This window comes from Sulfurimonas autotrophica DSM 16294 (assembly GCF_000147355.1).
In the GTDB taxonomy this organism is placed as follows: domain Bacteria; phylum Campylobacterota; class Campylobacteria; order Campylobacterales; family Sulfurimonadaceae; genus Sulfurimonas; species Sulfurimonas autotrophica.
In genome coordinates this window covers 403701-461371 of the sequence record NC_014506.1, presented here as the reverse complement: position 1 = coordinate 461371, position 57671 = coordinate 403701, and the positions used below count along the sequence as shown (strand labels likewise).

Annotated in this window: 51 protein-coding genes and 1 pseudogene (2 of these 52 cut by a window edge); 22 read left to right on the top strand and 30 right to left on the bottom strand. The window is 34.5% G+C overall.

Annotated elements, in window-relative coordinates; translation table 11 throughout:
- The 10 genes from galT to metK all read right to left on the bottom strand — a co-directional run.
- On the bottom strand, positions 1–518 hold the 5' portion of the coding sequence (gene galT, locus SAUT_RS02380; protein WP_013326280.1) for a galactose-1-phosphate uridylyltransferase. The gene continues 496 nt to the left of window position 1, outside the view; 518 of the gene's 1014 nt are visible here — the first part of the coding sequence; it begins with the start codon at positions 516–518; its stop codon lies beyond the left edge, outside the window.
- Positions 511–2511 carry an alpha-amylase/4-alpha-glucanotransferase domain-containing protein gene (locus tag SAUT_RS02375; protein WP_013326279.1) on the bottom strand — a complete coding sequence of 667 codons (2001 nt, stop codon included), beginning with the start codon at positions 2509–2511 and terminating at the stop codon, positions 511–513. Before SAUT_RS02375 ends, galT begins: the two co-directional genes overlap by 8 nt.
- Positions 2512–2524: 13 nt before the next feature.
- Positions 2525–4546 (bottom strand): glycoside hydrolase family 57 protein, encoded by a 2022-nt coding sequence (locus SAUT_RS02370; RefSeq protein WP_013326278.1) that lies wholly within the window; start codon positions 4544–4546, stop codon positions 2525–2527.
- 7 nt (positions 4547–4553) lie between these two features.
- Positions 4554–7055 (bottom strand): sugar phosphate nucleotidyltransferase, encoded by a 2502-nt coding sequence (locus SAUT_RS02365; protein WP_013326277.1) that lies wholly within the window; start codon positions 7053–7055, stop codon positions 4554–4556.
- A 107-nt stretch (positions 7056–7162) separates the two neighbouring features.
- Positions 7163–8824 carry a phosphoglucomutase (alpha-D-glucose-1,6-bisphosphate-dependent) gene (pgm, locus tag SAUT_RS02360; RefSeq protein WP_013326276.1) on the bottom strand — a complete coding sequence of 554 codons (1662 nt, stop codon included), beginning with the start codon at positions 8822–8824 and terminating at the stop codon, positions 7163–7165.
- 1 nt (position 8825) lies between these two features.
- On the bottom strand, positions 8826–9257 hold the full coding sequence (locus tag SAUT_RS02355; RefSeq protein ID WP_013326275.1) for an outer membrane lipoprotein: 432 nt from the start codon (positions 9255–9257) through the stop codon (positions 8826–8828).
- A 17-nt stretch (positions 9258–9274) separates the two neighbouring features.
- Positions 9275–10282: a type I glyceraldehyde-3-phosphate dehydrogenase gene (gap, locus tag SAUT_RS02350; RefSeq protein ID WP_013326274.1), complete on the bottom strand. Its 1008-nt coding sequence runs from the start codon at positions 10280–10282 to the stop codon at positions 9275–9277.
- Positions 10283–10330: 48 nt separating this feature from the next.
- Positions 10331–11335 carry a TIGR00341 family protein gene (locus SAUT_RS02345; protein ID WP_013326273.1) on the bottom strand — a complete coding sequence of 335 codons (1005 nt, stop codon included), beginning with the start codon at positions 11333–11335 and terminating at the stop codon, positions 10331–10333.
- Positions 11336–11344: 9 nt separating this feature from the next.
- Entirely contained in the window at positions 11345–13477 is a 2133-nt protein-coding gene (gene glgP, locus SAUT_RS02340) for an alpha-glucan family phosphorylase (RefSeq protein ID WP_013326272.1), read from the bottom strand.
- Positions 13478–13487: 10 nt separating this feature from the next.
- Positions 13488–14690, bottom strand: coding sequence for a methionine adenosyltransferase (metK, locus tag SAUT_RS02335; protein ID WP_013326271.1), 1203 nt, complete (start codon positions 14688–14690; stop codon positions 13488–13490).
- Positions 14691–14825: 135 nt separating this feature from the next.
- Here metK and amrS point away from each other — a divergent pair, with 135 nt between their 5' ends.
- The gene (gene amrS, locus SAUT_RS02330; RefSeq protein ID WP_013326270.1) at positions 14826–15851 is read left to right on the top strand and encodes an AmmeMemoRadiSam system radical SAM enzyme; all 1026 of its coding nucleotides are present in this window, start codon (positions 14826–14828) and stop codon (positions 15849–15851) included.
- An 83-nt stretch (positions 15852–15934) separates the two neighbouring features.
- Here amrS and SAUT_RS11545 read toward each other — a convergent pair whose 3' ends face one another.
- From SAUT_RS11545 to ppsA, 4 genes are read right to left on the bottom strand one after another with little or no spacing between them, the layout of a single operon-like run.
- Positions 15935–17332, bottom strand: coding sequence for a dihydrolipoyl dehydrogenase family protein (locus SAUT_RS11545; RefSeq protein ID WP_013326269.1), 1398 nt, complete (start codon positions 17330–17332; stop codon positions 15935–15937).
- Positions 17333–17341: 9 nt separating this feature from the next.
- On the bottom strand, positions 17342–18244 hold the full coding sequence (locus SAUT_RS02320; RefSeq protein ID WP_013326268.1) for a beta/alpha barrel domain-containing protein: 903 nt from the start codon (positions 18242–18244) through the stop codon (positions 17342–17344).
- On the bottom strand, positions 18241–18843 hold the full coding sequence (locus SAUT_RS02315) for an HdeD family acid-resistance protein (protein WP_013326267.1): 603 nt from the start codon (positions 18841–18843) through the stop codon (positions 18241–18243). The genes SAUT_RS02320 and SAUT_RS02315 overlap by 4 nt, the downstream gene beginning before the upstream one ends.
- Before the next feature lie 2 nt (positions 18844–18845).
- Positions 18846–21260: a phosphoenolpyruvate synthase gene (ppsA, locus tag SAUT_RS02310; RefSeq protein ID WP_013326266.1), complete on the bottom strand. Its 2415-nt coding sequence runs from the start codon at positions 21258–21260 to the stop codon at positions 18846–18848.
- Positions 21261–21392: 132 nt separating this feature from the next.
- Here ppsA and SAUT_RS11625 point away from each other — a divergent pair.
- Together SAUT_RS11625 and SAUT_RS11020 are read left to right on the top strand one after the other, a co-directional pair.
- A pseudogene (locus tag SAUT_RS11625) lies at positions 21393–21533 on the top strand (IS256 family transposase); the annotation flags it as partial.
- Between the two features lie 79 nt (positions 21534–21612).
- A complete protein-coding gene (locus SAUT_RS11020) occupies positions 21613–23145 on the top strand; it encodes a sensor domain-containing diguanylate cyclase (RefSeq protein ID WP_245534118.1) in 1533 nt (510 codons plus the stop codon).
- A gap of 182 nt (positions 23146–23327) precedes the next feature.
- Here the strand turns inward: SAUT_RS11020 and SAUT_RS02300 are convergent, their stop codons facing one another.
- The gene (locus tag SAUT_RS02300; protein ID WP_148218528.1) at positions 23328–24248 is read right to left on the bottom strand and encodes an EI24 domain-containing protein; all 921 of its coding nucleotides are present in this window, start codon (positions 24246–24248) and stop codon (positions 23328–23330) included.
- Position 24249: 1 nt separating this feature from the next.
- On the bottom strand, positions 24250–24477 hold the full coding sequence (locus tag SAUT_RS02295; protein ID WP_013326263.1) for a hypothetical protein: 228 nt from the start codon (positions 24475–24477) through the stop codon (positions 24250–24252).
- A 132-nt stretch (positions 24478–24609) separates the two neighbouring features.
- On the opposite strand from SAUT_RS02295, the gene SAUT_RS02290 reads away from it, so the two are divergent.
- The 13 genes from SAUT_RS02290 to SAUT_RS02230 all read left to right on the top strand — a co-directional run bounded on the left by SAUT_RS02290 (position 24610) and on the right by SAUT_RS02230 (position 39973).
- Positions 24610–28809: a right-handed parallel beta-helix repeat-containing protein gene (locus SAUT_RS02290; protein WP_013326262.1), complete on the top strand. Its 4200-nt coding sequence runs from the start codon at positions 24610–24612 to the stop codon at positions 28807–28809.
- The gene (locus SAUT_RS02285) at positions 28806–29435 is read left to right on the top strand and encodes a type II secretion system protein (protein ID WP_013326261.1); all 630 of its coding nucleotides are present in this window, start codon (positions 28806–28808) and stop codon (positions 29433–29435) included. Before SAUT_RS02290 ends, SAUT_RS02285 begins: the two co-directional genes overlap by 4 nt.
- 92 nt (positions 29436–29527) lie before the next feature.
- The gene (locus SAUT_RS02280; protein ID WP_148218496.1) at positions 29528–30385 is read left to right on the top strand and encodes a hypothetical protein; all 858 of its coding nucleotides are present in this window, start codon (positions 29528–29530) and stop codon (positions 30383–30385) included.
- Positions 30382–30855 carry a hypothetical protein gene (locus tag SAUT_RS02275; protein ID WP_013326259.1) on the top strand — a complete coding sequence of 158 codons (474 nt, stop codon included), beginning with the start codon at positions 30382–30384 and terminating at the stop codon, positions 30853–30855. Before SAUT_RS02280 ends, SAUT_RS02275 begins: the two co-directional genes overlap by 4 nt.
- Positions 30852–31319, top strand: a complete 468-nt coding sequence (locus tag SAUT_RS02270; RefSeq protein WP_013326258.1) for a prepilin-type N-terminal cleavage/methylation domain-containing protein — start codon at positions 30852–30854, stop codon at positions 31317–31319. The genes SAUT_RS02275 and SAUT_RS02270 overlap by 4 nt, the downstream gene beginning before the upstream one ends.
- A 71-nt stretch (positions 31320–31390) precedes the next feature.
- The gene (locus tag SAUT_RS02265; RefSeq protein ID WP_013326257.1) at positions 31391–32869 is read left to right on the top strand and encodes a hypothetical protein; all 1479 of its coding nucleotides are present in this window, start codon (positions 31391–31393) and stop codon (positions 32867–32869) included.
- Complete coding sequence (locus SAUT_RS02260; protein ID WP_013326256.1) at positions 32866–33486, top strand: hypothetical protein; 621 nt, start codon at positions 32866–32868, stop codon at positions 33484–33486. The genes SAUT_RS02265 and SAUT_RS02260 overlap by 4 nt, the downstream gene beginning before the upstream one ends.
- Positions 33483–33830 (top strand): hypothetical protein, encoded by a 348-nt coding sequence (locus SAUT_RS02255; RefSeq protein WP_013326255.1) that lies wholly within the window; start codon positions 33483–33485, stop codon positions 33828–33830. Before SAUT_RS02260 ends, SAUT_RS02255 begins: the two co-directional genes overlap by 4 nt.
- Positions 33827–35341 (top strand): type II secretion system protein GspD, encoded by a 1515-nt coding sequence (locus SAUT_RS11015; protein ID WP_013326254.1) that lies wholly within the window; start codon positions 33827–33829, stop codon positions 35339–35341. Before SAUT_RS02255 ends, SAUT_RS11015 begins: the two co-directional genes overlap by 4 nt.
- 1 nt (position 35342) lies before the next feature.
- Positions 35343–36134, top strand: coding sequence for an ATP-binding protein (locus SAUT_RS02245; protein ID WP_013326253.1), 792 nt, complete (start codon positions 35343–35345; stop codon positions 36132–36134).
- Positions 36127–37056 carry a CDC27 family protein gene (locus SAUT_RS02240; protein WP_013326252.1) on the top strand — a complete coding sequence of 310 codons (930 nt, stop codon included), beginning with the start codon at positions 36127–36129 and terminating at the stop codon, positions 37054–37056. The genes SAUT_RS02245 and SAUT_RS02240 overlap by 8 nt, the downstream gene beginning before the upstream one ends.
- On the top strand, positions 37053–38732 hold the full coding sequence (locus SAUT_RS02235) for a GspE/PulE family protein (protein ID WP_013326251.1): 1680 nt from the start codon (positions 37053–37055) through the stop codon (positions 38730–38732). The genes SAUT_RS02240 and SAUT_RS02235 overlap by 4 nt, the downstream gene beginning before the upstream one ends.
- Positions 38733–38734: 2 nt before the next feature.
- The gene (locus tag SAUT_RS02230) at positions 38735–39973 is read left to right on the top strand and encodes a type II secretion system F family protein (RefSeq protein ID WP_013326250.1); all 1239 of its coding nucleotides are present in this window, start codon (positions 38735–38737) and stop codon (positions 39971–39973) included.
- Positions 39974–40078: 105 nt separating this feature from the next.
- On the opposite strand, the gene SAUT_RS02225 is transcribed toward SAUT_RS02230, so the two are convergent.
- The 9 genes from SAUT_RS02225 to SAUT_RS02185 all read right to left on the bottom strand — a co-directional run bounded on the left by SAUT_RS02225 (position 40079) and on the right by SAUT_RS02185 (position 49846).
- Positions 40079–40555, bottom strand: a complete 477-nt coding sequence (locus SAUT_RS02225) for a type II secretion system protein (RefSeq protein ID WP_013326248.1) — start codon at positions 40553–40555, stop codon at positions 40079–40081.
- A gap of 4 nt (positions 40556–40559) precedes the next feature.
- A complete protein-coding gene (locus SAUT_RS11540) occupies positions 40560–41021 on the bottom strand; it encodes a type II secretion system protein (protein ID WP_013326247.1) in 462 nt (153 codons plus the stop codon).
- A 107-nt stretch (positions 41022–41128) separates the two neighbouring features.
- Positions 41129–41440: a hypothetical protein gene (locus tag SAUT_RS02215; RefSeq protein ID WP_013326246.1), complete on the bottom strand. Its 312-nt coding sequence runs from the start codon at positions 41438–41440 to the stop codon at positions 41129–41131.
- Positions 41441–41452: 12 nt separating this feature from the next.
- Positions 41453–44560, bottom strand: coding sequence for an efflux RND transporter permease subunit (locus SAUT_RS02210; protein WP_013326245.1), 3108 nt, complete (start codon positions 44558–44560; stop codon positions 41453–41455).
- Positions 44561–44563: 3 nt separating this feature from the next.
- Positions 44564–45613, bottom strand: coding sequence for an efflux RND transporter periplasmic adaptor subunit (locus SAUT_RS02205; protein WP_013326244.1), 1050 nt, complete (start codon positions 45611–45613; stop codon positions 44564–44566).
- Entirely contained in the window at positions 45610–46881 is a 1272-nt protein-coding gene (locus SAUT_RS02200) for a TolC family protein (RefSeq protein ID WP_013326243.1), read from the bottom strand. The genes SAUT_RS02205 and SAUT_RS02200 overlap by 4 nt, the downstream gene beginning before the upstream one ends.
- Positions 46882–47511, bottom strand: coding sequence for a TetR/AcrR family transcriptional regulator (locus tag SAUT_RS02195; RefSeq protein WP_013326242.1), 630 nt, complete (start codon positions 47509–47511; stop codon positions 46882–46884). It lies immediately after the preceding gene.
- A gap of 75 nt (positions 47512–47586) precedes the next feature.
- Positions 47587–48558 carry a lipid A deacylase LpxR family protein gene (locus SAUT_RS02190; RefSeq protein ID WP_013326241.1) on the bottom strand — a complete coding sequence of 324 codons (972 nt, stop codon included), beginning with the start codon at positions 48556–48558 and terminating at the stop codon, positions 47587–47589.
- Positions 48559–48583: 25 nt separating this feature from the next.
- Entirely contained in the window at positions 48584–49846 is a 1263-nt protein-coding gene (locus tag SAUT_RS02185) for an arsenic transporter (RefSeq protein WP_013326240.1), read from the bottom strand.
- Positions 49847–49959: 113 nt separating this feature from the next.
- Between SAUT_RS02185 and SAUT_RS02180 the strand changes: the two genes are divergently transcribed.
- From SAUT_RS02180 to SAUT_RS02160, 5 genes are all read left to right on the top strand, one after another.
- A complete protein-coding gene (locus tag SAUT_RS02180) occupies positions 49960–50283 on the top strand; it encodes an ArsR/SmtB family transcription factor (protein ID WP_013326239.1) in 324 nt (107 codons plus the stop codon).
- Positions 50280–50699, top strand: a complete 420-nt coding sequence (locus SAUT_RS02175) for an arsenate reductase ArsC (RefSeq protein WP_013326238.1) — start codon at positions 50280–50282, stop codon at positions 50697–50699. The genes SAUT_RS02180 and SAUT_RS02175 overlap by 4 nt, the downstream gene beginning before the upstream one ends.
- 1 nt (position 50700) lies before the next feature.
- Entirely contained in the window at positions 50701–50934 is a 234-nt protein-coding gene (locus SAUT_RS02170) for a thioredoxin family protein (RefSeq protein ID WP_013326237.1), read from the top strand.
- A gap of 3 nt (positions 50935–50937) precedes the next feature.
- Positions 50938–51885 carry a permease gene (locus SAUT_RS02165; RefSeq protein ID WP_013326236.1) on the top strand — a complete coding sequence of 316 codons (948 nt, stop codon included), beginning with the start codon at positions 50938–50940 and terminating at the stop codon, positions 51883–51885.
- A 107-nt stretch (positions 51886–51992) separates the two neighbouring features.
- On the top strand, positions 51993–52589 hold the full coding sequence (locus tag SAUT_RS02160; RefSeq protein ID WP_013326235.1) for a peroxiredoxin: 597 nt from the start codon (positions 51993–51995) through the stop codon (positions 52587–52589).
- Between the two features lie 20 nt (positions 52590–52609).
- Here the strand turns inward: SAUT_RS02160 and SAUT_RS11335 are convergent, their stop codons facing one another.
- The 4 genes from SAUT_RS11335 to SAUT_RS02145 form a co-directional block, all read right to left on the bottom strand.
- Positions 52610–52753: a hypothetical protein gene (locus SAUT_RS11335; RefSeq protein WP_169302247.1), complete on the bottom strand. Its 144-nt coding sequence runs from the start codon at positions 52751–52753 to the stop codon at positions 52610–52612.
- Positions 52740–54008, bottom strand: a complete 1269-nt coding sequence (locus SAUT_RS02155) for a GGDEF domain-containing protein (RefSeq protein WP_013326233.1) — start codon at positions 54006–54008, stop codon at positions 52740–52742. The genes SAUT_RS11335 and SAUT_RS02155 overlap by 14 nt, the downstream gene beginning before the upstream one ends.
- 65 nt (positions 54009–54073) lie before the next feature.
- Positions 54074–54961: a DMT family transporter gene (locus SAUT_RS02150; RefSeq protein WP_245534117.1), complete on the bottom strand. Its 888-nt coding sequence runs from the start codon at positions 54959–54961 to the stop codon at positions 54074–54076.
- Entirely contained in the window at positions 54955–56223 is a 1269-nt protein-coding gene (locus tag SAUT_RS02145; protein WP_013326231.1) for an ATP-dependent DNA helicase, read from the bottom strand. The genes SAUT_RS02150 and SAUT_RS02145 overlap by 7 nt, the downstream gene beginning before the upstream one ends.
- A gap of 81 nt (positions 56224–56304) precedes the next feature.
- On the opposite strand from SAUT_RS02145, the gene SAUT_RS02140 reads away from it, so the two are divergent.
- On the top strand, positions 56305–57558 hold the full coding sequence (locus SAUT_RS02140) for a GGDEF domain-containing response regulator (RefSeq protein ID WP_013326230.1): 1254 nt from the start codon (positions 56305–56307) through the stop codon (positions 57556–57558).
- Here the strand turns inward: SAUT_RS02140 and SAUT_RS02135 are convergent.
- Positions 57555–57671: the end of a vWA domain-containing protein gene (locus tag SAUT_RS02135; protein WP_013326229.1), read on the bottom strand. It continues 1029 nt past the right edge of the window; 117 of the gene's 1146 nt are visible here — the last part of the coding sequence; the start codon falls outside the window, past its right edge — the gene reads right to left on this strand; it ends in the stop codon at positions 57555–57557. The genes SAUT_RS02140 and SAUT_RS02135 overlap by 4 nt on opposite strands.

The following is a 57671-nucleotide window of genomic DNA, read 5'->3' as shown; positions in this document are numbered from 1 at the left end:
GCCATAATCGGCAAAGCTATGATTTGCGTATGCGGATGCTGCTGTGAAGCCCCTGCATTTTGCCCGCTGTTTTTAAAAATATTTAAATAAATGACTCTTTTGTCTTTTGCCAAATCATTTATCCGCGCATTGATAGTACGTAGCCAATCAAAAATCTCTTTTTTTGAAAGAGAAGATATTCTGCTCTCATGACACGGTGCATCTATAATGATTTCATGTGCACCGAAACCTTTGATATATTCAAAAAATCCGTCTCTTTGGGAGATATCTTCTTCTTCTATCTGCACGGCTTTATAAAGATTGGGCACAACTCTTGTTCGCCATCCTGTTGCATTTGCCGCATTATCCCTCAGGGCAAAAATTTCAGGCGGTGTAAAATCTTCATGTCCTTCACAAAAAGGACAATCCTTTTTCTCAGATTCTAGGAGTTCTCTTTTTATAAGATTTGGACGGTGCAGACGTTCAGGTGCAATAATCACATATTTATTGTGCAGTCTGTCATATCTTATCTCAGACATTGCGTACTTCCAAGCTAAATTGTAATTGTAATTCTGATATAAAACTTGTCGTAAAAATAAAACTGATCTGCTGTGCTATTTTTTCAAAACCACTCTCAGACTGTGAAACTGTATGTAAAACAAAAGCAAAAACATTACATTTTTGATTTGCCGTAATAACCAATGTTTTTTTAGTAAAATCATCATTAATTATCAGTTTTTCTGTATTATATTCGCTAAAATCATTTTGTAAAATTTTACCATTGAAAGTTACTTTATCAGGATGGGCAAAATGAAAATTAAACTCCTGCGCAAAGTAGAGTTTATCTATGTATTGAGTTTTAAATTTGCTTTTTAAATGCACTGTATTGACATCAAAACTATAACTTTTCTGCAGTTTTGCCGGATATTTTTCCTTAGCTATATAAATACCGCCTTTACGTACAAACTTTTTATTTTTTAACAAAAACGGCTTATTTGCGAAATCTCCCACTTCTTGAAATACTAAACTTTTAAAATTTTCCAAGCTAAATTCATTACCGGAAAAATGGTCTATAAATGAATTTTTTGCATGCCAGTCATAGATAAGCTCGGCTTTTAATGATTCATCCACTGCAACTTCTCTGTTATGAATGGTTGTTACAGCTGCTTTGTCTGTATGATTTTCTTTTATATCTGCATGCAAAATTTTACTATGATAACTCTCTTGCCTTCTCATAATGGTATTTTGCCAGTTAAACAGCGTATCAAACGAGCCGAACTCTATCATCTGGGCACCGTTTTTTGTTGAAAACATCAGGCTCAAATTTGACGTTAGAACTTTGAGCTCATCATAGCCGTCTTTATCAATATCCAAGACTTCAAATGCTGTATTTTCTTTGGCTCGTTGCTGTTGGATTTCAAGAAGATATTTGTAAGCATTGTCACGCAGGCTCGGCAGATAAAAACCGCCGAAAACACCATGCCAAAAAGCATCGTTTGTCTGAAGCCTGTAGAGTGCATCAAGGGAATATTTATCAAAATCTTTCTGCTGTAAACTCAAATACAACATTCTTTTGTGCAAATAATTACTTTCATGATATTTTATAAAAAAGTTTTTCCAAATCCCGCCTTTTATGATGTAAGGCAAGACTTTCTCTTGGGCCTCTTTAAACGCTAACGCATCTTTTGTCTGCTGACTCCACTCTCCCATTTCAGCATAAGAGCAGTTATCTAAATATGCCAAGCCCAAAGAGTTGTTTTTTTGCAAATATTCACCATAGTGTTGGGTAACAATATTTTCATTATCCAAAACAGCTTCTATAAACTTTTGCAGCCATTTTTGTTCATATACCCATTTATTTGTATCTGGCCAGAGTCCAAATTTTTCGGCATCGTCAAATATAACAGCAGCAGCATTTTCTTCTTTTTGATGTACCAGAACAGACTTTATAGCATCGTCAATATTTGAAAACGGGAGTGCATAGCGAAGTGCTTTAGATATCGGAAATAGTTCTAATTCTCGTGCATTATCTTCTGTTGTATAATAACCGTTCATCTTATCCGCATCATATCCATTACTTAAAAAATGATAATCATCCACCATTGCATATTTTATACCGCAAGCATACAAATCACTCACCAAAGAGGATTCCCAAACTCTCTCGGCAAGCCATAAACCTCGTGGTTTAACCTTGAAATGTTTTTTTATATAGTTACTGAGCTTTTTTATCTGTGCCCGACGGTCATTTGACGCTATGGAAGCTAGTACAGGTTCATAATATCCTCCGCTAAGCCACTCTATAGCGCCCTCTTTTGTTAAGATCTGCATATTTTCAAAAAGCTTTGGATACTCTGATTTTATTTTATCGAGCAGCCAGCCGCTGCAATGCAGGGAAAACTTAAATTTCGGATATTTCAGCATTGTTTGAAAAAACGGTTCATAGCAAAGTTCTACTGCTTTTTGTACTTCTTCATCAAAGTTATCTACTGGCTGATGCATATGAATTCCGAACAATAAAGATACTTTTTTCATTTTTTTATTTTCCTTATATAAACCAGTTTTTAGAGTAATCATCTTGCAGGTCTATTTCAAGTTCACCAAAACTCGGTAAAGTCTGCAAGGAACCGGAACTGTCCGCTATCTCAAATCTTAACCAAATTTTCTTTTGCTTTATTTGCGTTTTATCCAGACTTATTTCCAGCCACTCTTTACATGCCAACTTTATTTCAATATTTTGCAAAAAAACTTTTTTTTGATTAAAAGATATTGTACTACTCAATTCAAGAGGATCGATTATAATGTTAATAATACCCTTTTTACACAACTTTTTTATATCACCCTCAAAAGCGAAATAGAGTTTATTATCATCCTGCCCGTAGTATATTTTTTTTACGGGTTGCGTGTTTGCATGCATTGTTGAAAAAAGTTTACTCTCATCTATAACACCGCAACCCATCCACTCAAAAAACGAATCTCTTTTTCCATCTATTTTGGGCGTTATTTTTGACTGCGGTTTTATCCAAAATTTTGTACTGCTTTGATTTTTACCGATAGGAATAAACAAATCATTGGGTACTGAAATGCCAATCAGGTTATAAATATTTATGAGATGCCTACGAAAAATTGCATCAAATTCTAAAGAAAAATTTGTATAATGATCACTGCCGTACCACCAAAACCAATCAGAACACTCTGCTCCTAAAAAGTTGTCTGTTATTTTTGCTTTTATATCATCACTTAATGACTCTTTATGATGTTCATAATCTTTTTTTGTTAAAAAAAGAAGTTCCCATGCTCTCGTCTTCTCATACTCTCCGACCCAGGTATCAAAAGAGCCGTTTATCCAGCTGCCCGGCGCCAAGTTAATAAGCTCACGAAAAGGCAGATCTTTCACCTCATCCATTGTTAACGTTTTACACCAAGATGCTTTCTCCAATGCACTATAAAGTGCTTCAAAAAAATCAAAACCGTTATTTTTATAAAACTCCCAAGCATTTTCTCCGTCTAGTATGACAAAAACAGTTGCATTGTCATTAATACTTTTTATAGACTGCAATTGTGACATAAAATTTTGTGCAGCATCCTCAGCCTTTTTATATCTATATTCAAAACCTATCAAATCACTCAATGTATGGTCACGGAATCCTATGAGCATATTATTATAATTATAAGGTGCATAAATAAGCTTTTTGCTCTTTGAGTTTAAAGACTTATAGAGTATTTCTTCATCTGTGGCTATAAAATTAACACCAAGAGATTTTAAAAGTTTTACACTCTTTTCATCAACTGCCCCCTCTGCAGGCCAAAAAACATCTGTTGTATAGCCAAAGGTGTCAGAAAACAAATCTTTTGCCTTTTGTATATGTAACAGGGCATCTTCTTCAAGTTTTTCATAATTTTGCGGTATCTGCGTATGTGCATTTGCTCTTTTGGCGTTTTGCATATCAAGCAGTAGTGGCAAGATAGGATGATAAAAAGGCGTCGTACTGATTGTTATACGTTTTTCATTATAAAGTTCTTTATAAAACTTCCATATGCCCCCTATAAATTTTGACAATTCATTTAAAAGTACCTTTTTATCCTCATCCGTGTAATTTTTTTCTTTGTTTATTAAACTTTTTACATGTAAATTATTTTCTTTAAGATACATTCCACACCAAGAGAGTATAAACAAAATTTCCAAGTCCAGTACCTCATCATCACTAAAAGAGTCTTTCTTGTAAAGTTCTTCATAACGCGGCAGCCCTTTTACCATCGTGTCAAACTGAGAACTTTTACAAATTTTCACAAGCCATTGTCTCTCTTGTGTTTTTAAAGAAGATGGGTTTTGCAGCCAAAGTAATATAAATTTGTCTGATTGTTCGGGATTTTTATAATAGAGTTTTAACTGCTCTATCAAAGGGGAAGTTATATTAAACGTTGCTTGTATATTTTTATATCGGCTTAACATCCACGGCATATCATAGTAGTCTTTTATAGCATGCAAAAAGACCCATGGCATCTGCATAATTCCATCCTCGTTGCGGTAATCAGGTTGGTGCATATGCCACATAAAACTTAAGTTCATAACTATCCTATTCTTGTGAAAACTGCTCTATTTTTTTCAAATATGATTCATAGAGCAACTCTCCTTTTTCGTCATTCTCAGCCTGAATATAGAGGTTAAGATGTTCGCTGTACTGATCAGGTATCATTAATACCCAATCATTTTTGCCTTCCCAAATTTTCACACCCACTTCTGATGATGATTTCTTCCCCTTTGCATATTGAAGAAATTTTCTCATCATTTTACCCTTTAACTTTTGTGGACAATCAACCTTAAATTGTTTATAGTAGAAATCGCTCAAACTCGTTATAAGAATTGACAAATCAATTTTATAGATGCTTAAAAGCTCCATGATTTTAAAACTCGCATAAATAGCATCACGGGTATAGCTGAATTCCGTAAAAACAAAATTCCCATCCACCGTAGCAATCAAATCATACTCTTTTAATTTTTCCACTTTAAAATCACTATACTTGCCTCGCTCAATTATAAGATTTTTAAAATATCTTATATCAGGCGCCCAAGTCGGTAAAAAAACTTTTTTCTTTGTATTCATGGCATCTAAATTCAATAACTCAAGTACGGCATACAGAGCTTTTACTTTACTCAAAACAACACCGTTTTCAGCTACTAAAACCAACTGCTGGGCATTGGGATAGATTAAAAATCCCATATCATAGTTAAGGCAGCGTACAATTTTTGATACATTAAGCCGTGATTTTTTCTCCAGCATAGAGATATTCGTTAATTTTTGCTCATCATAATAAGAATTAAGTGTTACATGTTCTACTGCCATATCATTGATAATTTTTGGAAATATATCTATCGTTGTACCATGCATTAAATCCATAACTACTTTGAAATTTTCATGTTTTACAATCTTATGGTCTATATTATCCATAATAGCCCGTTGATAATTACTACACTCTATATTGTGTTGGGTATCTCGAATTCTCCCTATTTGATTATAATCAACACGGCGGAATTTCTCTGTAAAAAAAGTTTTTTCGATTGTTTTGGCAGATTCTGAATGTATTTTCATTGCTTCATCATTAAAGAATGTTATCTCAGAACTAGCCGTATCATTTAAACATCTTTTAAAATGTACGCCTGCAATAATGTTGCTGCTGTGAGCAAGAGTAAATCTGAGCACTGACGGCGGTGTCTCTTTTAAATCTAATATATTTACACCTGATGATACTAAACCTCCTAAAAAAGCACGTTTTATCATACGTGAATTTTTATCATGGTCACGTCCGGCTAACACAGTAGAATGAACCGGCAGTTGAGCACCCAAAGCTTCTCCCAATTTTGTAGCCATTTCACAAGAAAGTTCAATGTTGCTTTTACCATAGACACTTCCGTCTTCAAAAATAGAATTTTTGTATTTACTCCCCAAAATCAGATTATTTGTCACTACTGAAGCCGGTTCTATTTTTTTATTTGGCCATATAATTACATCTTTGTCAAAACGTGTTAATTCCCCTACTTCACACCCTTCTGCCAGTATAAGCCCTGCAGTTGCTGTGACATTTTTTTCAATTATATTATCATTACAAATAACACAACTATCCATAAAAGCATGCCGAGAGACTTGTATATCTTCCCAAAAGACAGAATTCTTAATTTTACTAGCATCCCCTATGTGTACGTTGTCGCCTATAACAGTGTTTGTAAGTTTTACATTTCTTTGAATCGTTACATTATGGCCCAATACAACTGTACCGATAATTTCAACGGAATCCGCAAGCTTATTTTCACCTAATGAATACAGCACTCCATCAGGGTATTTTTTCTTTTTTCCCGGTATTTTAAACTTTACCTCACCGCCTAATATATCTTCATATACCTCTCGATAACTTTGCGGATTACCAACATCACGCCAATAGCCTTTTAAGTTATAAGCCATCAATTCTATCTTTTTATCCATTAAAGCAGGGAACAAATCTTTTGCAAAATCAAAATTTTCACCCTCAGGGATAAAATCCAAAATTTCAGGCTCTATTATATAAATACCGGTATTGATGGTGTCACTGAAAACCTCTCCCCAGCTCGGTTTTTCAAGAAATTTTTCAATCACACCCTCTTCATTGGCTATAACTACACCAAATTGCAGAGGATTTTCAACAGATGTAAGCCCGATGGAGAGTTTTGATTTTTTTTCTTTATGGAATGTAAAAAGTTTTTTAAAGTTAAAATCAGTAACTAAGTCTCCGCTGATTATAATAAAATTCTCATCCCCTATAAGTTCCTGCGCAAGTTTCACGGCTCCCGCCGTACCGTAATCATCATCAGGTATAACATAGCTTATATTTATACCGAAATCACTGCCGTCTTTGAAGTAATCTTGAATAATTTCGGGTTTAAAATATAAAAGCACTATAAACTCTGTTATACCTAAATCTTTGAGCATCATCATTGTATACTCCATCATAGGCTTGTTCATTATCGGTAACATCGGCTTAGGCCGTGAATTTGTCAAAGGCTGGATTCTTGTTCCGAATCCGCCCGCCATAACTACTGCTTTCATATTACTCCCTTTTTTTACTATAAGATTAATTTTTTTCGGAACCTAGGCTGATTTGTTTAAAAACCTAAAAGGCAAGGTTACAGAAAAAAATTTAGTTTTTTTCTAAGTCACACTTTAGCGTTTGAAAACCTTGCTTCGGAAAATAAACCTTTCATAATTTCCTGCGCTTCTTTTTGAATAGCACTTAAATGCTCTTTTGAGAGAAAACTTTCGGCATATATTTTATAAATATCTTCTGTTCCCGACGGTCGCATGGCAACCCAGCCGTTTTGTGTGACAATTTTGAGTCCGCCTATGGCTGCACCGTTGCCTGAAGCTTTGGTAAGAATTTTTTCGATTTTTTCATCGCCGAGCATTTGAATATCTATAGAGTCCGCATTGAGATTTTTGAGTATCTTTTTTTGCTCCAGCGTAGCAGGAGCATCTATACGCGCATAATAAGAAGCCCCGAACTCTTTTTCAAATTCTGCATAAATATCTGCAATATCTTTACCGGTCACTGCCATAATCTCAGCTGAAAGCAGTGTCATAATCAACCCGTCTTTGTCTGTCGTCCATACAGAGGCATCGTTTCTTAAAAAAGATGCTCCCGCACTCTCTTCTCCGCCAAAACCAAGCCATCCCTCAAACAGACCTTGGGCAAACCATTTAAAACCTACCGGCACTTCATAAACTTCTATACCGAGATTTGCGCAGATTCTGTCTATCATAGAACTTGAGACTAAAGTTTTTCCAACTTTTAAATCTTTGGTAAAGTTTTTTCTATGCGTAAAGAGGTACCAAATAGCCACACTCAAATAATGGTTCGGATTAATAAGTCCGCCTTTTGGTGTAACTATTCCATGTCTGTCTGCATCTGTATCATTTGCAAAAGCCAAATCATACTTCTCTTTGAGTTTAAGCAGTGAAGCCATCGCATAAGGTGATGAGCAGTCCATACGGATTTTTCCGTCATGATCCAGTGTCATAAAAGAAAAAGTAAAATCTGCATATGGATGGATAATATCCATATCAAGATGATAATACTCTTTTATTTTCTCGTAAACCTGTATGGATGAACCGCCCAATGGGTCTGCCGCTAACTTAAATTTAGCATTTTTTATCGCTTTAAAATCTATAATTTTAGAGAGTGCTTCTACATAAGGCGTGATAAAATCATACTCTGTAACATATTGGGATTGGAGTGCCTTTTCATAGGAGACAAATGCTACATCCTCAAGATTGTTTTTGAGTATTTCATTCGCGCGTTTTTCTATAAGAGAAGTTACATCGGTATCGGCAGGTCCTCCGTTTGGCGGATTATATTTAAAACCGCCGTCAGAAGGAGGGTTGTGTGAAGGGGTAATAACGATGCCGTCTGCCGTCGCTTGTTCTTTTTTATTATGCTCTAAAATTGCAAAGGAGATTAAAGGGGTCGGTGTATAAATTCCATCTTTAGCGATGGCAATATGAATACCATTTGCTGCACATACACGAACAGCACTCATTTGTGCAGGCGTTGAGAGTGCATGTGTATCTTTGCCAATGTAGAGCACACTGTTATAACCCATCTTTTTTTTGTACTCACATACCGCTTGAGTAATTGCCAAGACATGTGCCTCATTGAAACTTTTTTTAAATGCACTTCCACGATGACCGGACGTTCCAAAGCTCACCTTTTGGCTCTCTAAAGAGTAATCAGGTTCATATTCATAATAATCGGCAATCAGTGAGGCAACATCTATTAACTTTGAATGAGGAGTTAATTTCCCTGCTAGCGGACTCAACATCTTAAAATGCCTCTACACTGTAAACTCTACCGTCATGTTTGACTATACGGACTCGCTGACCGACATAAAAATCTTTTCCTTTTGCAAGAACAACAACATTCCTACCGTCATTAAGTGCTACGCTCAACTCCTGTGCATTGGCTTTTCCTATTTGGTTTCCGACATAAGCACCGCCTAAACCACCGCCTAGAGTTGCTAAAGTATTTCCTCTTCCTTTTCCTACCAATGAGCCAAGAACTGCACCCGTAATTGCTCCGACAAACGTACCTGCTCCGTTATCTTTTATAACAACAGGTTTAATACGCTTCACAATTCCGACCTGATAACTCATTTCATAATTTACGGAATTGGCATCCATCTCCTGCAAACCTCTTGTTGCACATCCGCTAAAAAACAGACTTCCCAATAAAACAGTCACTAAAAACTTTTTCATAATTGCATCCTCTCTTTTTATAATTTTGAAGCCATATAGTCAGCTACTTCAAGCAGTCTTTGTGAATATCCGTATTCATTATCATACCACGCCATTACTTTAACCATTCGTCCTCCTATGACGGAGGTTGAAAGTCCGTCCACAATAGATGAGTGACGATTTCCTAAAATATCGGAGGAGACTATTTCATCTTTTGTAAACTCCAAAATTCCCTGCAGTTCGCCTTGTGAAGCCTTTATAAAAGCTGCATTCACCTCATCTGCATTCACATCTTTGTTTAGCAGTGCCACAACTTCTGTAATAGCACCGTCAGGTACAGGAACCCTCAACGCCATCGCTTCCATTTTTCCCTCCAAAGCCGGGATGACTTCAATAGTTGCGACCGCCGCCCCTGTTGTAGTAGGTATGATATTTACAGCAGCTGCACGACCGCGTCTGCGTTTTTTTGCACGCTTGTCAACCGTTACCTGTGAAGATGTATAGGCATGTGTTGTCGTTATCATGGCATTTTCTACCCCAAACTCTTCTTCCAATACTTTCATAACAGGTGCTAATGAATTTGTGGTACACGATGCATTTGAAATGATATGATGTTTTGCACTGTCATACGCTTGATGATTCACACCTTTTACTATTGTCAAATCAACATTTTTTCCCGGTGCTGAAATTAATACTTTTTTGGCGCCTGCCTGAATATGCTGTACTGCCAGTGTTCCATCGGTAAAACGTCCCGTACAGTCTATGACAATATCTATGCCGAGTTCTTTCCATGGTAATTCCAGGGGATTATGACTGCTTACTATCGTTATTTCATGTCTGTCAATAATAAGTTTATTTTCTCTTGTTTGTATATCAAAGCCTGCCCGCCCGTGAACAGAATCATATTGTAAAAGATATGCCGCATCTTCTACGCTTGAAGTATTTGCCGCAACTATCTCACAGTTTTGCGGCAGATTATTAATATAATGTCTGAGTACCTGATTTCCTATACGCCCCAAACCGTTAATTGCTACACGTTTTTTCATAAAACCATCCTTTGAAAAGTTTATGACTATTTGTTAATTATAATCTTTTTAAGTAAATAAGAAATTTATATGCGTCAAGTAGATAATAATAATTAAAATAATTAACAAAAAGAGCCACATGCCTGTCGCTGCAAGGCGATAATGTTTTGCTTTTTTCTCTTCCCACCAGTTTTTAGGACGAACACCTTGAAACCAAAACGTTACAACGCCAGAAAGATTCAATGCAACAAAATTAATCAAAAAAAGTGTTATCGCACTGCTAAAGAGATAAAAATTTCCCATTCCAAGTACTAAACCTGCTGCAACCAAAGGAGGTAAAAGAGAGATAGAGACCATCACTCCAATAAGGGCAAAGGCTGTTCCTGATGTAAATGCCAATACGGCAACTGCACCTGAAGCAAGTGCGACGATTATATCTGCATAACTAAAAAAGAGTGTACTTTGCAGAGATTTTGAAGCAATATCAGGTGGATAAGTCAAACCGAGTATTAAAGAGATTGCCAACACCAGTAAAACACCGGCTCCCATAGCAAGTATACCCATCATTCCAAGATTTTTATCTCCAAGAACAACACCCAAAGAAAAAGCTATATTAGGTGCTATTAGCGGTGCAACGACCATAGCACCGATAATAACCACCCATTTATCTTCTATAAAACCAAAAGATGCAATAATAGTTGCAAATGCAATCATAAGCAGATAAAGATAATTGAGTTCTGCCATGCCGGCAACCTGATTATACAACTCTTCTCTGCTCACTGTTAGTTTGCCTATACTTTTTTTGATTGGCTCCTTTAGCGGAACTTCCACTAAAGGAAGTGTTGCTTCGACATCCTGCACTACAATGCGAAATATTTCATCTTTTTTAAAAAGTCTTGATACTTTATCAATTAAGACTTCAGAATTTTCAGCTTCAACTAAAATTTTAAAAATAAAATTTGAAACCGTATTTTCTTCCTGCCATGCGTCTATAACTAACGGCAGTTTTTTTAAATCTATAATATTTTTCTTTTTTGCTTTTGGTACAATAATTTCTATTAATCTCAGTGCCATTGTTTTGCTCTAACTCTCTTTATTTTGCAAGTCTTTTGATATAGGAATGTAGAATTTTTCAAGATAATCCTTCATCATTCTCCTTGCACTGAACTCAGGCGGTATGCTTAGCATTGCCTCTTTCATTTTTAGTATCCAGTTATTAGGCACTCCTTTATTATCTACATCATAAAAAAGCGGCACTATTTCATTTTCCAGTAAATCATATAAAGCTGAGGCATCTTTGGCATTCTCAGACGGTTCTACTCCGAATGCCCAACCATTTTTTCCATTGTAAGCCTCCGGCCACCAGCCATCTAAAACTGACAAATGAAGTGTGCCATTGAGCGAAGCCTTCATACCGCTCGTACCGCAAGCCTCCATAGGAATTTGTGGATTATTCAGCCATATATCTACACCATGAACTAAATACTTTGCAACATTTTCACCATAATCTTCCACAAAAGCTATGCGCCCTCTAAATCTGCAATCTTGAGCTGTCTTAAATATATGCTGCAGTATTTTTTTCCCTGCCATATCAGAAGGATGAGCTTTCCCTGCAAAAATAATTTGAACAGGCTTACCGCTATTATTTAAAATTTTCTCCAGTCTGTCTAAATCATGCAAAATCAAATCAGGCCGTTTATATTCAGTCATACGACGGGCAAAGCCAATTGTTAAAATATCCGGATCTAACAATACTCCCTCCGCCATAGCCACAACAGGGTCTATTCCATCTTGCGCATATTTAATCCGCACACGCTCTCTTATAAAGTTAACCATTGCAACTTTGCTTCTTTGTGAAATATCCCAAAGTTTTTTGTTATTTATTTCCTTTACAAAACCCCATAATGCACTGTCATCTTGTATCAAACTCCATTTGTCTCCTAAAGAACTCATTATTACCTCAGCAAGTTCATCACCAATCCATGTCGGCAAATGCACACCGTTTGTCACATAATCCATAGCCGGTTTATCATCTTTCATTTTTGGCAGCACATGTTCCCATATTTTTGTAGCCACTTCACAATGCTTTTTACTGACTGCATTTCTGTTATCACACATATTTATACCGAAAACCGTCATATTAAAACCTGCACTTTGATTATCAGGGTTAAGTCCAAAACTCATGAATTGCTCTTTATTCATCCCTAATTTTTCCCAGTAATCTTTAAAGGATGCACTTATCATGTCAAAATTATAAACATCAGTCGCGGCTTGAAGTGGCGTATGCGTTGTAAATACAGATGTCTTTTTCACTTTTTGGATAGCTGCATCCAAACTTAATTTATCATTTTCCATAAAACTTCTCACTCTCTCAAAAAGAGCAAAAGCAGGATGCCCTTCATTAAGATGTAAAATGGAATACTCAATACCGAGTTCCTCAAGCACTCTGTACCCGCCTATACCGAGTACAATCTGCTGTCGCAGTCTTTGATTTCTATCGGAGGTATAAAGTCTTGAAGAAATCTGCCTGTCCCAAGGATCATTTTTTTCAATATCGGTATCAAGCAGATAAAGCGTAACCCGACCGACATTAATTTTCCATACACTTGCATATACGGGCGGATCAATAAAGGGCACCTCTATTGTAAAGTGATTTTCATCTTTATCTAAAACTCTTTCAATCGGTGCTACATCTTTTTCTAAAGGCTCTTCTGCTCCGTTTTGCCAACCATCCGTACCGATAAACTGACGAACATAACCCTTTGGATACATAAAACCTATACCTACCATCGGCAGACCCATATCACTTGACTCTTTTAAAATATCTCCCGCTAAAAATCCAAGTCCACCTGAATAAATAGGCACAGAATGATGCAGACCGTATTCTGCACAAAAATATGCGATAGGAAGAGGTTCATCTGCATAAATATTAGTATCATTAATATATACTTTAAACATGTCATATACATAATGATATTCACGCATAAAATATTCGTCCGCACATGCTTTGTCTAATTCCTCTTTTGACATATTTTTAAGCATTGCAATGGGATTATGACTACTCTCTTTCCATAGGTAGGCATTGAGTCGTTTAAAAAGATTTTTACCTCTAGGGTTCCATGTCCACCATAAATTAAGTGAAATTTCTTTCAAACCATCAATCGCTTTGGGAAGTTTGGGTATAGCTATATTAACAGACGGGTCTTTATTTATCATAATATCTTCTTTATTCTTTTAGGCTTTTAAACCAGTTTAATTCATCTAGCTGTTCCCATGGATATTGCGCATAACCAACCTGCCCTTTTGCAGCAATATCTGCATATAAAAAACTCTCTTTACTTGGTTTATTTAAATGAAACTTTTGCATAATCCATTTGGGACTTAATGAAAATTTATCTGCAATTATTTGAGAAAGTTCTTCATCTTTCATTTTTATTAGACTTGTATGTTGTGTATCGACCGTAACAGCAATCGGTCTGGCTTCGGCAATCACATAAGAGAGCTGTACCAAAGCTTTTTTTGCAAGTCCCGCTGCTACAATATGTTTTGCCAGCCATCTCGCAGCATAAAGTGCCGAACGGTCAACTTTACTGTAGTCCTTTGAACTTTGGGCTCCTCCGCCTATTGGAGCGTAACTTCCATAAGTGTCACAGACTACCTTTCTTCCTGTCAAACCGGAATCTGCTATCGGCGAATGTGTTACATACCTTCCTGTATTGTTTATATAAAACACAATGGAATCTTCATTAAAATGCCCTGCTTTGAAGTTTACTTCCTCTGCTATGATTTTTTTAACCAACACTTGCACTTCCTCCGCCTCAACACTACTGTTATGCGGAATAGCTACAATGATTTTTGCAATACGTTGCGGCTTACAATTATCAAAATTTTCCTTACTGCCATAATCCATTACTATTTCAGTTTTTATGTCTACTCCGAATATTTTTGGATTTTTAAGTGCATATTGATACAATACATCTCTTATTTGTCTGGCATAAGAAAAAGCTGTCGGCATGCAATCTTCACGCTCACTTGTTGCATATCCAAATATCATTCCCTGATCTCCGGCCCCTATTTCATCATCTTCTTTAACAACTCCCATTGTAATATCGGGAGACTGCCTGCTGATATAGACTTCAATATCTGTCTCATCCGGAAAAAGTGTTTCATCTTTCTTAAATCCAATCTCAGGATATCCTATCTGCTTAAGTGCTTCTCTCGCAATCTCTTCATAAAATGAAGTATCTACTAATGCAGCAGTTTTAACTTCTCCTCCAATAATAATATGCTTACCGCTTATAAATACCTCCGTTGCTACTTTTGCGGTGGAGTCAAGCTGCAGTAATCTATCTACAATTGAATCAGCAATAATATCTGCACATTTATCCGGATGACCTGCTGATACAGCTTCTGAAACAAAATAATACATGAAAAACCCTCCTTCTTTTTACAATACTAGAACATTTACAAACCAACTCTATTTTTATATCATATCATTTTTATAGCAAATAGAAGATTTTAATGGTACAATAAGGATATTTTCACGACTTATAAAGGAGAAAAGATGTCAGCAACAGCATGGTTGAGTAAAAAACTCAGTAGCGGAAAAATTCTCTGTCAAGCATGTGCGCAGTCATGTAAGATGGATGAAGGTGAATACGGAATTTGTGGGGTAAGAAAAGTAGAAGACGGCGAGCTCAAACTGCTTGTATATGGACTTGCCGCTGCGGTGAACATAGACCCGGTAGAGAAAAAACCAATGTTCAATTTTCTGCCTAACACGAAAGCCTTTTCGCTTGGAACAGTAGGCTGTAATTTTTCTTGTAAATTTTGCCAAAATTTCGATATTTCTCAATATCCAAAAGAGCATGAACATAAAATATTCGGTAAGGAACTTCCACCGGAGCGTATCATTGAGCTTGCCATTGAAAATGGATGTAAATCTATTGCCTATACTTATAATGAGCCAATCGTCTTTTTTGAATACACTTATGATACGGCAAAACTGGCGCATGAAAAAGGGCTGAAAAATATCTATGTTACCAGTGGATTTGAAACACGTAAAGCCTTGGATTTACTTGCACCATATATCGACGGAATGAATATAGATATTAAAGGCTTTACAGAAGAATTTTACAAAGAAATTTGCGGTGCCAGACTCAAACCGGTATTGGAATGTGTCAAATACGCGCATGAAAAAGGAATCTGGGTAGAGATAACAACACTATTAATTCCAGGGAAAAATGATTCGGATGAGGAAATAAGGAATATTGCTAAATTTATAGCAGAGGTCGATCCGACAATGCCATGGCACCTCTCTGCCTTTCATCCCATGTATAAAATGCTGGATGTTCCTTCTACACCGTTATCAACACTGCGTAGAGCTTACAAAATAGGTAAAGAAGAAGGTCTAAAGTATATTTATGTAGGCAATATCGCGGATGAAGATTATGAATCAACTTACTGTCCTCAATGTGGTGAAAGAGTAATCGACCGACAAGGGCAAATCGGACAATACGTCACCAATGAACTTGATGAGAATGGAACCTGTCCGCATTGCGGCTACTCGCTTGAAGGAGTCTGGCACTAAAAAAGAGAGAAACAGCCACAATATGATTTCTTCATAAATCAAAAGCTTCTAAGACTTTTAATTATTGAATTTGACATGTTTTATCATCTGTTTCTTTGCATCATAGATTTGAAAAATATCTGTTGTGCCAATTTACCAAAGCTTTCTGTTAATGTCGGATGCGGATGGATGGCTTTCATAATATCCATACTGTTCATTTCATTAGCCACTATTAAAGCAGCTTCGCCTAGAAGCGAAGCTGCATCTTCGCTGACAATCTCTATGCCTATAATAACTTTCGATTTTTTATCTATAATAAATTTCACAAATCCCTCTGTGCTTTTGTCTATCTGGCTTCTTGCATCTTGTGAATAATCATAAGTTGCGATATCTACATCTAATCCTCTCTCATGTGCCTGTTGTTCATTTATGCCGGCAATACCGATTTGAGGATCACTAAAGAGTACCCATGAATTTTTATCATAATTTACAAAATGTGAACTCGGTGCAAACATATTATGCACAACTATACCTGCTTCATACGTTGCGGTATGTGCAAATTTTGGACCCGGCACACAATCGCCGCAAGCATAGATATGTGCTTGTGATGATTGCAGTTGTTTATTGACGACTACTCCGCCTTTGTTATACTCCACATTTGCATTTTCAAGTTCAAGTCCATCAACATTTGCACCGCGACCGGTTGCCATAAGCACATGTTTACATTCTAAGATGCGTTCTTTGCCCTCTTGCATAAATGTAACAATAAATTTGTCATTTTCATAATCAATCTTTTGTAAATCTACATGTAAATCAACGGTGACCCCATTTTCAATCATTTTATTTTGTACTGTAAGGGCAGCTTCTGAAGGAAGATGTCTCAATATTCGTTCACTACGTTCTAAAATATGACACTTCACACCAAGCTTATTAAACATCTGTGTCAGTTCACAGCTGATAGCTCCGGCACCTATAAATAGCAACTCTTTTGGCAACTCTTTTTCAAAAAACACATCTTTGTTTGTCCAAATTTTATCAACACCGTTTCCTTTCAAAGGAGGAATTGTAGTTTTTCCGCCTGTTGCAATAAGAGCTTTGTCAAAAGAAAAAAACTCTCCATCTATGTTGAGCGTATGGGCATCTGTAAATTTTGCAGTGCCTTGTTTAAAATCAAGTGTAGGAAGTTTTTTTATTACCTGCATCGCACCCTGAGAACGTTTTTTAAGTATTTCGTCTTTATCTTGTATAACTGCTTCCCAATGAATTTGCGCCGTATTTGTATTTTGGATATGAAACTTCTTAGAGCTTATAACTCTCCAATAATTATTTGCTGCATTTTCCAATACTTTCGAAGGAATACATCCCTCAAAAAGGCACTCGCCGCCGGGAGCATCTCTTTTATCAACAAGTAAAACTTTTGCACCAAACTGTGCAGCTGTCATAGCTGCAGGAGTCCCGGCCGGTCCTGCCCCGATTACTATCAAGTCATAATGTATTTTCATAATGCAACCTTACTTTAGCAGTTTTAATGCTTCTTTTACAGTAGCATTTTCTGATGTGATGGCATATATGGCATTTGCCATTTTTACAGCTTCTTTAAGCGGTCGCTGATGGATATTTCGTCCTGTGCCGTTTCCACGGCTACCGCCTTTGTGTATCTGTGCATACAACTCTGTCAAAAACACTTTTTCATCTATCTTTGCGCCGCCTTCACACAACATGCCTGTTCTTCCTGCCGCCATTGTTGCTTCACGCAAAAGTTTTGAGTCAAATTTGCCTTCTTTGTCATAGGGAACTTTAAGTTTTACAAAATCAGCACCCAAAGCCGCACCGACACCTGCTGCACCTGCTATGAGATGCCCATCATGCTCATCTTTTACAAATTTACCTTTTGGATAAATCCAAAGAACCGCCAATAGTCCGTTTTTATGGGCTTCATGTACTATTTTTGCAGCTTCACTCAGCATAGAATGCTCATGTTCACCCCCAAGATAAAGTGTATAGCCCACACCTTTGATGTCAAGTCCGCTCTCTTTGGCGAAGTTTACTACATCACCTACACTTATCCAACTTTGAGAATAAGGGTCTTGTTTATCATATGGTATGAGGTTTGTTTTAGAATTGAGTTTTACCAGATAAGGCACATTTTTATAATCTCTGCCATATCTACTTATAAGCCCAAACTGTGTTGCAAAAACACCGATTTTTGCACTTGAAGCAATTTTAAACATATGTTCGGGAGAGTTGTCTTCTAGCGGAATATCTTTACCGTAAAAGTCATTATTTAAATGTTCAACTTTTTGATCACCTGCAAAAAGCATCAAATGGTTTGTACCGTTTGTCGCCTCTTTTAAATTTTTTTTGTACTGAGAAACTCTGTTTTTATCTACATCCGCGGGAATATTATATTTCATTTTTCTTCTCCATTCTTTTTTTCATTATTTTCATCATCTATATCTTGAACAAAAGCACCGCCGAGCAACAGTGCAATACCGTCAAACAATAAACTTATACCGACAAGAATTCCAATCAATAAAAGTGAACTCATCGGCCAGCCTATCACAAACAACACACCCAGCGCTAAAGATGTAATGGCATTAAAAAGCCAGACCAGCCATATTTTTTGCGGTCGGAGTGAAAATGCCAAAGAAAAACTAGCAAAAGCATCCGTAAAAAAGTATATAGCAAAGACAAGTCCGAGTGCTGCTGCGCCCTGAACCGGATAAAAAACAATAAAAAGTGATGAAAGCACTAAAACAAAGCTTTTAAGCCATCCCATCCAGTCCTCAGGGTTACTCTTATATGTCAGTATTCCTGCCGAAACGCCTGCAAAAAGCATTAAATAGCCTACCAAAATTGTAGTCGTAAGACTCATCATAGGAGGGAATAAAATGCCTGCTAATCCAAAAAGAATAAAAAGCATACCACTTATTTTGGCGTGTTTTTTAAAGTTGTCGACAAGGTTTTTGTTTATGTTCATCTCTATATTCAAATTTTTATGCCATTTCCACATTGTTATCTCCCTAGTTCTTGTTCAAGTTTTCCTATATTTTCTATAGTTTTTAAAACACTGTCAGGATTCAAACTCATTGAATCAATACCTAAACGCACAAGATACTCTGCTATTTCAGGATAATCAGACGGAGCTTGACCGCAGATACCACTGTGTCGGTTGTTGCGTTTACAACCCTCAACTGCCAGTCGAATCATCTCTTTGACACCTTCATCACGTTCATCATAATCAAAAGCAACGATTTGGCTGTCACGGTCTACTCCGAGAGTCAACTGTGTAAGGTCGTTGCTGCCGATGCTGAAACCGTCAAAAAGTTTACTAAAATTATCAATCTGGATGACATTGTTAGGAATTTCACACATCACATAAATCTGCAGTCCGTTTTCTCCCTGTTTAAGACCGTATTTTGCCATAGTATCCAGAACTCGTTGTCCCTCATCTACTCTGCGGCAAAACGGAATCATTAAAGTCACATTGTCAAATCCCATCTCATCACGCACACGCTTCATAGCCGCACATTCTAGGGCAAAGCCCTCTTCATAATTTGGATGCGCATATCTTGAAGCCCCGCGGAAACCTATCATCGGGTTATCTTCTTTGAGCTCAAAAGTCTCACCGCCGAGCAGTGTTGCATATTCATTTGATTTAAAGTCACTCATGCGCACTACACACGGTTTTGGATAAACAGAAGAAGCGATGGTTGCCACGCCCTCGGAGAGCGTTTTAACAAAGAAGTCTTCCATAGAGTTATATGCCTGTGTCAACTCTTCTAGTTTTTTTCGCGTTGTTTCATCGACCTTTTGGGGATGTTTGAGTGCCATCGGGTGTGCTTTTATATATTCGTTAATGATAAATTCCATTCTGGCTAAACCTATACCGTCAACAGGCATAGATGAGAGTGAAAAAGCAATATCAGGATTTCCCAGATTCATCATAATCTCTGTTTTTGTTCTTGGTAGATTTGAGAGGTCTGTTTTTATCACTTCATACTCTAAAAGCCCCTCATAGACATGGCCCTCTTCTCCCTCAGCACAACTTACCGTTACTTTATCGGCATCTTGAAGTACATCGGTAGCATTATCACAACCTACAACGGCAGGTATGCCAAGCTCACGGGAAAGAATGGCTGCATGACAAGTACGCCCGCCTTTATTTGTAATGATGGCAGATGCTATTTTCATTATAGGCTCCCAATCAGGGTTGGTTGTATCTGCTATAAGCACCTCACCGGCTTCAAAAGTATTGAGCTCTTTTACACCTGCTATATAGCGCGCTTTCCCCTGTCCGATTTTTGTGCCGATTGCCTGACCCGTAACAAGTACCTTGCCTTTTTCTTTTAAGTGATAGGTTTCAAGCACATTGCCTTTCTTCTGAGATTCTACCGTTTCAGGGCGTGCCTGCACCATATAAAGATGCCCGTCTAAGCCGTCTTTTGCCCACTCCATATCCATAGGCTTATGAAAACCGGCTTTTTGAGAGTAATGATTTTCAACTTTAACAGCGTATCCGGCAAGAACTATTACCTCTTCATCTGTTATACAAAAGTGACTCTGTTCTTCAGGAGTTGTCGGAATATTTTTTGTATACTCCACTGCGATATTATCAAGATTGATAGTATCTGTAAATATCATTTTTTTCTCTTTTGAGCCTAAAGAACGTTTGAGTACAGTTTTAAAACCTTTATTGTACGTCGGTTTATGCACATAAAAAGCATCGGGGTTAATAGTACCCTGCACAACATTTTCACCGAGTCCAAAAGCGGCATTTATAAAAGCAACATCTTTAAAACCTGTCTCCGTATCAAGTGAGAACATCACACCGCTTGCACCTATATCACTGCGAACCATTTTCATAACAACGACAGAGAGATAAACTTTTAAATAATCAAAACTATTATCATATTTATAATGTATAGAACGGTCTGTAAAATTTGAGGCAAGACAGCGCTTATATGCATCAAGCAGTTCATCTGCATTTGATATATGCAAATAAGTATCATTTTGTCCGGCAAAAGAAGCTTCAGGAGAATCTTCCGCAGTAGCAGAGGAGCGGACAGCTAAAGAGAGACTCTCACCGTATTCTTCTTTTAATTTTTTATAAGCTTGTAAAATATCCTCGCGCAAATCATCCGGCAGCTTTGCATTATAAACTATCTCACGGCATTTTTTTCCTGCACTTTGCAGGGCATCAACATTATTAACATCAAGATTGTCAAGTTGTGCATGGAGTTTTTCCCAGGTATTGTTTGCATCAAGCAGATGTATATAAGCACTTGATGTAACAGCAAAGCCATTTGGGACACGTACACCTTCTTGTGTTAAATTTTGGTACATCTCACCCAGCGAAGCGTTTTTTCCGCCGACCTCGGCAACATCTTCTATGCCAATTTCATTAAACCATTTAATATTTTGTGACATTTAAAACTCCTGAATAGCTTTTAACTCTTAGAGATATTGTACTCCTTTTTAAGTAAACAAATAATGGCATAAAACTGTTTTAAACATAATACTGACTACTTATCATAAACTTAATAACATAAGAATAAAGTTATAAAAAAAAGTTATAGTATTGGCGGTTCTGACGGAGCTTTAGGCTCACTCATAAAACAACTTACCGAAGCCGCATCTGCAGCTGAGATAGATGCTTACCTTTCACAAGACCTGAGTAGAAACCGTAAGAATGGCTACAACTACCTTTAAAATAATCTATGTTATTATTCTAATAAATCAGAGGTTTTATTTAGTGGTTTATATATATTTTATTTATGGTTTGTCATTTTTTTCATTTGGTCTTGCAGTGTTGCTGTATCCTAAAATGTCGGCTTTTATCAAGCTGAGTGCGCATTTTTGGCTAATTGGGGTGTTTGGCATTATTCATGGAATAAGTGAATGGATTGATATGTTTGCATACATTGAGCAGACTAAAACACCAGTGGTTGAAATGGCTAGTTTTGTCATCCTACCGCTTTCGTTCCTGTTTTTATTATATTTTGGGCTGATTTCTCTTTCAGAACAAAAAAAAGTATCATATACCCATATTAAATTTGTGGTAGGCACTCTTCTTCTGATGTTTGCAGTGTTTTCTTTTCAAAGCGACAACCTCTATCTGGAAGGAAATGTATGGGCACGGTATCTATTTGGTATCCCCGGAATCTTTCTAACCTCATATGTACTTTTTATGCAAAAAGATGCACAAGGGATTGAAACCCTTATCTCAGCCAAAGTTTACTTATTCATTTTGAGTTTTTCTTTTTTCTTTTATGGAATTTTTGCAGGAATTGTTGTTCCAAAAGCACCAATATTAATGGCTTCAATTATAAACTACACAACATTTCAAGAATACTTCGGAGTGCCGGTTCAGGTATTTCGTTCCTTTTGTGGTGTAGTCTCCGCATTTGCTGCTATTGCTTTATTTCAACTCTTGCGACAAAGAACGGAAATGGATATGTTGAAGCTCTCAAGTGCAATTGAGCATAGTGGAGATAGTGTTGTAATAACAGATAGAAACGGAGTTATTGAATATGTAAATTCTGCATTTGAACAACAAACAGGTTTTACAAAAAAAGAGGCAATTGGTAAAAAGTCAAATATTGTAAAATCTGGAAGGCACTCTATTGACTTTTACAGAAATGAATTATGGGCAACTATACTATCTAAAAATATATTCAGAAGCTATATGTTAAACAAAAAGAAAAATGGTGAGCTTTACCATGAGTACAAAGCAATTGCACCAATTGTTGATGCAAAAGGTAATATAAGCTATTTTGTATCAACAGGAAAAGATGTTACCGAGCAGATGTTATTGGAAGAGAAGCTTAGAGAGTTAGCTGCAATTGACAAGTTGACAGGTATCTCAAACCGTCTTAGATTTGATGAAGTACTTCAATTTTCTATAGATAGGGCGAAACGCTATAAAGTAAATTTGTCAGTCATCTTATTTGATGTAGATAAATTTAAAAAAGTAAATGATACATATGGGCATCTTTGCGGTGATGATGTTCTAAAAATGATTGCTAAGATTGGGCATGATAGTATCAGAAAAAGTGATTTGATTGCGCGTTGGGGCGGGGATGAGTTTATCATACTTCAGTCAAACATTCCATCAGATGAAGCACAAATTTTGGTAGAGCGTTTAAGACACAATATAGAATCATACAACTTTAAAGATGTTGGAAAAGTTACTGTAAGTTTTGGAGTGACACATTTTAAAGAAGATGATACGAAAGAGTCATTAATAAAGCGAGCGGACGATGCACTTTATGAAGCTAAAGAACACGGAAGAAATAGAGTCGAAGTAAAATAGATAGCTTTGCTTTATGTTACAATTTTAGGAATTATCCGACGTTGACACGGAATCTTGAACACTGCCCAAAATTTCTTTGTTTTGAGCGCTGCAACGATCAAAAAAAACAATGCATGATTTTTCACATGCTCTTCAAAAAAGCTTTTTTCTTCAGGTTTAATCTCAAAAAATGCAATTTTCTTTTATAACTCCTTTTGAATTCCCTTTAAATAATAAAACATCGCAATCTCACCAAAAAACGGTCCAAAGATATTGAAAACCGGTAAAAAATTAAAGAGTGATGTCACCACACTTATAGTTAAAAACCCTCCTTTATACTCAGAAAGTTTTGCTCTTTTCTCTTTCGGTATAACCAAAGCCGCGCTATCATTTACAAAAGTATCTTTAATCAACCAAATCCATAAACCAAGCTGAAGAACAAAGTTTAAAATAGGTATAAACAGCAGAGGAAAAGCAATAATAGAAATGATGGCATAAATCAATATATCCAGTAATCTGTTTTCACTCACTTTCACTTCATCTTCTTCTAAAAGCGGTTCATAAGGAAAATTTTTGTCTCGGATATCTTCAAGCAGTGTTTGACTAAAAAAGCTTGTTACCAATAGCATCGTCACAATAATGGCACTGTAAATAAAATAGAGCCCCATCAAATATGAGAGACTCGCTTCTACTGTTTCAAACGGCAGCCAATTGAGCAGTTTTAAAAACTGTACATGTATGTAAGAGCCTTTAAAAAACCAAATTAATGACCAAAAAGCAGCACTTACAAATACTACCAGCAAAGAAAACGAACTGTATTTTTCTTTGGAAACTCTTTCTAAAATCATATTGCCAAAAAATGCTAAAACTAAAGCAAATGTTACTAGTACAAGAGAAAACCATAAAAATGATGAGAGAATCCATGCTCCGTTTGCACGCAACATGGAAAAAGGAACCAAATCAATAAAATATGCAGCAAAAGAGACCAAATCATCCCACACAAAATAGCCGATAACCGACCAGATGATAGTCACTACAGCACCGATTGCCAATGCCAGTTTCATTGTTTTATAGTTGAGTATCCCACTAAAGCCGAAGAAAATAGCTTCTAAAATATTTTGCATCTTATTTTGTTTCACATTTACTTGCATTTACTTTTATCAACGAAAGTCTGCTTAAAACATGTCCAAACTCTGCATCTTCTTCTTCAAATTTTTTGCGCAGTTGGGCTCTTTTTGCTTCTAAAATTTCAATTTGCTTTTGAACATCTGCAGGATTCACGTAACACTTTTTTGCAGCTTCTTGTTCTTTTTCCAAAACCCAGTCCATTGCTTTTTTCAAAAATTCTACCATTTTAACATCCTTTGAATTTATTTACATACAATAATTATACACAAAGTATACTACTATTTATAAAATAAAGCTTACTTTTAATTCTATTTTTGATAAAATGAACTTAAAAAATTAATACATTGGAAACAATAAGTGATAAAAATCATTTTTATATTTTTTATATTTGTCAACGTTTTATTTGCAAAAACTTTAGTTGTTGATAATACACCTAGTTTCCTGGGTTACTTTAATTGTGAAGGTTTTTCTTTCTCTAATAATTATGTCTCAATTCAAGATGCCGTAAATAATGCTCAAAACGGCAATACCATTAAAATCTGTAAAGGTGATTATAATGAAGCAGTAATTATAGATGGTTTAAAAAATTTAATTATAACAAATGGTGCCGATGCTTCTTCGCCGACTGATGTAAACTGGTATAGCAATACATATACATTAACTATAGGTTCTAATAATTCAAGTGAAAATACAATAATAAAAAATATATCATTAAAAGAGACAAGTTCAAATGCAAACTATTATGCACTCAGACTTTTAAAAGGTAAAATTATAACTCTAAATAATGTTATTTTAAAAACAGAAGCCGGAAGCGCCATATATGGAGATTGGAACTTTGACGGAGAAGGCATATATAAAAATTTAACTATAAACTCCAAAGCAAATGGAATTTATATAAACAAAGGAACAAAACAGACTTTTGAAGATATAAATATAACGATAGACGGGAACAATGCAAACTATTTTGGAATTTTTCTCGGTGATAATATTAAAAATGAAAATCATATATTTAAAAATTTGAATTTTAATGTAAAAAAACAAAGCGCAATTTTTGTTAAACATTCAAAAAATATAACTTTTGAAAATATAGATATAAAAGCGACAGATTATGATAGTGACTATAAAACAGCACTTTATCTTGACTGGGGAATTGATAGTAATGCACAATTTACTTTTAAAAATGTAAATATAGATTTAAATAAAGGTGAAGGCATAAATGTAAAAAAAGCTGATGACATAAATTTTGATACTCTCAGTATAAACGGCAGCAGCGGGTATGGTATATTTTTAGATAGCAGTATAAAAGGAAAACTGACTTTTACACATTTGTCTCTAAAAGCAAATCAAGAGTATGGTATTTATATAAAAAACGGTAATGATTTGAATATGGAAGATGCAAATATTACCGGAATAAGCGGTACAGGATATATTCTCTTTTGTGATTGGGGGATGCAAGGCAACTATACTTTTAAGGATGTAAACAGTTCAACCTCTTCTTACGGTTTTATAATCAGAAAATCAAATGATATAACCTTTGACAATTTAACACTAAAAGGCAATAGCCCAAATGAAAATTACTGGGGAATTTATGGTGATGCAAATGTAAACGGCACTGTTAGCATCAAAAATTCAGATATTAATGTAACAGGCATTGCACTTGAACTAAAAAATGGAAAACCGAATATTGAAAAAAGCAAGATTGTTAGTCAAAAAAATCATACAATCTTTTTTGATACAAACACCAATAATATTCAGATAAAGGACAGTTGTTTTTATAAAAATAATGATTCTTCATTTTATGATCTTTATGTTCATAACTGGGAAACTAATGCAAAAGTAAACAATAACTGTATATACGGCGCACCAAAAGAAAATTTGGCTAGAACTGAAAAGAATGGAAATGATTATAAAGGAAATTTTTGGGAAGGCGTAAGCGGAGATTATAATTATAATCATGTTTTTGACAACCAAACACTTTCTAGTTGTCCAAACAGCTGTAGCGGTGAAACTCCTTCACTTACACCAATCATTAATTATCATATGGATGAGTGCAGCTGGGATAGCGGCAGTAACACTTATGAAATTAAAAATTTTGGAAGCCTTGAAAACGACTATAATGCTTCAGCGCTAAACAATGCCGATACTATTGAGGATGGGAAAATTTACAGAGCCGGAGATATAAACAGTACTGCCAGTGATGATAAAGCAATTATTTCAAAAACAGACTTATCACTGCCACATAAATACACTCTTACGACTTGGATTAAATTTCCGCTTAATACCAATGGACATAAAATCTTTAGAAGCGGCAGAAAAAGAGTACAGTATTTTAATATAGCCGATAGAACAGGCAGTAATAAAGATTTTATATACTTCACGAAGGACATAAGAAGAAATAAGTGGACTTTAAATATTGATGATGACCATGACAGTAAATCTATGAATTTTAATCCACAAAATTTAAGTGGTTGGTATATGCTTACCTTTGTAATTACCAATAACGGAACAGATTTTTATCTTGATACAAACAAAGAACATACATTTACTACTCATCCAAATAGAGGAAACCTCGGATTATTATTTAATAGTGATTATAACAGTAACGATAACGTAACAAATGCTCAATCAATAGGTGCAAGTGTCGATGAATTTAAAATCTTTGATAAAGCATTAAGCAACTCTCAAATACAAACTATATATGGCAATGAAAATAATGGGAAAAATTATGACGGTTCAGATAGAACTGCGCCGGAGTGCGGAGGCACTCAACCGCCAATAAGAAATTATCAATTTGATGCAAGAGATATTTTCAGGGGTGAAGATGACAGAAATATTTCAACAAAAATAGTAAGCCGAGAGTTTCAACTTACACTTATGTCACTGGATGAAAATGGTACTAAACAAGACTTTAACGGAACCGTGTGCGCTAAAGTTGAGTCAACCAGCGGATATGCGGGGGATTACAATAAAACAATATGGAGTGACAATAAAGAAAAAAATGCCTCATTTACTGTTATCAGGGCAATAGGCGGAGGTGTAAACGCCACTTTATACATAAAATGGTTTAAAAACATACAAGATGCGGAGTGCATGTCAAGCATAGATAGTAATGACACAAATGCAACGGACAATTTTACCATAAGACCGGACAGATTTATTATATACCCGCCATCCACGCAGATATATGCAGGAGAAGACTTCAACATATCTTACGCTGCAAAAGTGTATGGAAGTGATGCTAATGCAAGTGATTATAATGAAAGTAACGGGTCAAGTTTTCATTTACATGTAAATGAAATAAATACAAATTGTATAAATGGAGACTTTAACGGCAGTATCAATTTTAATGATGGAAATGTAACCGTCACATCCAACTATAATGAAGTTGGAAAAATAGACCTGAATATTACAGATAGAGACATTACATGTACAAATAGATTTGCAGGAATTGATTGTAAAGATCAAAATATAAGCGGGCATTGGAATACAGATACAGATACTCGAATTGATGAAAATGCAACCAGACTTACAGTTTTACCGCATCACTTTAAAATAGATTCTATTTTGTACAACTTTGATGAAAATAATGAATTTACCTATATCTCTCAAGACTTAAATATGTCAACAAGATTAGACTTAAATGTCACTGCTCAAAATAAACAAAATGAAGCTGCAAAAAATTATAATAAAAACTGCTATGCTAAAAACATCGATATAAACATTTCACACAGCAGCATAGGAGACGGTAATTTATCTAAAATATTATATATTTATCAAGATGATTCAGATCTGAACTCATCTTTAAATATAGTCAATAAAAATGTAGATATAAATATAACATCATATCCAAAAGAAAATTTTACAACTGATCACAATGGAAGTACACTTCTAAAAGTGTTTATAAATTTTGACAGGAACTATTCTAAAACCGTTAATCCTTTTGACTTTAATATTACGGATGTTAATGTTTCTGATGAAAACATATCACTTTCAAATGCCGCAACTGACGGGAATGCTACCTTTTACTTTGCACGTACATATACTCAAGACCTTGCAACATCACAAACAGATGACAATGTAAGTGCCGAAATTTTAGTATATGATAGTGCTGATAATGATTATGTTGACGGTTTTAAAGAGGAGTTATTAGATTGGTATTTAATTAATAAACATACAACACAAAATGACGGGAATATAAGCGACTCCAACATAAGTTCTTCTACCGACAAAACTGATTCTGTAGAATCTGCTGATTTTAACACGTCAGTTACATTTAAAGGGAACGGGGTTTTTGATATTAGTGTTCATAATGCCGGCAAAAATGAAGGTACATATTTTATACATTTGGGAGTAGATAAATGGTTATGGTATGCACCACAAAATTTTGGCAATACTTATGATTACAGTGCTGGAAGTAATTGTACACAACACCCATGTATAAAATATAACTATGAAAAAAAATCTGAAGGCAATGCCGTTACAAGCGGAAATACGACAGGTGTACATTTTGATGCGAATGTCAGTAAAAATAGTCGGGGAGTAAGATTGTTAAGATGATTAAAAAAAATGCTTTTACACTTATAGAATTAATTTTATCAATGGTTATTATAGCTATAGCTTTTACTGTACTCCCAAAAATATTACAATTATCTGCCAAAGTTTCTGTCCAAAATCTAAAAGGTGAAGCTATGTATAATGCCATAGCATATATTGGGCTTATAAAATCAACTGCATGGGATGAGGAAAATATAAAATATAATGATATTTTACTTGTAGCAAACGGAGACTCTGATTATGACTGTAATACAACAACAACTTATCGCATAGGCGGATTTGACGGTTCAAGAAACTGTAAAAATGCCAAAAATGCATCTTCTTTAGGTAGTGACAGCAATGAAAGCTATAATAACGATATGGATGATTTTGACACTATTAATGCAACAAACAATACTAATTCAAGAGCATACGACTTAAATGTCAGCGTAGATTATTTAGAAGATATTGCAGAAAATGGCAATACTTTTTCATCTACAACAAAAAGCAATACAACAAATACAAAAAGAATCACAATAAAAGTCGATGTTAAGAAAAAAGCTTCGGCTCTTGGTAATTCTTTTGTACAAATGTCATTCATAGCTCAAAATATAGGACAATTCCAAATTAATAAGAGAGTTTGGAATTGAAAAGGAATGCCGCTACCTTATTAGAATTAATTTTTGTTTTAATTATAATCTCTTTCTTATCTACTGCAACATATAAAGGGTTACAGGCTATTATGATTCGCTCATATAAAGCAAAAGAGATAACAAAATTATCTTTAGAATCGCAAATTGCAGTAAATCAGCTAAGTAACTACCTCTCAAGCAGAGTTCCATATACCACTATAGGTTATGATACAGAGAGTGATAAATTTCAATATATAGGTGATTTAACAGACAATAAACCAATACTTGAATGGATAGGTACAGCCCATGAATCATTTACCAAAGGAGACTATAGTGAATTTATAGATATGTCCACATTAGATACTGCAAATGCTACGCTAAGTTCTAAAAATAGCGACGGTGATAAAATTAGTGACTCAACAAAAGCCAAATTCCATATATCTAATGATATTTATGCTGAAAAAATAGTAAATTTAATATTTGCAGGAAGTTTTGACAGAGCCAGCAGTAATATAAATGACTATAATAGTTCATTTGGTTGGCATGGGCATAACAGCATTGAAACATATGATATTACAATTGATAATAATGGTTTGATTACTATAAATGACACAAAAAAACCAAAATTCATATATGAAAAATATTTTTTGGTTGACACTGCTTATGCTGTTGCAAGAGGAACAGACATTAATACATCATCTTCTTGTATTTCTGACTTAAATATCTCAACCCAAAAGTTAAATAATACTCTATTTTTATTTTCCAATTACAGACCATGGAAAGGGGAAACTTTTTGTGCAGACAAAAATGGAAACAATAAAGATGGAAATGTATCAATTTTAATGCAAAATGTTGATGGTTTTAAATTTGAAGAACTTGATTATACAATAAGAATTAATTTAGATATCAATAAAGCCATAAGAGGTGCGTCGCCTATCCATTTTTCTAAAATGAAGGTAGTATTTTGAGAAAAGCATTTAACCTAATTATGGCTATAGGAATGATACTGATTTTAAGCGGTGCTGCTATTATGACTTTAAAATATGTATCAATCTCTGCTAAACATATAACGGACAGTTATATAAAAGAGCAGGCTGAGATTTTTTCGCAAAGTGTACTGGAGGCTACTATTTTAAAAATTGAAGGCTACGATAGAAGTTCTAATCATGATTGTATTGATCTGTTAAATTTTAATTCCAGTGACGGCAGGTTTAAAGCAGATGTAAATATAACACACTATTATCTATATAATGGCAAAGATAATGACGGAAATGATACTCTGCCAAACTGTAACAGTAATATAGTTTCAATTAACACGAATGAATCACATGGTTATGTTATAATAGAAACAATCATTACTACAAATAATAACAATGTAAAAATTAAAGGTTATGTTACTCCTGTCAGAATAGTAAGAAGGAGCCTGCAACGTCCATGAAAAAACAAGCATTCTCTTTACTTGAACTTATTTTTGTAATAATAATTATCGGGATATTATCCGGTGTTGCAATTAGCAGTTTCAAGCCGCATCATTTAAGAGATGATACTAATTTTGTACTAATGAAGCTCGAAGAAACCAGATATAAGGCTATAGGATATAATAAATCACTTCCTTCATCAGATATAAATTATTCAATAGGCTGCATAAGTGTAGATACCTTAAGCAAAACAGACACGCAAGCCTATAAATTTTATTCGTACTTTGATTTATCATCTTCATCAGCTATTAATGTCATATGTTTTGATGCGCTGGGAAGAGTCCACGATGGTGACATTGATAACAATCAGACAACTCTTGATTCATTACAAAATAATGAGATTCATTTAACATATACTTATCAAAATAAAATCTCCGTTTTAAAGATAGATTCTTTAAGCGGTAATATACATCGTGTAAATTAAGGAATAAATATATCAATTATAAAATATGGAATGAAATTTGCTGTTTTATGGCTAAATTTATGGGGTTTTGAATGAGTAGTGATAATATTATATTTTTATACAATCAAAAAGCTATTATATATGATGGTTATAATATTCAATCTGCTGATTTTAAAGATTCTAAAAAATATTTTACCGCAGCAATTATTCCATTAAAATATTTAAATACATTTTCCTATAAAATTGCCAACACCACTAATGATGATGAAATTGCTATACAAACAGAAATCAAAATGTACAGTGAGGGCGGTTTAAATGCCGATAAAGAGTATGTTGTAGATTATATAAAATATGACATCGGCAGCGATTATCTCGTAGAAGCATTTGCTCTTAGCAAAGAACATTTTGATGAATATTTTGGTGAATATACTAAAAAAGTTGCAGCTATAGATATGGTCTTTCCACAATTTTTAGTATATCAATCACTTTATGATAATAAGCTAGATAAACAGAGCAATGACTTAATAATTTACATAAGTGAAACAGAATCATTTGCCGCATTATATCAAAATGGAAGATATATAGGACATAGAATTTTAAGCTCATTAAGTGATATTTCAAAAAAGACAGGAATTGAAATTGTAAAACTAAAAGAATATCTGCAAACCAAAGGTTTAATACAATCCAATTACACTATGGATGAAACACATATTTTAGATTCTATACAAAGTATTCTATTTAAAGATATAGAAAAAATTATGTACTCTATAAACCATAAAAGAAGTTTATTTGGTTTTGATGCTCTAGATAAAGTTTTTATTGATTTTAACAACCATAATATCCTTGGATTAGAGCAGTTGTTTGTCCCTTATGGCTATGACTCTTTAACAATAAATACATTTGATTTTAAAGAAGATGAAAAATTTGGAAATATTTTTCTATATGTAGATTATTTATATAAATTAAATTCAATGGCAAAGGAAGATAACAACTATCAACATCTAAATTTCAGTTTTCTAGAAAGAAGAAAACCTATTTTTGAGTATTTACTTGTCAAATATAGCTTTGTTTTTGCTTTTAGTGTTATAATTTGTCTCATTATATATACGTATATTGAAATTCTATTATTTCAACAACAAAGCGAAATTAATCAAAAGCAGACAGCACTAAAAGAAGAAAAAGCTAAATATTTAAAATTTGAAAAAAAATTACAAAAAATAAAAAAGGAATATACAGATTTACATAAAAAACAAAATAAAATTGAAGACAGCATATTTGTGTATGAAAACACAATAAATACTATTCCTCTCATTCAAAATGCAAAATATAAAAGACAAAAATTTATGAATGATGTTATTTTGGCACTAGCCAAGTTCAAATTAAACACACAGTTCATAAAACAGCATAATGATAAAACAATGGATATTATGCTTATTTCTAATTCCAAAAATCGAGAAAATATTGCTAAATTTATTAATGAACTACTAAAAAAGCAATATCACAATGTATCAACAAAACAGATATATTTAGATAAAACTATTTACAAAAGTTTAATCAGGATAGAGTTGTGAGAGAAAAAATAGATTTATTCGAAGAAAAATTTCAATCATTAAATAAAAATGAAAAAACAGCATTGCTTATTTTTATTCCTTTTGCAGTCATAATATTATTTTATTTTTTATATATATCGAATGCTATAGATGAAAAAAAAAGTAATGATATGAAATTAACAAAAATAAATCATGATTTAAATAAATATTCTGTAAAAAAGATTTTAAATAAAATACAATCTTCAAAACAGGAAATTTTACAAGTAAAGAGTAAAATTGCGGAGGATGAACAAAAATTAAAATATCTTGATTCTGCATTATCTAAAAGTCATTTTTTATTTCTATCTCAAAAAGATTTTAATATCTTTTTAAATAATCTACTTGCTAAGTCGGTAAAAAATAATATTTTACTCGATGATGTAAATATATCTAAAAAAGATGATGATTTCATAGGCAAACTAAAATATAAAAAAAATGTTAAAGTAACCGGACATGGAGAATTTTTAAATGTATTGAGTTTTATTAGAAAAGTAGAAGAGAACTCTATGTTAATGCAAATTAAAAATTTAAGTATAGAAACAGACGGCACAGTTCCTTATGTAAGCTATGATATAAATTTTTATGGAATTAAAAAATGAAAAAATTTATAGCATTTTTATTTATATTATCTTCTATTGCAGGTGCAAAATCATTAAATATAATTCATTATGACCCGTTTAAAAAAGCAAAAATACTTCTAAATACTCACTCCGCAAAAAAACTATTTTCTACTCCTAAAAGGATTTTATCAATTAATGCAATTTTAAATAAAAAAGTGTACATAAATGGTAGATTCTATAGAGTAGGTGAAGTTGTTTACGGTTATAAAATCATAAATATAGCAGATAACTATATTCAGGTGAAAAAAAAAGGAAAAATATCAATTATTCCATTAATAAAATCAAATAATTTAGATATTATAAAACTAAAGGATCAAGGGTGAAATATATATTCATATTTTTTATATTTACACGGATTCTAACTGCAAATACAAATAATTGTGATGAGCATCTTTTCTCGTTGAGTGCCTATGATAAAGGGAGCAAAAGTTTAAAAATTTCTAACGTACTAAAAGAATTATCTCAAAAATGTAATATATCAATCTTTTTTAAAGATAAAGAATCTAAACAAAAAATAAATAAAAGCCTTGATTATGTTAATATAAAAGATTATACATTAGAAAGTTTTTTAAATTTTTTATTTAATGAGGCAAATTTATTTTATACATATGACAGAGAAAAACATTTTATAAATGTACAATATATGAAAACAAAAACTTTTAATATTGATTATATAAATGTTAGCGAGTTAACCAGTGAGAGCAGCAAATCGATAAATTCAGGTTCCGGCAGTTCTTCCGGAATAAATACTACTACCAATAATACTACTACCAATAATACCAATAATACCAATAATACCAATAATAGCAGTGGAAACAGTTCATCAAATGACCAGACAACAATAGTAACAAAATCAAAATTTACGTTTTGGGATAACTTAAAAAACAATCTTACAAAACTTTTTCTTGATCCAAAAAATGTAAATATGTTTATAAATAGAGATGCATCACTGCTAACCGTAAATGCAGATAAAAAAGATTTGCAAAAAATACAAAACTTTTTAGACCTGCTTATGAAAAGAATGCATAAACAGGTATTAATAGAAGTTAAATTAATAGAGCTTGTTTATGATGACAGTCACTCTTCGGGAATTGACTGGAGTCAGTTAAATGTATCTTTAAACGGTACGTTAGGTGGTACACAAGGCACCGGTGGAAACACTTTTAATAATTCTTATAGTATTGCTTATAATTTTTCAACATCCAATTTTTTTAAATACTTAAATACTTTCGGTGATGTCAAAGTTATGTCAAATCCAAAAATTTTGACTATGAATAATCAACCTGCAGTTGTAAATGTCGGCCAGCAGTTAAGTTATAAATATCAAACAGGATCAGTTACTACAACGGGCGGCACTGCTGCGGGTACAAATACCTTTTCTCTCGGCTCGACATTTATAGGCATCACTTTATATGTAATACCGGAAATTACCGATAGCAATGAAATACTTATGAGTATTAATCCTGTTGTAAGTTCTCTTTCTGCGGACAATACTCCTACAACCAGCATAAGAGAAATTCCACCTGATACAAAGATTAAACAAATGACATCTGTTGTAAAAGTTAAAAACGGACAAAAGGTACTTATCGGCGGACTAATAAGTGCTACAAAAGGCAAAGACTCAAAAAAAATACCAATTCTTGGAGACATTCCGATACTAAGCACTATTTTTAGATATACTAATAACAAGAAAAGCAGAACAGAAATGTTCATTTTAATAACACCGAAAATTGTTAAAAATTCATCTATGCCGACTATTGATGATATAGATGATGATAAATTCTTTTCAACTTCAAAATATAAATTAGATTTTAATTCATCAAAGGTTAAGTAAATTGGATTATTTGGAAATATCACGAATTTTTGAAGAAAAATCGCAAGAGATGAATTTTTTCGAAAGCTTTGAAACAATGCATTTAAAAAACAATCTTTTAAATATTTTTAAGAATGACACAAAACAGTTAATTTTTTTAATAGGGGAACCCGGAGTAGGGAAAAGTGCTTTTGTTAATCATTTAGAAAATGAAAATAATGAAAATATTAATATTATAAAATTTGATATACCTTTTTTGGAACCTGTTGATTTTATAAAAACACTTATAAAAAAAAGTAAAGAAGAAGTTAAAGATTTTTCAATTGAGGGACTTATTAAACAAGTTGTTTCAATATATAAAAATTCAAATTATGTTGTTATTATAGATGAAGCGCAACTACTATCTAAAGATATGATTGAAGTTATAAGAATACTGGCAGATTCAAAAGCATTTTGGTTTATTCTTGTTATGCATAAACATGAATCAAAAAACATTTTAAATGCACCGCAATTTTCATCAAGACCACACAAAATACTAGAATTAAATCATCTGCAGAAAAATGAATACAAAGATTATATATATTTAAAATTAAAAGATATAAATAAGCCGTATTTGCTAGAAGAATTAAGTTTCAAATATTTAAATTTTATTTACAAAAATACTAAGGGGAACTTTAGAGAATTTAAAAAAATGCTGCATACTGCGTTTTTACTACTAAATTATGCACAAAATAATCATAAGCATAAATATCAAAAACTTTCTAAATGTATTTTAACCATGGCTGCAATAGAGGGCGGGCTTATAGATGTATAATTTTGATATGCTGGAAAAAAAATGTAAAATCTATCATTTGAAAAAATATCTGTTTGCTATTATACCTGTTGTTGTAATTCTATCTGCGAGCATCTATATTTTTCTTTCTTATAGTGATAATTTTAAAACAAAAAAAACTTCGATTGTAAAAAAAGATGTTGTCATTAAAAAAGATGTTGTTATAAAAAAAGATGTTGTCATGAAAAAAAAGAAAGACAAAACAAAAGAAAACAGTAAAAGCATTCAGCATAAAAAGAAACAAATTATAAAGAAAAATGAATGCTATTATTTACAATTTTTTATCGCTAGGAAATTCAATGCAAAATATCTTTATAAAAAGAAAGAAAAAATAGAAAAGCTCGGTTTTACGTGTTATGTTCATAAAGGAAAACAGCTATTATATCTCAGATGCAATAAAACAAAAAACTATAATGAATTTTTACACTCAAAGAAATTGGCTGATAAAAATAATTTGGAATATATAATTAAAAAAGTAATCTGTACCAATAAAGAACCTAAGGTGATTCAAGCAAAAAAAACATTTAAAAAGCCTAAAGCAATCGTAAAGCAAAAAACAATTGTAAAACAAAACAAAAAGATAGAGAAAAATAATTTTGTTCTTAAATCTCAAAAGTATAATATAGAAAATCTCAAAAAGCTTTTTCAAGAAAGAAAAAGCTACAATATTGCATTGAAACTTGCACAACATTATTATCATATACAAGACTATAAAAATGCAGTCAAATGGTCAAAAACTGCAAACAGCATCGATAAAACAGATGATAAATCTTGGATAATATATGCAAAATCATTATACATCTTAGGTGATAAAAAAAAGGCTAAAAAAATATTAACTATATATAGTCAATTTGAAAATTCTTCAGAAGTTAATAAAATATTATCAAAGTGGAATAATAAATGATACAAAGAAAAGTAAGATTAGGTGATATATTAATAAAAAATGATTTTATAACTAAAGATCAACTTAACGAAGCTTTAAAAAAACAAAAAGAGTTAAATTACACTAAAAAATTAGGTGAAATATTTATAGCTGAAGGATATGTAACCCAAAGAGATTTACTAAAAACCTTATCTAAACAATTAGATATAGATTTTGTTGATCTTTACGGCGAAAATATAAATTTTAATGCAATCGCTACAAAATACCCCCTGCATATACTCCAAGCTGCTCAGGCTATACCTTTTAAAGAAGATGAAGACTTTGTTTATATTGCAACAAGCGACCCCTTAAATTATGATGCTTTAGAAGCATTAGAAAGAACAATATCTATAAAACCGGTCAAAATTTATTTGGCTTACAGTGATGATATACATGTAATTTTTCATCGGATAAAAATACTTCAAACTACTAGAGAAATTATTTCTGAAGTAAAAAAAGAGTTAACAACACAAGGCTTAAAAAAAGAGGATGAAAATAGTGCTATTATGAAGCTTATTTTATTCATAGCAAAAGAAGCCATCAATAAAAGAGCGAGTGATATACATATAGAACCGGATGAAAAAGAGATGATAGTTCGTTCAAGAATAGATGGGATACTTCATGAAAATTTTGTTTTTGATAGTGAAATATATAATGCTCTCTCTTCACGAATAAAACTTTTAGGAAATTTGGATATTTCAGAAAAAAGAATTCCTCAAGATGGTAGATTTAGTCTTGTTATTAATGAAAAAAATTATGACTTCAGACTTTCAACGACACCAACAATATTTGGTGAGTCAATCGTTATGAGGATACTTGATCGTGACAAAGTTCTTCTAAAATTAGAAGATTTAGGTTTTGAAGATGAAAATTTAGATAATTTTATGGATTTTATTCATTCTCCAAATGGAATAGTGCTTATCACAGGGCCTACAGGAAGTGGTAAAACCACCACACTCTATGCAGCATTAAATGAGATAAAAAATATTTCAAATAAAGTAATGACAGCAGAAGACCCTGTTGAATACAGATTGCCGCTTGTGCAGCAAATTCAAATAAATGAAAAAACAGGATTAACTTTTTCATTGGCTGTAAGATCTTTTTTACGACAAGATCCCGATATTATACTCATTGGGGAAGTTCGTGATTTTGAAACATTAAATTCTGCATCACAAGCTGCTTTGACAGGGCACCTGGTATTTACAACTCTGCACACAAATGATGCTCCGGGAGCAATCCCTAGAATGATTCAAATGGGATTAAAACCTTATTTAATCGCTGATGCATTAGTTGGAATTGTAGGACAAAGACTTGTTAGAAAAATTTGTCCGTATTGTAAAAATGAGATTAAACTTACAAAAGCGCAATTAAGCAAAATTGAAAAATATTTATCTAATCCTGAAATAAAGTTTTATACAGGGCAAGGATGTTCCAAATGTGATTTTACAGGCTACTTCAATAGAACCATGATATCAGAAATATTAACTATAGATACTGTATTGGCAAAAATGATATCAGAAAATGCAAACAAAATAGCTATAATTGAGTATGCAGAATCAAACGGACTATATAAACCTATGATAGCAGATGGAATCAAAAAAGCTCTAAAAGGTATAACAACTGTAGAAGAAGTATTGAGAATTACAAAGGATAGGTAATTATGAAATACTTTAGAATAAATTATAAAATTGGAAAGAAAAAAGATTCTATAGTATTAGAAGCTGAAAATAAAATTTCAGCAATGCAAAATTTTTATGAGATGAAAATAGGTGTTTTAATTAGGATTCAAGAGATTTCAAAACCATTAAAAATAGCTTTTGGTCAATATGTAAATAAATTTAAAAATCCTATAAAAAATAAAAAGGTCGATACTGAAAAACTCATAGCTATCCTTGATCAGATTGCCATCATGCTTGATGCCGGACTGCCTCTTAATTATGTTTTGGCAGAAGCTGTAAAAAATCAAAATGATGAAATGATAAAAGCTATATTTACTAAGATAAATAATGATATTGAAGGAGGTAAAAGTTTATATAATTCAGCAATAACATTTAAAGAACAATTAGGCTTTATAACCCTTTCTATGTTTAAATTAGGAGAAGAAACAGGGCGACTCTCTGAATCTGTTTCCCACTTAACATCTATTTTGCAAAATATTATAGACAATAGAAAGAAGTTTCAAAAAGCTACAAGATACCCGCTTATTATTATATTTGCCATGGGTATAGCATTTTCAGTTGTTATTATATTTGTTGTACCTCAATTTAAAAGTTTTTTTCAACAATCAAATATGGAATTACCACTGCCGACTCAATTTTTATTGTGGATAGAGCATGCACTAATTGTTTATGGACCTTACATCATAGTTTCTGCCGTCATTTTATCAATATTTATAAATATATTATATAAAAGAAGTGAAAAAGTAAGACTATATCTTGATAAATTGATGTTAAAAATATATATATTAGGCAAGGCAACACTCAATGCAATGATAAGCAGATTTATGTATGTGTTTCAAGTTTTGGTTGATGCGGGCATACCAATGTTAGAAGCTCTTAATATAGCTTCTGATATAATAGAAAACAGTTATCTTAAAGAAAAAATAAAGAGAATTTCTACATCAATAGAAGAAGGAAAGAGTCTTTATCAAGGTTTTGAAAAGACAGAAGTATTTGAAAATATGATAGTAGAGATGATAAAAGCCGGTGAAATCGGCGGCGGACTTGACAAGATGCTCAACAAAATCACAAAAATCTATAAAGATAGATTTGATTATATAGTTGATAATATTGCAACACTCATAGAGCCTATTCTCATAGCTGCTATCGCCGGTTTTGTCATGGTTCTAGCACTTGGTATTTTTCTGCCTATGTGGAATATGGTTGACTTAGCAAAATAAAAGGAATATTATGAATATTGAAAATAGCGGAAGCATAGTTATAGCAATAGTAAGTGCACTTATTTTAGGATTTGCTCTTTGGATAGTAAAAAGGATGTCTAACCTTTAGCTGTCAGAAACTAACGAAAAGCTGCCGTCACTGCTATTGTAATCCCAATGTTTAGATTTGTCAGGCTTTCCCTCTTTTATACTATTTACCCCGCTATCTGCTTGGGAAGCCGGTCCCTCATATTTAAAGGTACCGTCACCATTATCTACACACGTCCATTTTGCATTAACGATTGAAGATGATTTTAAAATCCAATCAAAAGCCGGCGGACAATTACCCAATTTTTTAGGGTAACCTTGAGAGTTTATATCACTCTCATTTTTGTCATTACCCCAACTAAAACTACCTTCACTAATAATCCAGTCACTATGAACATCATCTAGAGCCGATTGAATTGTAGAAGCAGTAGCCAATTCTGCCGATACTTTAGAGTTTGCAATAAGCCCCCCAAATTTCGGGATGGCAACTGCAGCCAATACACCTATAATAACAAGTACAAAAATAAGTTCTATAAGCGTAAAAGCCTTTTTCATAGTTTTAGTATGTTATATGTGCCGTATACTCTGGTGTTGTATTACCACTTTTTGTTGTTCCAAGTTCATCCGCACATTTATCTTGTGATTTAGTATCTACAAATGCATCACAATCAATACTTGTGTTCACTTCTCGATTAGCTCTGCTAAATTTAACACTTGCTATTGTAGCGTTATTTGCTGTATTGTTAAGGTCATATGTATTGTTAGTATCAACTAATACAATATTTTTTCCTGTTAAAGTTAAAATATCATTTAAGCTGTAACTCGTGTTATTTTCTAAATCTGACATGTTAGCAGCTGCACTTGGAACAGCTGTTTCTGCATCTTTAACAATTTTAATCATATTTCTCGCTTCTGCACTCTGCTTTAAGTTTGTAAACTTAGGCACTGCAACAGCTGCCAACACACCAATAATAACGATAACGAAGATTAACTCTATAAGTGTAAAACCGTCTCTTTTCATTTTTTTTCCTTTAATTTAAACTTTCTAATTCTATCTTTATTATCTTAAAAACAATCTTAACTGTTAATTTAAAATATTAAATAATTTATTTAGTTGTAATTAATTTTTTATTGTTTACTTAATTGTTCAAACGCTTTTGTTATCTCTTCAGCTTGCGTCAGTCCTTCAAGAAATATATCTCCATTAAGAATAAGTGTCGGACTTTTTGTCACGCCGTTTTCTATCGCCTTAAGTGTATCATATTCATAGTGAAATTTCAAACGCAGCGGCAGATGTTTTATAGAACAGCTCAGTCTTTTTGAAAACTTTGCCGTGCTGACTCTGTCGCCGTATAGCACACCTTCATAAAGCGGATACTCCGGATGAGATTCATTTAAAATCTCACCCTCATTCATTGTATGACAGGCAATTTCTTGCATATTTTTTCCTTTTTAAGAGAGCAGTGCTTCTTCGGCTTTATTTATAGGGTTTGTTTTTTTATTGTCTTTGTCAAATATATAGGCATACATCGGCACATATATAAGGGTTAAAAGTGTTCCTATTAAAAGTCCGCCTATTGCCACGTCTGCAAGCGGGCTGAGTCTCTCTAAGCCTACTGCCTGCTCTAACGCGATAGGAATCATACCTGCGATTGTTCCAAAAGCCGTCATCATTACAGGACGAAAACGTACACGAACAGATTCAATAGCACTCTCAAACGGTCTCTCGCCCTCTGCTCGATAACTTTGATAAAAATCAATTAAGAGTACCGCATTTTTAATAATAATACCAAAAAGCAGCAATATTCCAAGCAGACTCGGCATGCAGCTTGGTTTTCCAAAAAGCAGCATACCCCATGCCGCCCCTATGAGAGACAAAGGTAGAACAAGAATCATCACAAATGCCATTCTTACAGACTTATAAATGGCTATAAGCGTCATTAGTAAAATAATCACACCTAAGCCAATAGCTTTTAACATGCGTGCAAAACTGTCATTAATCTGAGCGATGTCACCTGTCTGGTCTATTTTCACATCTTTTATATTTGCTTTTTTGAGTGCTGCTATTGTATCATCAGTCAAATGTGTTACCGGTCTTTTTGCTCTGTAACCGTTAACATCCACACTGTAGAGCATTTTATCACGCTCTATCTTTGCAAAAGTCAAATGTCTTTTAAGCGTTGCAATTTGACTCAGAGGTATTTCGCCTCTCGGCGTCGCAATAGGCAAGAGTCGTAAAGTTTCTATATTTTTAGAAAATTTTCCTTTTAAGTAGAGTCTTACAAACTGCGTATTCATAGATTCCAAGTTGGCATTGAGTCCGACAATCTGCCCTTTTATAGGAATTTGCATCGCTATTTGATACGGTGTCACACCGTAACTGAGTGCCTTATTTTCATCAATATCAAGTTCCACTTCCATAAAATCTTTGTCCCAGCTTGTGCTTACCGAAGTTAAACCATGTACATTTTGTATAGCATTGGCAACTTTATGTGCATTGTCGGTTAATCCATCAATGACAGGAGAACTGAGGCGCACATCAACTGTTGCCTTTATGGATGAGAGTGCTGTTGCACCAAAATCAAAAACATCATTACGTTTGAGTCCCTCGACCTTTGCTAATTTGTCTCGAATGATATTTTCAAGTTCCCACATAGTCTGCTTACGTTCAAATCTGTTTACAGCATTAATGGTAATAGTCGCTTCTGAAGGCAGGTTACCGCTTCCAAGACTTAACACTCCCGGTTCTGTTCCAAATGCAACTGAACTCATTTTTACCCATTTTTGTGTTTTCAACCAATCAAGTACCGGCTGAATTTTTTTCTGCGCGCTGTCAACCGTTTCATTTGAGCTAAAGGCTATTTGTGCCTTAATAATTCCCGTATCCATAGGAGGCATAGCGTCTTTACCGATTGTGGGCATAATATTTTTCATACTTACAAGTAAAACAGCGATAACACCGATTGTTAACAACATACGTCGTACAAACCACCATTTCCCATTGGAAAATTTAATAATCCCGACATAAGGAGCAACAAGTCTGCCTATCGTGTTTTGATAGAACCACTCAAAATACCCCTCTATTTTTGTTTTACCGACGCCGTTTTTATAGAGCCATTTTGAAAGAGAGGGTATAAAAGTAATAGATAAAAAATAACTCACTAAGAGTGCAATTATCAATGTTTCAATCAAAGGTTTAAAAATCTTCTCAGGAAAACCGCCGACAAACATTAATGGAAATAAAATAGCAATAGTCGCTGCAGTTCCCGCAAATACAGGGCTTAAAACCTCTTTTGTTCCGTGTGTTATAGCATCTTCGAGCTTTTCATGCCCTTCGTTGAGATGCCTTTCAATATTTTCAAGCACTACGACCGCATCATCTGTAAGCATTCCAAGAGCCAATATAATTGCTGTATAAATAACGATGTTTAACTCGCCGCCTGTCAGCCAGATGATAGCCATAGTTGAGAAAAATACCATAGGAATAGAAAGACCCGCTGCTATGATGGCTCGAAAATTTCCCAAAAAGAGCATAATCACAAGCAGTGTATAAATGACTGCATCACGTAATGCCTCAAGCATATTATCATTTGCCTGTTCAATCAGGTCTCTTTGCGTGTCGCTTATTTCAAACTTGATATTCGGGTACTCCTGCTTGAGCTTTGCCAGCTCTTTTCTGGCTGCCTTACTGACATCTAAAACACTTCCGCCGGGTGCGCGTTGAATAGCAAGGGCTATGGCATCTTTACCGTTACCCATGTAACCGCTTGTTCTTTTTTTGTATCCCCATTTTACATCTGCAATATCACTAAGCCTGACATTGGGCATAATTTGAAGTTGGTTGAGCTTCTCTATATTGTCTTTTTCACCGTAAAAAGTAACCGTGTAAAAGTCGTTATCACCCTTGATAAACCCTATAGGAATATCACGGTTAAGCGTGTTTATAGCTTTTGTAATAGTTTCAAAGTTCACACCGTATCTTTTTGCTTTAAACGGGTCAACTTCTATATTTATAGCACTTTGATACCCTCCGAACACCTCTACATTTCCTATGGTTTTATTGCTTAAAAGATGCGGTTTTATAAAACTGTCGGCAATTTTTCTGATATCTGCCAAGTTGACATTGGTATTTTTCGGACTCAGTGCTATCACATCTACAGGAAGCGTAAAATCCCCCGCTGTATATATAGCCGGATTGACTCCCGCAGGCAGTTTTGCTTTTGCAATTGAGAGAGCATTTGCCACATCAACCGCCGCGGCATTAAGCCCTTTTTTATACCCAAAATCAGCTTTTACGATAGAAAAACCTGCAACATTGACACTGCTGACATCTGTTACCAAACCAAGACGCGAAATCTCCTGCTCGATTGGTTTTGAAACGGTAGAAGCCGCTACCTGAGCCGTAGCTCCCGGCACTTGGGTAATAACAATTACCTGTGGTGGATTGGCATCGGGAAAGAGGTTTTTAGGCAGTGTTATCAGTGCAATAATCCCCATTATAAAAAAAGCTGCTATAATGGAATAGAGCAAATAAGGTCGTTTATAAAAAAATTCAAACATTTTTTAGTCCTTTACTTTTAAACTGTAACCGCTTGTAAGTTTTAACAAAATATCCGGTTTTGCCACAACAATATTTTTTCCCTCAAGATTATCAGAAACAACAACGCCCTGCTGTGCACTTTGAATAATATGCACTTCCTCGGCATTTGCTTTATTCCCCGAAATAACAAGCACATAACTTTTGCCGTTTCGGTTCAGCAGTGCATCAAAAGGCAAAAGAATTGCTTTTGCATTAAATACAAGCACATTGACCTCAACTCTGTCTCCGCTTGTCAAATTTGTATTGCCTGTATATACTTTATACTCAGACAAACCGTTAAAAGTACTGCCAAGAGCAGTAGCATCATACTTTTTACCGCTAAATTCTACACCTTTTATTGGTAAATCACTCGGAACTCTCACTAAAAGAAAAAATCCGTTTTTGGAGCTGATAGCCACAAGAGGTTTTCCCGGAGCACTGATAGCACCCTGATTTGCAAATGTTTTTGCTATGACACCATCCACAGGGGAAGTGATGGTCGCATAGGAGAGATTGTTTCTAAGCTCTATCTCTTTTTGTTTGAGGGCATTGAGTGCAGCCTGCGCGCTTGCTATCATACTCTCTTCTTTTTGCGACTCCTCGATGGACGCACCTTTTACTTTTAGGAGATCAAGCGTTCTCCCATGAGTACGCTCTAAATTTTGCAGAGTAATTTGGGCAGAGTGAAGCTGTTCTTTTACACTTGAGAGCGAACTTTCTATACTTGTCGTGTCAAGCTTTATAAGCAAATCACCTTTTTTGACACGTGACCCGCTTGGCATAATTTTCATAATTCTTGCTGCAATTCTTGCTGAAAGTTTTACATCTTTGTCATTTGCCACTTCTGCCAAATACGGCAGTGTCAGTTGTACCTGTGACATTTTCGGATTCATTTTTGAAACAACTACAGGGTAAATTTTTGCTTTTGGAGTTGCTTTGTCTTTTGCCTGTGCATTTTTAACTGCCTTTACACCCCCAACTACCAGTGCTACTGTAACAACAACACCCAAACCTATTTTTACTATTTTACTCATTGAACCATCTCCTCTATATTATTTGCATATATCACTGCCAACTGCATAAGCGTCTGCCACCTTGTTGCCTCTATTTTGTATAAATTTGCTTCTTGCGAAACAACATCATCTTCATATCGTAAATACTCTTCTGTTGAGAGTCTGCCACTGTTATAATTTACTTTCGCGATTTCTAAAAGTTTTTTCTTATCTTCAACACTGTGTACATACAATTTTTGTGAGTTTTTCAAAAGTTCCAGTGAGTCTTCAAGCATTTTTGCCTGAGCCGTGAGTTCATCTGAAAGTTTTGCGAGTTCTATTTCACCTGCACGCAGCTCTATTTGAGAGAGTTTTATGCTAGCATAACTGTCCATTGCCAAAAGAGGAATATTTAAAACAACGCCGACATTGCCATACTCTTCATTGACATCTTTGTCATTATTATAAGCGGTTGCTTTTGAAAAAGCATAATTGCCATGTGCGACAAGCGTCGGGTAGAGTTTCTCTTTTTCAGCTTTTATACCCAGTCTGTCTGCGCGAAGTTTGTCCTGCAACGGCTGTAGTGCACCCATTTGTCCTTTGCTAAATGATGCAAGTTCATGCATAGACACCGGTTTATCAAGAACTATGCCTGTCAATGTTTGAATTGTACTTATAAGCTTTTTCTTTTCCAATTGTATGTTATTTTTTGCAATTGCCACCTGATTAAGTGCATCGTTTATTTTATAGAGTGCCGACTCCGGTGCTCTGCCGTTGTCAACTTTTATCTGTGTTGTTTTTTGAGTCTCCTGCAATGATTCTTCTTTTACATGTAAAGCTTTAAGCAGTGAATCAAGATATAAATAATTTGCATTCGCGCCTACTATAAGCGCTTCATTTTTCAAAAGATTTATATGCTTTTTTGCCTTTGCACTTTTTTGCAGTGCTTTTGCTTTGTCTGCCGCTGTATAAATAAACTTGACAAAAATTGGCATAGTGAAGTTAGCACCTGTTTTGTAAATATTATAGCTATATGGCTGTGCTATAGACTGATCTGAAAGCATTGGCTTCAAAACATTTGGTGCTATTGGTTTCATATTTGTCGGACTTGAGTAGTTGTCAAAACTACCAAATAAATTCACTTTTGGATATAAATTTGCATAGACTAAATCTTGTTGCACTTCGCTCTTTTGTACCGCTATTTCGTCTGACTTTGTTTGTGAATGGACTTTAAGTGCATCAAAGAGTTGGGACAGGTTTTGTGCGTACATCACAAAAGGAACTGCCAAAGATAAAATTATTTTTTTCATTTAATTAACCTCCAAAGCGGCTTTCACCGTGTTAAAAATATACTCTGCTATTTCATCCATAGGGCACTCACTGCAGGTATCAACTTCACTGTCCATTTGTGCTGCTTGTTTGCGCAAAGGCTGAGTTGTCACCAAAAGATTTAAACTCCCTATAATCATAAAATGAAGCACCATCGGAATAGATTTTTTAAACACACCTTCTGCTTCACCACGACGCAAAATATCGCTCAAAAGCAAAAAGAGTCTTCGCATGCTTGCAAACATCATCTCAGGCAGATGTGCTCCGCTGTCGCTGAGTTCTCGTAGTAACAATGCAGGGAAATAAGGATGTTTTTGCGCGTAGTTTGCATAGGTCTCTATAAACGCATGCAACTCTGATGTAATTGAGTCACAACATTTTTCAGCTTTAATTACCTCTTCATATATAGAGTTAAACAAGCTGCTCATCACAGTTTCATAAAGACCTGCTTTATTTTTAAAGTAGTAGTAAATCAATGCTTTATTGACTTGACTTTCTTTAGCTATATCATCGGCTGTCGTAGCATCAAAGCCGTTTTTTGAAAACAGTGCAATCGCACTTGTCAAAATTTTTGCCTTTGTTGCTTCTGCATCACGTTTTTGTTTTGCCATTTTTTTCTCCCTCATTGCGCATAACTAACTATTTAGTTAATTATAGCAGAGAAAAAATAAATTAATGCTAAAAAATTAAAATTTATAGGAGTACATAAATCCGCCAAAAATATTGACGCCTCTTTCTTCTTTTATATAGTGTGAAGGAATTTCATAGAAAAAACGAAATTTATGATGATTGTAATACAAACTTGCAGAGAGATTTGCCACAGCACTTAAGCCTTCAATATGCACAGCATACCCGTCATTTTTAGCCTTGTTAAATACATATGAATACGCTAAATATTCCCCGTCGGCACCTGCACTCACAGACCACCCAAAGCCCTGCTTTAATCCATCAACACTTACCAAACCGGCCTCTTCTTTTAAATAGGGATAATGAGAGTTGAAGTTATGGACATAATTTTGTCCTATTCTAAAAGCAGTTCCTCCAAAACCCGATACATCAAAAGTCCCAAGCGTCGCACCATAATGATAAAACCAGTCCGCTTGCAGATTTTGTCCGATTTTACCCTGCCACGGCTTTACACCATGGTGGAAAAAGAGGTTAAAAGTGTATCTTGTTCCAAGTTGCGTGTTCCAGCCTTTTGATTCGTCATTACCTATAATTTTATGGAATTTATTTTGTACATACTCAGCCCCTGATTCTTTCCCTACAACGCCTATTTCTATACTGTATTCATTAAAACTGTAAGAATCCCATTCAAAAAGATACGTTGCAAGGGACAAGTAACCTGCATAAGGCAAATCATTATATTGGGGTGTTGCTTTTTCTGTATTAATCGGCGTTAATATAATTTGGTTGATACTCAAGCCTGCATTGTAGTTTTTGGAGTTCTCAAGAGGAAATGAAAGAGTGCCAAGTGATGCTGTTAAAAAATTTGTATATGAATTTTCTTCATTATCTTCAAGCCAGGACAAAGATACACCGTTAGTAAAATGCCCGTCTTCTCCTGCGAAGAAATCATTATACACAACAAAGGAATATTCATCTGCGCGTAAAGAAATAAATAATAGTAAGGATAAAGCAAGTAATTTTATTTTCATAATTACTATGCTACATCATATTGGCTTAAATTAAACCTAATAATGCAATAAATAACACTGGAGGTGTAACAACAAGTCCTACTTTCATATACTCACCCCAGCCGATTTTGACACCTTTTTGTGCGAGTACATGTAACCATAGAAGTGTTGCAAGAGAACCTATCGGTGTCATTTTCGGTCCAAGATTTGAGCCTAAAATATTTGCATAAACCAGTGCTTCATGTCCAGCGTAACCAACTTTGTCTATGGCGATGTCCATTATCATGATTGTCGGCATATTGTTCATTATGGAACTGATTAGAGCCGATAAAAAGCCTGTACCGATGACGGCAGCAACTTCCCCCTGCGCAATGAGTAATTCAATCCATGAAGCAATGATGTCTGTCAGCCCTGCATTTTTTAAGCCGTACACTACAACATACAGCCCGATACTAAACCATACAACTTGCCAGGGTGCGGCTTTTATTGTCATAATCGGTTTAACTGCTTTATAATGGTTTGCGATTGCCAAAAAGAGTAAAGCACCGCCAAGAGCAAAGACTGAAACGGGTAAATGCAGTCTATCCCCTATAAAGTAGCCACCCATTAGAAGTGCCAGGAAACCCCAAGAAAATTTAAACATTGTTTGATTTTTAATGACAGAAGCAGCTTGAGGGAGTTCATCTACGTTTACATGTAAAGGGATATCTTTTCTAAAGTAAACCCATAAAATTGCAATGGAAGCCATAATACTCAGCAGGTTTGGCAGGAACATATTTTTAGCATATTCTACAAAACCAATATCAAAATATCCCACTGTCACAATGTTTGTAAGGTTTGAAATAACAAGCGGATTTGACGCAGCATCACCGATAAAACCGCCTGCCATTAAAAAAGCAAAAATCGGAAGCGGTTTCATTTTAAGGTATTTCATTTTTGCCAGCAAAATAGGCGTCAAAATCAAAGCAGCACCGTCATTGGCAAAAAAAGCTGCCACAACAGCACCGAGAAGTAAAATATAGACAAACATTTTATTGCCGCTTCCACCGCTTAAACGTGCCATCTTAATGGCTGCCCACTCAAAAAAGCCTATTTCATCAAGGACCATTGATAATATGATAATACCTATAAAAGCAAGAGTTGCATCCCAGACGATGTCTATAACGGTGATAACATCATCAAAACTTACGATACCCAAAACTATTGCAACTATTGCGCCAATTACCGCAGTAGTTCCAATTTGTAAGCCCTTGGGCTGCCAAATAATAAAGACCAGTGTTACTAAAAATAAACCAAATGCCAATGCCATAGTTATACCTCTTTTATATAATAATAGTGAAACTATAACTAAATAAAATCCATAAATCAAGATATCTTGATATTAAAACTTAATTCTGATATAATTTTACAAATGGAGTAAACATGGAAATATTTTTAAAAACAGTTTCAGCCTTAAATGATGAAACACGGGTGCTTTTACTACGATTTTTAGATGAATACGGGGAGTGTTGTGTTTGCGATTTGCAAGACTCTCTTGATATGATTCAGTCACGTCTTTCACGACATCTGAAAATTTTAAAAGAGGCCGGATTTTTAAGAGTTGAGCGTAAAGGAACTTGGGCATATTATGCTATTCGTTCACCTCTTGACAGGTTTCGCACAGAAGCGTTAGAAGAGATAAGGCATTTGGATATACAGCTGCCGCCTATAAAAAAATCATCACAAAACGGAGAATGTAAAATATGAGTCAAAAAAAAGAAGTTTTAATACTATGCACAGGAAACAGCTGCCGTTCTATCATGGCTGAGGCACTTGTCAATGCAAAGATTGGTGATTGTGTTCATGCACAAAGTTCAGGTGTCAAAGCAAGCGGCAAAGTAAACCCTCATGCACAAGCACTTTTAGAAAAAAAAGGCTATTGGAGGGATGAGTATCACTCCAAAGTTATAGAAACTATTTTAGATACGCCCTTTGACTTGGTCGTGACTGTATGTGATGCGGCAAAAGAGACCTGTCCTATGTTTCCAAAAGCGGTGAAGACAATACATATCGGCTTTGAAGACCCAAGCGGCAAAGCAGAGCAAGAGTATGAAAAAACTCTTGATTTACTGGAAAAAGAACTGCTGCCAATTATTAAAAAAGAATTATGTGAGGAAAAATAAAATGAAAATAGAAATACTCGGCACAGGCTGTACAAAATGTAAAACTTTGGAAGAAGTAGTGAAGCAGGCAGTTGCCAAAAGCGGTAAATTTGTGCAGATTGAAAAAGTGGATGATATCATGAAAATCATGGAGTACAATGTAGTCAGTACTCCGGGACTTGTAATTGATGGTCAAGTTGTAAGCACTGGCAAAGTCCTTACTGTCGATGAAGTTTTAAAACTCATTAACGGCTAAGACATGTGGAAAGAGAGCGTTGACTATTTAACCAATAATATACTACATTTAGAGGGGCATCTCGGAGATGCTGTTAACTTTTTTATTTACGATACGGTCAAAATTTGGTTTTTGCTTATCACCATCATCTTTATCGTTTCATACTTAAGAACGCACTTCAATACGGAATATGTCCGTGCTCACCTGCAGGGTAAATCAGAGCTTTACGGGAATGTTCTTGCCGCTCTTTTTGGTATCATCACACCCTTTTGCAGCTGTAGTGCAATTCCCCTGTTTCTAGGCTTCATTCAGGCACGTATTCCCATCGGTGTGACTTTTTCCTTTCTTATCAGCGCTCCGATGAACAATGAAGTGGCAATTGCCCTGCTCTTTGGTCTTTTTGGCTGGAAGATTACGGCTATTTACATAGGTTTTGGACTTTTTGTAGCCATCGCCGGTGGTTTTGTCATTGGTAAACTCGGCATGGAAAAATACATCCTCCTTAATGTCAAGCCGATGGAAGGCGAACTTGAGGAAGTCAAAATTACACTTACCATGAAAGACAGAGCAAAAGAGGCATGGGACTATACACTTGATATTTTTAAACAGATATATCTTTATGTTTTAGTCGGTGTGGGTGTGGGTGCTTTTATTCACGGTTACATTCCGGCTGATTTTATTGCCAAATATGCAGGAGCAGACAATCCTTTTGCGGTTCTCATAGCTGTTGTTATGGGTGTGCCGATGTACTCGAATGCAGCGGGCATCATGCCGCTTGTTGAAGTTTTAACGAACAAAGGTATGCTGCTTGGTACGGCATTAAGCTTTATGATGGCAGTCACGGCATTGAGCCTTCCAGAAGCGATGATACTTAAAAAGATTCTACATACCAAACTTATAGCAACTTTTTTCGGTATCGTCGGACTTGGTATTATTGCAATCGGATATTTATTTAATGCGATTTTATCTTAAATAATAAAAATTATCTTTAGTTTAAATTTTAGAGCATTATTACAGTTTGCTATTAGCAAAACTTTGATAGAATTATGTGATAAAAATTAATATACAAGGACATTTATATGTTAGTAACAAATCCAGCTCCAGATTTTACAGCTACAGCAGTTTTAGCTGACGGTTCAATCGTTGAAGACTTTACTTTAAGTGAAAATTACGGTGAAAAAGGTACGGTTGTATTCTTTTATCCGCTAGACTTTACTTTTGTCTGTCCGTCAGAAATTATTGCCTTTTCTCACAGATATGAAGAGTTCCAAAAACGTGGTGTAAATGTTGTAGGTATTTCAGTTGACTCACAATTTTCTCACTTCGCATGGAGAGAAACTCCTGTAAGTGAAGGTGGAATCGGCCGTATCAACTTCCCGTTAGTTGCAGACTTAACAAAAGATATCGCTCGTGATTTTGACGTTCTTTTAAACAATGCAGTTGCACTACGTGGTTCATTTCTAATCGATGACAAAGGAATCGTACGTCATGCAGTAGTAAATGATTTACCACTTGGACGTAATGTTGATGAAATGTTAAGAATGATTGACGCACAACAATTTACTGACGAGTTCGGTGAAGTTTGTCCTGCCGGCTGGCAAAAAGGCGACGAAGGTATGAAAGCTGACACTGAAGGTGTTGCTGAGTACTTGGCAAAACACGAATCAGAGTTATAATAACTTTAAGGACAGAGAATCTACTCTCTGTCTAACTTCTTCAAAGCTTTTTCACTCGCTTTATTTGCTCTATCATAATAGCCATCATCTTGATGTGATGCACATGCAGTGAAACTGCCAACTACTACCAATATTGCCAATAGTAAACTTTTATGCAGCAACAACTTGATTCCTTCCATTTTCTTTCGCTCTATACAAAGCTTTATCTGCTTTTTTTACTAACTCTTCTCTTGACTCTGACTCTTCGTACTGTGCGACACCTATACTGATTGTAATTTTATATTTTCCATCTATTACAGATACTTCGACTATCTTTCTAAGTTTTTCAGTAATTACAAAAGCTTCCTCTTTACTTGTATTTTCAAGTATAATAACAAACTCTTCACCACCCCAACGACCAAATATATCAGTAGTTCGAATATGATTGGATACCAAACGACTTAAAGCTTTCAAGACTCTGTCCCCTGCATCATGTCCATAAGTATCATTAACAGTTTTAAAGTTATCTATATCAAACATGAATATACAAAATGGCTCTTTATAACGTCTATATCGCGCTATTTGAATATTGATCGCCTCATCTATTTTATATCTGTTATATATCTTGGTTAAACTGTCTATGGTTGCCAACTTCTTGAGCTTTTTTTCCATTTTAATACGACTTGTGATATCTGTACTTGTTGCAACAAAATTTTGAATAGTCTTGTTTTCATCAAATAATGGCGTAATTTTCAAATCTGCATAATAAAGCCTGTCATCTTTTGTTTTATCTATAACGATACTATGGTAGTTTTTCCCTGATAATATAGTCCCCCATAGATTTTTATAAAATTCATTCGTATGCTTTCCTGATTTGAAAATATTTGTTTTACTCCCTATAAGTTCACTTTTGTCATAGCCTGTTTTCAAGGTGACTGAATCATTGACATATTCTATAATACCGTTAGCATCCGTAATCAAAACCATATCATCAGTTTGTTCTAAGGCTTTTGCAAGTAGTTGAACCTTTTTACGTTTATGTGCTGTTTCTTTATCCAAGTGATGCACTTCATCTTCTAGTTCTTTGTATTTCGTCACATCTTTGTAAAAGACTATTAACTCACCGCTTGGTAATTTTCTTACACTGTTGTAACGCCAACTATTTACTTTTTCATCTTTGTAGAGTCTTGTATCAAGTTCTCTTGGCTTGCCGTCTTCATAAACATTTAATAAAATATCAAAAAGCCCAAAATCTTTTACTCCTGGAAAAGCTTCTGTTAACTTTTTTCCTACTACTTCTTCTTTGGAAATATGTTCAGTCTTCTGGGCATTTTTATTAAAGTCTACAATGACAAAATCACCCTCTTCAAATTTGTAAATAGCGACATTCTCAGGAATTTCATCTATAGCAATAGTAACATTTTTGCTTGTATCTTGCATCTAAAACCCCCTTTTCTCACATATTTAAGTAAATGATAACTTTTATTTTCTGCTAAAAAGCTTAATTACTGTCTTTTACTCACCAATATACCGCCAAGCACAATAAACAATATACCTAAAAACGTCAATGTATCCGGGAAATTATCGCCAAGCAGAGTGCCAAAACCGATAGCAAAAGGGATATTTGTGTAACTTACAACCCCTACAATACTTAAGTTCGATGCACTGTATGCTTTGGTTAAGAGCCATTGCGAAAGCGTAGAGATAAATGCCATTAAGATAATTAACAGCCATACATGTAAAGTATTAGGGAGAATAAATTTAGGAAATAAAAACTCCAGTGATGCAGGTGCATGAATAAAAGGTGCCGTTAAAAACAACAGTGCGGGCAAGAGTGTTCCCATACCTACAAAAGAGAGCACTATCACGCGCGAGTCATAAATGTCTTTTATTTTTTTTATGGTTGTATAAGCAGCAGCTGCAAAAAAACCGCCCAGTATTCCTAAAAAATGGGCATACGAGAAGCTCATACCAAAAGGTTTAACAATTAGAACAACACCCAAAAAACCTATGAGCAGTGCAAACAGTGTTCGCCTGTTCAAATGCTCATGTAAAAGAAAATAAGCGAAAAGTGTCACAAAAAACGGCGAAGTTTTGTTCAGCGTTATTGCCTCACCCAGCGGAATAACCGTAATCGTATAAAAAAACAAAATCATTGCCATAAACCCAAAAAGCCCACGGGTAAAAAGCATATGAATTTTACCGCCTGTGAGTTTTGGCGCAGTATGTTTGAGTGCATAGAATATAATAAAAACACCGATAAAATTACGGAAAAAGACAATTTCCAAAGCAGAAATATCTTCTGAGAGTATTTTTGTCAATGCCCCGTTAAGTGCAGAAATCAAAGCACTTCCAAGCATAAAAAGCACGCCGCTGTCTACTTTTTTCAACAACTTTGCTCTTTTTGAGTAAATATCATAGCTTTTGGGTTTACATATGCCAAATCATACCATTGTTTACTTGGTGCGATGAGCGTTAGTCTTGCAGGGTTTGATGAACGTGAAAGTGCTACATAAAATTGTGAGGGTGCAAAAATTTCATTCGTGTCAATAATTAAATCTTCTATGCTCATTCCCTGCGATTTATGTATAGTTATGGCAAAAGCAAGCTTGATTGGAAACTGATACACGGTAAAAATATTCTCTTCAACCATCTCTTTTTTTCCCTCGACGCTTTTTTCTTTCCATTGTGCTTTACTTTGGGCAGTCGGCTCGAGTTTGACAACCTTGCCATCACTCTTTTGCACATATACATAACTTGCATCCACATTCACGACAACACCGCGCTCTCCGTTAAAATAGTTCCATGAATTGCGTGTAAAAAGCACCGGAGCGCCAACTTTTAATGCAAGTTCTTTATCTATTCTTGCATCATCCATAAAACGCTCTACTTCTTTGTCTTGTGTTGATTTAAGGTGTTTTACGACCTGTGCTTCCTTTACATGTAAAGCCTCGTCTATAAAATCGAGCTGGGTTTTGTTATGTTTTGTAGCCGAAATATTTTTTCCGAACAAAAATGTAAACTGACTCAGATCATTTGGCAGAGGTTTTATAAATTCATTGAGTTGATTATGTACTGCTTCATTAATAGTTCCAAATCGTACCGCATGTAAAAGTTCTATAAAACGCAAATCATCCGTTCTGTAGATATGCGTCAACTCTACTTTTTCAAAGGCAAAATTTTTCCATGAAGGCGATTCAAAAGCAAACTTGACTTCACCGTAACCGCGGACAACCGGAGGAAGCTGTAAAAAATCACCTACGACCAGTAGCGAACCGCTAAATCCTGCCTGATTCAAACGCAGTTCTATCATCTCAAAAAGCGTATCACTCACCATAGAAATTTCATCTATGACGATTAAATCCATACTCGATATGAGTTTTTTTATCTTTTTTTTGATTTCGTATTTTGCATTGTTTTGCAGTTCTTCTACATCTGAAGCGATTCCAAGATCAAAAAAGCTGTGCAGTGTCTGCCCGTTTATCAGTGTTGCTGCCATTCCTGTTGAGGCAAGCTTGGCAACTTTTTTGGCTTCGCTTTCATACTGCTTGATAATCTCTCTTGTAATAGTGGTTTTTCCAACACCCGCACCGCCGGTTAAAAAAACGTTTTGTTTATTGTGTAGTTTATCAAGTATTAGATCCATGTAATTCATAAACGGATAATATCTACTCTTAGTATAATATTAGATTAATAACTGTATACTATTAGTTAATATATTTTAGGGACATTCAATATGAGTGAAAAAATTTTAATAGTAGAAGATAATAAAACACTTGCAAAGCTTATCGCAAAAAAAATTCAAACAAGTTTGGGCATAGAAGTGGATGTAGCCTACACTTTAGCAGAAGCAAAACTTTTCATAGCACGCTACACATATTTTGTTACCCTTTTGGACATAAATCTCCCAGATGCTCCCAATGGAGAAATCGTTGATTATGTAACGAAAAAGAAGATTCACGCTATGGTTTTAAGTGGTAATATAGATAAAGAATTTAGAAAAAAAATTCTTAAAAAAAATATCATTGATTATGTCAATAAAAGCGGTGTAGATGATATAAACTATATTATTCATACTATACAGCGCCTGCAAAATAACCAAAAGCACAAAGTTCTTGTCGTTGATGATTCAAGAATATTTAGACAGCAGATGCAGACAATGCTGGAGAATCTTTTTTTTAATGTGATAAGTGTTGCACATGGAGAAGAAGCTATCGGTATGCTTCAAGCTCAGCCCGACATCTCCCTTGTACTGACTGACTACCATATGCCTGTAATGGACGGCTTAGAACTTACCATTCAAATCAGAAAAACATATACTAAAAATGAACTCTGCATCCTTGCGTTGTCCTCGAATGAAGATGAAGAAATAACCGCACTATTTTTAAAACACGGTGCAAATGATTATGTAAAAAAACCTTTTTCAAAAGAGGAGTTTTCCTGTCGTGTGAATAATTCTATAGAGGCTTTGGAAAATATACAAATGATAACAAACTATGCAAATCGTGACTATCTGACAGGTCTTTACAACCGCAGATATTTTTTTGAAACAATCAATGAATATATTGATGAAATTAAAGACAGCGGTGAAAAATTTTCCATCGGGATGATAGATATAGACCATTTTAAAAAAATCAATGACACCTACGGTCATGATGTGGGAGATAAAGTCATTACCGCACTTGCTGACATACTAAGAAGTTCTACAAATCCACATGATGTAGTTGCAAGATTTGGCGGTGAAGAATTTTGTGTTGTACTTAAAAATATAAATCAATACAGCGCACACGAAATTTTTAACAGACTCAGAGAAGAGGCAGAAAAATTCTCTTTTCATTTAAAAGATGAACAGTATATCAATTTTAGTGTCTCAATCGGGGCGCTACTCTTTAATGAAGAAGAATCTCTTGAAGAAAATATAAATGCCGCAGACATGCTTTTGTACAAAGCAAAAGACAATGGCAGAGATCAAGTTGTATTTGAAGCTTAATCCAGTTTTACAAGAGTTCCAAAAGGGATTTCTTGTCCATTTGCGCTCACCCATTTTACTTCATATTCTGGTCTGTTTTGAGGAAAAGCTCCGTCTAAATCTGTAAAATACAA

Coding starts and splice junctions, on each gene's coding strand:
- SAUT_RS02375 (WP_013326279.1), bottom strand. CDS start 2,511: ATGAAAAAAGTATCTTTATTGTTCGGAATTCATATGCATCAGCCAGTA.
- SAUT_RS02370 (WP_013326278.1), bottom strand. CDS start 4,546: ATGAACTTAAGTTTTATGTGGCATATGCACCAACCTGATTACCGCAAC.
- SAUT_RS02365 (WP_013326277.1), bottom strand. CDS start 7,055: ATGAAAGCAGTAGTTATGGCGGGCGGATTCGGAACAAGAATCCAGCCT.
- pgm (WP_013326276.1), bottom strand. CDS start 8,824: ATGTTGAGTCCGCTAGCAGGGAAATTAACTCCTCATTCAAAGTTAATA.
- SAUT_RS02355 (WP_013326275.1), bottom strand. CDS start 9,257: ATGAAAAAGTTTTTAGTGACTGTTTTATTGGGAAGTCTGTTTTTTAGC.
- gap (WP_013326274.1), bottom strand. CDS start 10,282: ATGAAAAAACGTGTAGCAATTAACGGTTTGGGGCGTATAGGAAATCAG.
- SAUT_RS02345 (WP_013326273.1), bottom strand. CDS start 11,335: ATGGCACTGAGATTAATAGAAATTATTGTACCAAAAGCAAAAAAGAAA.
- glgP (WP_013326272.1), bottom strand. CDS start 13,477: ATGATAAATAAAGACCCGTCTGTTAATATAGCTATACCCAAACTTCCC.
- metK (WP_013326271.1), bottom strand. CDS start 14,690: ATGTATTATTTTGTTTCAGAAGCTGTATCAGCAGGTCATCCGGATAAA.
- amrS (WP_013326270.1), top strand. CDS start 14,826: ATGTCAGCAACAGCATGGTTGAGTAAAAAACTCAGTAGCGGAAAAATT.
- SAUT_RS11545 (WP_013326269.1), bottom strand. CDS start 17,332: ATGAAAATACATTATGACTTGATAGTAATCGGGGCAGGACCGGCCGGG.
- SAUT_RS02320 (WP_013326268.1), bottom strand. CDS start 18,244: ATGAAATATAATATTCCCGCGGATGTAGATAAAAACAGAGTTTCTCAG.
- SAUT_RS02315 (WP_013326267.1), bottom strand. CDS start 18,843: ATGTGGAAATGGCATAAAAATTTGAATATAGAGATGAACATAAACAAA.
- ppsA (WP_013326266.1), bottom strand. CDS start 21,260: ATGTCACAAAATATTAAATGGTTTAATGAAATTGGCATAGAAGATGTT.
- SAUT_RS02300 (WP_148218528.1), bottom strand. CDS start 24,248: ATGCAAAATATTTTAGAAGCTATTTTCTTCGGCTTTAGTGGGATACTC.
- SAUT_RS02295 (WP_013326263.1), bottom strand. CDS start 24,477: ATGGTAGAATTTTTGAAAAAAGCAATGGACTGGGTTTTGGAAAAAGAA.
- SAUT_RS02285 (WP_013326261.1), top strand. CDS start 28,806: ATGATTAAAAAAAATGCTTTTACACTTATAGAATTAATTTTATCAATG.
- SAUT_RS02280 (WP_148218496.1), top strand. CDS start 29,528: ATGATTCGCTCATATAAAGCAAAAGAGATAACAAAATTATCTTTAGAA.
- SAUT_RS02270 (WP_013326258.1), top strand. CDS start 30,852: ATGAAAAAACAAGCATTCTCTTTACTTGAACTTATTTTTGTAATAATA.
- SAUT_RS02265 (WP_013326257.1), top strand. CDS start 31,391: ATGAGTAGTGATAATATTATATTTTTATACAATCAAAAAGCTATTATA.
- SAUT_RS02255 (WP_013326255.1), top strand. CDS start 33,483: ATGAAAAAATTTATAGCATTTTTATTTATATTATCTTCTATTGCAGGT.
- SAUT_RS02240 (WP_013326252.1), top strand. CDS start 36,127: ATGTATAATTTTGATATGCTGGAAAAAAAATGTAAAATCTATCATTTG.
- SAUT_RS02235 (WP_013326251.1), top strand. CDS start 37,053: ATGATACAAAGAAAAGTAAGATTAGGTGATATATTAATAAAAAATGAT.
- SAUT_RS02230 (WP_013326250.1), top strand. CDS start 38,735: ATGAAATACTTTAGAATAAATTATAAAATTGGAAAGAAAAAAGATTCT.
- SAUT_RS02225 (WP_013326248.1), bottom strand. CDS start 40,555: ATGAAAAAGGCTTTTACGCTTATAGAACTTATTTTTGTACTTGTTATT.
- SAUT_RS11540 (WP_013326247.1), bottom strand. CDS start 41,021: ATGAAAAGAGACGGTTTTACACTTATAGAGTTAATCTTCGTTATCGTT.
- SAUT_RS02215 (WP_013326246.1), bottom strand. CDS start 41,440: ATGCAAGAAATTGCCTGTCATACAATGAATGAGGGTGAGATTTTAAAT.
- SAUT_RS02210 (WP_013326245.1), bottom strand. CDS start 44,560: ATGTTTGAATTTTTTTATAAACGACCTTATTTGCTCTATTCCATTATA.
- SAUT_RS02205 (WP_013326244.1), bottom strand. CDS start 45,613: ATGAGTAAAATAGTAAAAATAGGTTTGGGTGTTGTTGTTACAGTAGCA.
- SAUT_RS02200 (WP_013326243.1), bottom strand. CDS start 46,881: ATGAAAAAAATAATTTTATCTTTGGCAGTTCCTTTTGTGATGTACGCA.
- SAUT_RS02195 (WP_013326242.1), bottom strand. CDS start 47,511: ATGGCAAAACAAAAACGTGATGCAGAAGCAACAAAGGCAAAAATTTTG.
- SAUT_RS02190 (WP_013326241.1), bottom strand. CDS start 48,558: ATGAAAATAAAATTACTTGCTTTATCCTTACTATTATTTATTTCTTTA.
- SAUT_RS02185 (WP_013326240.1), bottom strand. CDS start 49,846: ATGGCATTGGCATTTGGTTTATTTTTAGTAACACTGGTCTTTATTATT.
- SAUT_RS02180 (WP_013326239.1), top strand. CDS start 49,960: ATGGAAATATTTTTAAAAACAGTTTCAGCCTTAAATGATGAAACACGG.
- SAUT_RS02175 (WP_013326238.1), top strand. CDS start 50,280: ATGAGTCAAAAAAAAGAAGTTTTAATACTATGCACAGGAAACAGCTGC.
- SAUT_RS02170 (WP_013326237.1), top strand. CDS start 50,701: ATGAAAATAGAAATACTCGGCACAGGCTGTACAAAATGTAAAACTTTG.
- SAUT_RS02165 (WP_013326236.1), top strand. CDS start 50,938: ATGTGGAAAGAGAGCGTTGACTATTTAACCAATAATATACTACATTTA.
- SAUT_RS02160 (WP_013326235.1), top strand. CDS start 51,993: ATGTTAGTAACAAATCCAGCTCCAGATTTTACAGCTACAGCAGTTTTA.
- SAUT_RS02155 (WP_013326233.1), bottom strand. CDS start 54,008: ATGCAAGATACAAGCAAAAATGTTACTATTGCTATAGATGAAATTCCT.
- SAUT_RS02145 (WP_013326231.1), bottom strand. CDS start 56,223: ATGAATTACATGGATCTAATACTTGATAAACTACACAATAAACAAAAC.
- SAUT_RS02140 (WP_013326230.1), top strand. CDS start 56,305: ATGAGTGAAAAAATTTTAATAGTAGAAGATAATAAAACACTTGCAAAG.